We start from the raw sequence: 57,017 nt of genomic DNA, 5'->3' as shown, positions 1-57,017 counted from the left end.
GCCCAACAATTCCCCGAGTGCTTCGACCGGGTAGGGCAGTGGCGCCTGTTGGTATTCCAGCAACGGTTGTGGTGGCTCGAACGCTTCGCACAGTTGCATCGCTATTCTCCTGAGATTATCGACGTCGTCCTCACTCATCCCGCCACGGTTGTTGAGTGGTATCAGGGATCAAGGCCCCTGCGACCTGTGAGGTTTGTCCACTAACGCGGGACTGACGGCTCCTTACGGCCGGGAGCTTGGGCATCTCATGATCTGGCCTCCTGAACACCAATAGCGGTGGGCGGGTGGAGGCTGCACTGGCTGACGAGGCCGGTGTCGCGAGATCCTGAGTCGGGTGAAGGCAGTGATGCGATGACTGGGGCATGCCTGACTGTCAGTCAGGTGCAGTCCATTCCGTGGGCTGCGGCACCATCATCGGCATCGCTGTTGTTGGTGACTTTTCGGTGTTTGTCACGCCGATTGTCACGAGGGGGAAAGCCGCAAAGCCCCATGCGAGCGGGGCTGCAGCAGTGTGAGATGCGCCCGTCTCTTTAGGGGGTAAAGAGACGGGCAAAAGGTTGGCGCAAGAAATGGCCACGCAGATAAGTTGCTGCAGAGCAGCCAGGAGGGGGCATGAGTTGCCGCAGTGGGCATTCTGGAAGAAGTGGCATCCATCACATCGCTGTGACCGTGCGAGCCGCCGGACGCTAATCGCACTTGGGGAAAACCACCACGATGTGGCGTAGCCTCAAAGGTTCTGGCTACCTGGGTGCTGTCGAGGACAGCGTTTGCACGGTTCTGGTTTAGCGCTCGTTCTGCTCGCGGTCAACAGTTTTTGGGGGCGCTGTTGCGCCAATTGGTAGCGCTGGAAAACCTTGGAGGCCGGTGGTTTTCTATGGCCGGGTGGTCGTTCGTCGGTCTTTAATGTGAGCCTGCGTAATTGCATGGACTTGACCAGCACACGCCGTAGTGACGACCGGCGGAGAACGGCCAATTGCTGCCCTCCGCGACAGGCTGCAATCGGCCACTCACTTCAATTCTGTCCACCGATCAAGATAGTCGCTTCTGATATAAGCGCTTTGAGGACTACTTTCAGCTTTGATACATCATACCTTCCGTTTTCAAGACTCTCTTTAGTTTCCGCAAGAAAGCGTCGCATGTATGTTTCCTTGTGTTCTAATGCTCCCTGCCAAGCACCTACTTCTTTTTTGTAATTGCTCCACTGCACATGAGCTTGCGCGTAGCCAGGAAGATCAAGATCCAAATAGCATTCAATCGCGACGGCTCGGCCATTGATATCACAATTAACAACTCCCTCAGGGCCTCGCGCAGGAAACTGACGAAAGTTATCCATGTCTGGAAGCATCATCGCACGCATGTTCACAGGCAGGGATAGCTTGCTTAGACGCTGAAATGCATCCAGCCCTTCCGCATCGTTATCCAGCACGAAAATGATTTGGTTATGCACATCAATTCGTAGCAAACCCTCAGCAAATTTCACAAGGTTTCCAGTTCCCCAAAATGGATGAGCACCCTCTAAATCTACAAAGCGAAAGAAGTCCGCCACGTCGGCACAAAGCAGATTCAAAGCATGTTTAATGATGCGTGCGTCTGAGCTTCCCTCGGTCACAATTAAGATTGTCTGACCCCGTCTCACCATGGGGTTGAAGTCTTCCAACGCTACCCATCCTGCATCGACTATGGGACCATATTGCCACATAACCTCCGCGTCTGCGTTCGAAGGGCTTTGAGCAAAGACTTGAAGCATCGAATAGGAATTTAGAACGCAAGCTACGGAACAAAAATAGCTTTGCTCGGACCAATATGAATCAGAATATTCAGTCTTTGGGATGCGGGAGATTACATCTTCCATTGAGCCAAACCTCCCTTTTACCAAGTCATACCTATTATCCGAGTCGAACTCTATAAATGTGTCATCCAATGAGGATAACGGGTATTGACATACAAATATGCAGTACTCATCGAATGACAGAAAAACTGGTACATCTTCCTCTGGGTCTGGGTCACCTCTTAATTCTAGTTCTTGACGTACTAGCTCTTCATATTCCGCCCGCGCCGCATTCAGTGTGAACCCAAGCAGATTCAGCCTTGGTAAAACCCGAGATAGCGGGCGAACAAATGCGGCTTCGTGATCCGACAAATCGTCTTCTGGATTTTGCTCATAGTATTCATAGTCGATTTGGTCCGAAAGCCGTCTTTGCCTGTCTTCTACTTGAAAAAGAACCCCATGATCTATACCCATAGAATTCTTCGAATAGCTAATCGATAAGCCTGCCACTTTTAGTTCAATTACTGTACCCATAGATTTCTCCTCGCATAGTTTGAGGTTTTAATTAATTGGTAGTTTTATCGCTGACCGGAATCGTCTATGGTCGAAGAGCTTAAATTGGCCGATAACTGTCCGTCATCCGAAGCAGTTATCGACATATTACTGTATTTATCTCAGTCTAGGATCGCTTTTAAGCTTAGATTGCATAAAATTCCAAGAGAGCTCCAATCCTTCTCAAATAGTCCTCGCCCAAAAGCATTGGGTGGTAGCGGAGACCATTGAGAAGGTGATCGGCATGTCCTGTTAAAACCGAACCGAGGCCCTCCTTAGTTTTGTTTACGACGGCATAAGTAGTAGGAAGAGTGAAATCCATTATTTCGCAGGTAGGCAGGGTTAGCCAAGCATGAATTTGAAGTTTAGGTGTATTTATCCCACTTTTAATTAGGGCGATCATCTGCTCTTCCGTTTGCATGAAGAGCGTGCTATCGCCCATGAATACATGGCCGATAGTGTAAGTTATTTCCTCATTAAAGTAATCGCTAAGAATGGGCAGCAATTTCATATGGTATGAAAGACATTGAGATGCGACTTGTTCTACAGATGCGTCGCCCAGTGCGTCCCTGACGATATAAGGAATGTCTTGATGAACCTTCTGGTTGAGCAGCCTTCCCTCCTTAGGTTGGAATTCAGGCGTCTGAAGTCCGAGCCTTTTTGCTCTGGCGATTGCTTCCATTAGTTCGTCTTGATACGCCATTTTCCATTGCTCCATGTATTTAAATTAATTAACGGACGCACACCAAAATAGAAAGGCAACAGCTTGCCTATGACTATTTTTGTTTACAAAACCGTTAGTTTGCCAGCTTTCTTAATTGTGTCGGCCAAGCGCCTTGGCCATTGCCACCCTTGAAGAAAACACGGCCGTTGGACTGGATGGATGAGATCACGAATATTTGTTCGAAGGAGCATAATTCTCCGTCGTATTCGAACTGTGTCAAGCGGATAACTTGATCTCCGGGCTTGAGGCCTAGGTTGGAAATCGCCTCTTGGTTTCTTACGAAAAGTGCTTCGCCGATCTTGGCACTGGCAACGCGCTTGGTGTCCTCGGTAACATCTTGGTCCAGAGAGGCAGCAAAGGCTCTTTGACGGTCGCTGGAAGGCTCAGCAGGCTCATGACCGATGGCAGTAGCTACTTCATCCAAGAGGCGTGCAGCGGCTACATCGAATGTGTCATTGGTGATATCGATGTCAAAGACGCTGGCGAGTTTTTTTTGAGCTTGCGACGAGCTAGTAAGATTCATGCTTGCGGGGCTCCGTTCTTTTACGCCAAACGATTAAGCTGAGGGACATAGGCAGCACAGTTTGCGGGCATGGGCTCAGGTGAGCCCGAGGCTAGAGCCAGCGAGGTAAAACATCAATCAAACCACGGCCCCCGCCATGTGAACTGGCCGCTTTTGGTTGGTGGCTGCTCGGAATCGAACGCCCACTTCTGGCTGAGTGCCGCCGATGGCGACGGGCTGCAGTCGACCCCGTGCGGACGGTAAAATCGTAGAAAATAATCTCTTCTCCATTTCCAGCGCAGCCGAGCCTTTGAGGCGGTGGTGTTCCAACGAGAGGTGTCCCTATGCAAGACATTGCTACAACGCTATCCGCTTGGAAGACCTCTCTTTGCCGAGAGGTCGACGTTGGTGGCTTATTCACAAGGAGCAACATCGCGCACAAATGGAAGGCCCCCTGGCGTGGGCTGCTACTCCGCGAGTCAGTTGCATGGCGCATACAGGACCTGCTTGAGCAGTCGCATACGTTGTATATGGCATCTCAACTGCTTGGTGCGCGCATTCTACTGCGTAGTGCATTCGAAACGGCCGCTGTCCTAATTCATTTGAACCAAGCCACACGCCAAGTAGTCGCCGGCACAAAAGACTTTCATGAATTCTCCGAAAGAACCACAAAGCTTTTACTGGGTTCGCGCGACAAGAGCACGTCGTACGAGTCCATAAACATCCTCACGGTGCTCAGTAAAGCGGACAAGCGCTATCCAGGACTGGAGCAATGGTACGCAGCGCTTTCGGAAGGCGCGCATCCCAACTTTGAGGGGATGCTGTTTGGATACTCTGAGTCAGATAGGCAGAGCCACACCACCAACTTCCAGAATCGCTGGGAGGTGCTCTATGGCAATCACCATCTAGAAGCCATGAGCGCGTGCATGGTGATTTTTGATACTGAGTACAACCATGAATGGCCCGATGCCTTTGAAGCTTTGGAGCGTTGGATTGAGCAAAACGATGCCATGTTGGAGGCAACAAAATCATCGTCTAAAGACGTTTAGCCAGCCGGTTGAAAGCCGAAACTACGACTTTCAACCAACCTACCCATCGTCCGCTTCTGGCCGATTTCGGCATTTAATCAACGGCAGCTATATGGGGTCGGTTGCAGTCCTTCAGTGCTTGGCTGACGCACTCGCGCTGAGTGGCACCCGCTGACACCCATCAACTGCAAACGGCTGGTCAGCGCGAATGCAGATGACTGGTCAGTGGCAATGCAATTAGGTGGTCAAGTGAGATGTAATTACGCAGAGCCCATGCGAGTGGGAATGCGGAGCCTTCCCGCTCGCGTGGGCTTGGCCGAGAAAGCCCCAAGAGGGAGGCTTGCAACGGCGACAGTCGCCACTTCTGTCGCCATGCTGCAGGCCAGGTATTACACGGGTTGTCGCCGGTGTCGCCGCTGTCGCCAAATCAACCATCATTCTATCTGGGGAGTCATTTTCGGTTACTGGCGGCGTCCTGTGAGCGCTCACCGTATCGGCACGACATTGCGGTTCCTGGCGTCATTGATGGCAGCTACCGACAGGCTACCAGTGGCCGCTTTCTGGATGTGCTCACTCCACCAAGCCATCATCGGTCTCCGGCGTTCAATGTAGTCCGCTCGGTTGTAGGCACTCCGGACTTCGTCCTTGTCGACATGCGCCAGCGCGACTTCGATCAGCTCCGGATCCCACCCATGCTCGTTCAGGATGGTGCTGGCCATGGAACGCATGCCGTGGCTGACCAACCGGTCCTGGAAGCCCATGCGTTTCAACGCCATGTTGGCGCTCTGGCTGTTGGCGTGGGTGCGCGGATTTCTATCTGCCGGGAACACGTATTCCCTATGGCCGCTGTGGGGCTTGAGCGTCTCCAGTAACGCGAGTGCCTGTTCGGTCAGCGGGATGCTGTGTGGGCGGCGCTTCTTCATCCGCTCCGGAGGGATGGTCCACACACGTCTCTCAAAGTCGATGTCTGCCCAGCGAGTGGTCGCGGCCTCGGCAGGACGGGTCATGGTGTGCAGTTGCCATTCGATCAGGCAGCGGGTGATCCGCTTGATGCTGGCGTTTGCGATTTCGATCATGAGCTCGGAAAGCTCATCGGGTCGTAGCGCTGCCATGTTCTGTTTCTTGGGTTTCTTGAATACTGCGCGAATGCCACTGAGGGGGTTCGCAAAGATCAGTCCTGAATTGACCCCGTAGGTCATGATCTCGTTGAGCCGTTGGCTCAATCGCTTCACTGTCTCGAGGCTGCCTTTGGCCTCGATTGGGCGAAGCAGTTCGATGACCATCGGTGCGCTGATTTTTGAGAGCGGCGTTGTTTTCAGGTCTGGAAATACATGCAGCGTGAGCGAGCGCCAAATGTCTTCGGCGTACGCCGGCGTGACCGAGTCCTTCTTCAGCTCGAACCAGGCGGTGGCCACGTTCTCGAAGGTGTGATCCGTTTCTGCGCGCTTGGCCTCATTCAGCGTATCGCGCTGCACCTTCGGATCGATGCCTTGGGCGAGCAGCTCGCGTGCTTCTACCGCCATCTTTCGGGCGTTCGCCAGCGAGAGCTCTGGGTAGGTGCCCAAGCCCATGTTGATGCGGTTCTTGGTCACCGGTTCACGGTAATTGAAATTCCACAGCAACGAGCCGTTGCTGCGTACACGGAGTTGCAAACCGTCACCGTCGGTGAGGACGTAATCCTTGGACGCGGGTTTGACTCCCTTGAGCTGTCGATCAGAGAGGCGGAGGGCTGGAGCAGGCATGAGATTTTCCTCAGGCACTGATTTGGTATTCCAAAGGTTAGCACCGAATGGGTTGGAATACCGTTTGGAATACCCGAATGGCTGGAACTCAAAAAATCTCAGAAGACCGCAAAAGCGCTGGAGGCCGCGTATTTACTGGATCTCAGGCACAAAAAAAGACGTCCGTGGACGTCTTTAGATGATGAAGTGGTGGAGCCGGGGGGATTTGAACCCCCGTCCGCCAGTACTCCGCTGTCGGTACTACATGCGTAGCCGTGTCTATTAAGTTAACCCTCAGCGACCCGACGGGCAGGGTGCTTTGGGCGAGTTGTGTAAGTTTTAGCCGATTCGTCCACAACGTACTGCACGGCGATTCCGTTCTATATGACAATCACTTTGGGTTTACGGACATCCCCTCGTGATTGCTGGACCCGAAGGTACCAGAAGCTCAGGATCTAAGGCTGCTTACGCAGCGATAGCGAATTCCTGGCCGTAGTTTTCGTCATTGGCAACTATAGAAGTTGCAACAGTGGATTTACGAGTTCTGTTACCAACTCGGCATGCACCTAAAGTTTCGCAACCGGCGTCGAATCCTAAACGGCCCCGAACCTGTCGCTCCGTGAGTCTGTTGGAGCGGCAGGCATGTGCAGTGTACGCCAATCCATGTCCGAGGCCAACCCGAAGGTTGGCCTGCGGTGAGGCTACTGGTCGCCTTTGGCGTTGTTCTGCAGCTTCTGGATGGCCTGATTGGTCAACGAGATGCAATTTTCGGTGCCTTCTTTGGTGCCTTTGGCGTGCTCAGCCTTGGCTTGTCCGACGGTGGCGTCGATGTCGGTCTTTAGACCTTCGCTCATTTGCTCGGTGCTGACTTTGGCGTCGCTGATCTTTTGCAGGTTGATTTTGCAAAGGTCATCCTGGCTTCCTGCAAACACCGGAGAGGCCAACATCGCAGCGGAAATGAACAAGCCAGCAAGTGCGGTGCGCTTCATGTGTATCTCCTTGAACGTAGGGTCTCGGTGCCGCTGGACAGTCGCGGCCGGGCCGAGTCAGTAGGTGGCCCAGCGAAGCCGGGCCTATTCAAGTGACTACAGCGAAGCGCAGGAATTCGATTTTTCTTCGAGCCCTATCGCAAGGCCTTCACCGTTGGCGGGCTTGGGGCGGGTGACACGGTCAACCAGATAGACCAAGCCGTGGTAGTCGATTTCCCCATGATGCGTCAGACCAATCTCACACGTGCGGCTGGTGGAAATGCCCTCGGTGCAATATTGCACCGCGTCCTTGAGGCTTCGCAGCGAATGGGCGTTGAGTTCGGGGGTGGTAAAGCCCTTGTCGCCGGCAAAACCACAGCAATGGATACCTTCCGGAATCACCACTCGTTTGCTGCACTGGCGCGCCAGGTCGATCAGCGCCTGGCTTTCGCCGAGATGCTGGGTACTGCACGTGATGTGCACCGCGATGGGCGCCTCCTGGGGGGTGAAATCGAGACGGTCCATCAAGTGAGTACGGATGAAACGCACCGGGTCATACAGGTCCAGGCGCACGTCACCCAGGTCCTGGACCAGCCGTAGCGTGCAAGGGCTGGTGTCGCAGTAGATCGGGTCGAGCCCGCCGCGACTGGCGTGCAGCAAGGCGCCGATCAGTTCCTGGCGCTTGTGTTCGGCCTGCTCGGTGTAGCCTTTTGAAGCAAAGGGTTGGCCGCAGCAGAGACTGTTTACATTGTCGGGAAAGACTACCTGATAACCGGCCTTTTCCAGTAGGCCGCGAGTCTTGTCGTACAGCGACATTTGCTCGTTGTCTCCCGCCGCCGGGCCCATGACTCGCGACACGCACGCCGCCAGGTACACCACCCTCGGACGTTCGTCCGAGACGGCGGGGCTGAAACGAATGGCCTTTTCCGGCTGGGGCATGGCGTGGGTCCACTGTGGCACCTGGCCCTTGGACAGGCGTGTCAACGAGGCCGACAGTTTCGCCAGTCGGGGCGCGCCCAGCAGCATGCGTGCGCCGTTGGCGACGTGCAGGGCGAAGCGCGCGCCTTGCAGTGTGATAGCGAAATTTCCTTCAATCCAGTTGGCAGTTTTCGTTCGCGTCGCGTCGCGGCTGCGCAGCTTTTTCACCAGCTCGCCGGTATTGATGCCTACCGGACAACGTTGTGCACACAGACCCGTGGCGGCGCAGGTGTCGATGCCCTGGTATTGGTAGGCACGTTCCAGTTCGGTGGTGTCGGTGCCGGCGCGTTTCTTCGCTTGGATATCGCGCCAGATCACGATGCGCTGGCGCGGGCTCAAGGTCAGGTCCTTGGAAGGACAGACCGGTTCGCAAAAACCGCACTCGATGCACTTGTCCACAATCTCATCGGCTGCCGGCAGTGGTTTGAGGTGCTTGAGATGAATCTGCGGATCTTCGCTGAGCACCACGTCCGGGTTGAGAATGCCGTTAGGGTCGAGCAGGCGTTTGAGCTGCCACATCAATTGGTAGGCATCGCTGCCCCATTCCAGCTCGACGAACGGCGCCATGTTGCGCCCGGTGCCGTGTTCGGCTTTGAGCGAGCCGCCGAATTCCACCGCCACCAACTGCGCCACGTCATCCATGAACGCCTGGTAGCGTGCGACTTCTTCGGCGCTGTTGAAGCCTTGGGTGAAGACGAAGTGCAGATTGCCTTCCAGCGCGTGTCCGAAAAGGATCGCTTCGTCGTAGTGATGTTTGTCGAACAGCTCGATCAGACGGTTGACGCCGATGGCCAGTTGCTCCACTGGAAAGGTCACGTCTTCGATGATGACCGTGGTCCCGGTTTTGCGGACCGCGCCCACGGCGGGGAAGGTGTCTTTGCGGATCGCCCAGAGTCGGGCGTTTTCCCGTGGGTCTTCGGTAAAGTCGACCTGTTTTTCCACCGGGAAACCGGCCAGGGAGGCCATGATCCGGGCCAGCTGTTCTTGTAGTAATGACGAAGAAGCCGCGCGGGATTCGATCAGCAAGGCGCAGGCATTGATCGACAGATGCTGCACGAAATCCGGCATGCCCGGTTTGTCCTGCACCGAGCGCAGGCTGCGGCGATCCAGCAGTTCGACGGCCGATACCGGCTGGCTTTTCAGTACGGTGACGGCGTTGCAGCAGGTTTCCACATCCGGGAATACGATCAGGGCCGAAGCCTTGTTCGGATGGTCGATGACGGTGTTGTAGGTCACCGCACTGATAAAACCGAGGGTGCCTTCGGAACCCACCAGCAGGTGGCTCAAGATATCCACAGGCTCGTCAAAATCCACCAGGGCATTGAGTGACAGGCCGGTGGTATTTTTCAGACGGTATTTATGCCGGATTCGTGCTGCCAGCTCAGTATTGGCGCGGGTTTCGCGACCAAGGGTGGCCAGGCGTTCCAGCAGGTCGCCATGGCTTGTACGAAAAGCCGCCACGCTTGTGTCGTCTTCAGTATCCAGGCGCGTGCCATCGGCCAGGACCAAGCGGATGCCGGCCAGGGTGTGATAGGTGTTCTGCGCCGTGCCGCAGCACATGCCGCTGGCGTTGTTGGCGACGATGCCGCCGATTTTGCAGGCGTTGATCGAGGCCGGATCCGGGCCGATCTTGCGCCCGAACGGCGCCAGCCAGGCGTTGGCCTGGGCGCCGATCACGCCGGGCTGCAAACGGATCTGCGTCCCTTGTTCGCGAATCTCGCGTCCGTTCCAGTTATCCCCCAGCACAATCAGCACCGAGTCGCTGATGGCTTGGCCGGACAGGCTGGTGCCGGCGGCGCGGAACGTGACCGGGACGTGGTCCCGTTGGGCCAGTTTCAGCAGGGCAATCACTTCATCTTCGGATTCGACGCGTACCACCAGTTTCGGAATCAGCCGATAGAAACTGGCGTCGGTGCCGAAGGCCAAGGTCGACAGCGGGTCGTCGAAACGGCGTTTCTGCGGGATCAGTCGTTCAACGTCGTGTAGGAAAGAGGTCGGAAGGGTCATTGGTCCTCCAGAATCAAAACCACCAGATCCTTCGGACCATGGGCGCCATAGGCCAGGACTTGTTCGATGTCGGCGGTTTTCGACGGGCCCGATACCAGCAGGGCGTTGGTGGGCATGCCTTGGGCCCATTCGAATTCCTGTTGTACTTCATAGAAGTTGTCGCGGATCTCGCTGGCCTTGAGCAGGGCGAAATGCACCGGTGGCACCAGGCTCATCAGTCGCGGCTCTTCCCGCGTCGGCCAGAGAATCAGGCTACCGGTGGCAGCGATGGCCCCGAGGGTTCCGGTGAGGCTGGCCGGGGTGTCGTTGAACAGCTCGGCTTTCCATTCTTCCACCGGGCGGTCGTAGGCCTTGAGGGTTGGCAGGTCCGGATTGTTTGCCCAGAACTGTGTGATTTTTTTCCCATGTGCGGTTGTCGGCGCGATGAGCAGGCTCGGCAGTTGACGGTCGCGCAGCAGTTGCGCGAGCAGGGCCGGCCAGCCTTTCTCGGAGGTCAGGTGGATTTCGGTGTGCACCGCCTCCATCAGCTTGCGCAATTGCGCGATACGCTCCTCGGGCGCATAGCGATAGGTCTGCGTCACCAGGTCGACATCGAAGTTGTCGGCAACCGGCGTGGTGCCCGTCAGGCTTTTACGCAGCTTGGCGAGGATATTGTCCTTGGCGCTCATCGGCGGTCTCCCTGCTGGTTCAGGTGTTCGCGGGCCAGGTCATGCAATGAGCGGGCGGCGGGTTTGGGGGCGCTGTGGTTCTGGGTCCACGGGCCGACGTTTCGAGGCGTCAGGGCGCGCAGGCGCGTGGCGAGGAAGCCGAACAGCCGATACAGTCGCGGCGAGCTGTTGAGCCAGGCCCAGGCATTCCAGATGAACCGTTCCTTGGGCGAGTATTTGCTGCCCTGGCCGCGCATCACTTGGTTAGGGCTGTCCGGCGCCTTGACGTTTTCTTCCCGCAGCCGCCGCAGCAGTGCCGGGATCGGAATCTTCACCGGGCACACTTCACCGCAGGCACCGCACAGCGAAGAGGCGCTCGGGTGGTCGGGCACCTTGGCCAGGCCGACCATGTGTGGCGTGATGATTTTTCCGATAGGCCCCGGGTAAACCTCACCGTAGGCATGGCCGCCGATTCGGGTATAGACCGGACAATGATTCATACAAGCGCCGCAGCGAATACAGTTCAGGGTCTGGCGCAATTCACTGTCGGCAAACGCCTGGCTGCGACCGTTGTCCAGCAGGACCAGGTGGACTTCCTGGGGGCCGTCCAGTTCATCGGCCTTGCGTGGCCCGGAGATCATGTTGACGTAGGTCGTGATGGGCTGGCCGAGTGCGGAGCGGGTCAGCAGCGAGAGCAGCGGCACGACATCACGCAGGTTCTCGACAACCTTTTCGATGCCGGTCACGGCAATGTGCACCGGTGGCACGGTGGTGGACATCCGCCCGTTGCCTTCGTTTTCCACCAGCAGCAGCGTGCCGGTTTCGGCGACGGCGAAGTTGACGCCGGAGACGCCGACGTCGGCCTCGAAGAACTTCTGCCGCAGGACCCTGCGGCCGATCTGAATGAGTTGGTCAACGTCCTTGGTGTACTCCACGCCGAGTTTGTCGTGGAACAAGGACGCGACCTGACCGGCATTCTTGTGGATCGCCGGCATAATGATGTGTGAAGGCTTCTCGTGGTCGAGCTGGACGATGTACTCCCCCATGTCGGATTCGAGACACTCAATGTCCCGAGCCTTGAGGAAATGGTTCATCTCCATCTCTTCGCTGACCATCGATTTGCCCTTGATCACTTGCCGCGCCTCGTGAGCGCGGATGATCGAAAGGACGATGCCGTTGGCTTCGTCCACCGTTTCCGCCCAGTGCACGTTCACACCGTTGCGGGTCAGGTTGGTTTCAAGTTGCTCGAGCAGGTCGGGCAGCTTGGATAACGCACGGGCGCGGACGGCATTGCCCAGCACTCGCAGGTGTTCTCTTTCGTGGGCATCGCTGAAGGACGTTGCCCGCTTGGTCATCAGTGAATCCATCGCACTGCGAAAGTTGTTTCGCAGTTGCGTGTCGTCCAGGGCCTTGTGGGCTCGGGCACGAAAATCTTCCTGCACCTCAACGGTCGGGATCAGCGTCGGCGTGCTCATGCGACACCTCCGATGCGCTGGCGCAGGAAACTCGCCAGGTGCTGGCCGCGTAACGCCTCCTGCTGCTTCTCCAGCGCGCCGTTGATGTTCATCAAGCAACCGCAGTCGGCGCTGACGACCTGGTGCGCGCCGGATTCCTTCAGCGCTCGGGTCTTGTCGGCCACCATCGCGCCGGAAATATCCGGCATGCGAACGCTGAACGTCCCACCAAAGCCACAGCATTCGCTTTCGTGGCTGTGTTCGACTCGCTCCACATTGCGCAGCTGCGCCAATAACGCGCGACCGTGCAGGTGGGTATTCATTTCACGCCGTGCCGAGCAGGACGTATGCAGCGCGATCTTCACCGGCTCGCCGTTGTCGTTCAGCTGCACCTTGCAGACAAACAGCAGGAACTCGGCCAGTTCATAGGTCCGGGCCGCCAAGGCCTGGACCTGCTTGAGCGTTTCCGGCTCGTCCTTGAACAGGTCGGCATAATGCTCGCGCAGCATGCCGGCACAGGAGCCCGAGGGCACCACCACCGGATAATCTTCGGCAAACAAGGCCAGTTGCGCCCGGGCCACCGTCCGCGCCTGCTCGGTGTAGCCCGAGGTGTAGGCCGGTTGGCCACAGCAACTTTGCCCCTGCGGGTAGTCCACCCGGATCCCTTCGCGCTCCAGCAGGTGAATCGCATCCATTCCGGCTTCGGGATAGAACAGGTCCACCACGCATGTGCCGAACAGATAGACCCGGCGCGGTTTCTCGCTGGGGTACTGCCGAGGCTCGGGCAAGGGCGGGGCGACACGGGTCGCGTTCGGTACGGCGTTGTAGAAAAGCTCGCTCATCAGGCGTGTCTCCGGGTGGTCCCGGTTATCCGTCCGCTGAGGCTGCTGAATATAGCCAGGAAATCTTTCAGCAGCCTTGCAGACCCGGTTGTGAATAGCAGACGCCGAATCACGGTTCGGCGTCGGTTTTTCCAGTATTGCGTGTAGGACTCAATGAACCAGCATGCCGGTAAACCAGTAGGCCTGGGCCAAGGTGATCAAGCCGACAATCGTTGCAAAGAATAGGCTGTGTTTGAGGGTGAAACGGAACAGATCCGATTCCTTGCCCACCAGCCCGGTCGCCGCGCAGGCCACCGCGATCGATTGTGGCGAAATCATCTTGCCGGTCACGCCGCCGCTGGTGTTGGCCGCGACGAGCAGGGTGTCGTTGACGCCGATCTGGTGCGCGGTGGTGGCTTGCAGCGAGCTGAACAGCGCGTTGGATGAGGTGTCGGAGCCGGTCAGGAACACGCCCAGCCAACCCAGGAACGGCGAGAAGAACGGAAACGCTGCGCCCGTGCCCGCCAGCACCAGGGCCATGGTCGACGACATGCCCGAATAGTTGGTGACGAACGCGAACGCCAGCACCATGCCGATGGAAAGGATCGGCCAGCGCAGCTCGAAAAGCGTCTCTTTAAAAGTGGTAAGACCAGTTTTCAGGTTGATCTTCAGCACCAGCATCGAGATCAGTGCGGAGAAGAAAATCGCCGTGCCGGTGGCAGAAATCGGATCCAGCTTGAACACGGCCGGGATGGCGGTGGGGTTGATCACGATGGGCGCGACCTTGATCACCATCTGGTCCAGGTGCGGAATGGCGAAGTTGAACACCCAGCCGTACATCGAGCCGCCGGCGGCGAACATGGCCTTGAACGGCTTGAGGGTCCAGATCGTCACCAGCACGGTAAGAATCAGGAACGGCGACCACGCCTTGATGATTTCCCCCAGGCTGTAGGGCGACGCCACGGTGCTGCGCGGTTGGCCGAAACCGCCGGCGTTGGCGGTGACCGTTGCGCTGGAGGTGGTGCCGGCAATCTGGGCGCCGGCGGTGCGCTTGGGCTGCCAGATTTTCAGGAACAGCGTGAGGGAAATCAGGCTGGCCAGGGCGGAGGTGATGTCCGGCAGTTCCGGGCCGATGAAGTTGGAGGTGAAGTATTGGGTGATGGCAAAGCTCAAGCCGGCCACCAGCGCTGCTGGCCAGGTTTCCCGCACGCCGCGCAGGCCGTCCATCATGAACACCAGCCAGAACGGCACGAACAACGACAGCAAGGGCAATTGGCGACCGGTCATGGCGCCGATCTTGAACGCGTCGATCCCGGTGACCTGGCCGGCCACGATAATCGGGATGCCCAGCGCGCCGAACGCCACGGGGGCGGTGTTGGCGATCAGGCACAGGCCCGCGGCATACAAAGGATTGAAGCCCAGGCCGACCAACAGTGCGGCAGTGATCGCCACCGGTGCGCCGAAGCCCGCGGCACCTTCCAGGAATGCGCCAAAGCAGAAACCGATCAACAGCACTTGCAGGCGTTGGTCATCGGTAATCGACAGCACCGAGCTGCGAATCACCTCGAACTGGCCGCTCTTGACGGTCAGTTTGTAGAGAAACACTGCGGCGACGATGATCCAGGCAATGGGCCACAGGCCATAGGCAAAGCCATAGCCGGCAGCGGCGAAGGCCATGTCTGCGGGCATGTTGAAGGCGAAAATCGCCACGGCAATCGCCAGGGCCAAGGTGATGCTGCCGGCCACATGCCCCTTGAGACGAAATACCGCCAGGGCCAGGAAGAAAAATACGATGGGAATAACGGCCGCAAGTGCGGACAAGCCGAGGCTGCCGAGCGGGCTGTAGAGCTGTTGCCAGGTTTGCATGATGGGTGGGCCCCTAATTGTTGTTGGTCAGGCACTGTCAGCGATTTTGGGTAATTGGTAATACCAATTTACAAGCGCTGTCGGCTAGGGTAAAAGCCTTGGTTGTCGTGTGTCAATTTGCCGCCCTGAAACTTTCGTCGAATAAGCGGTGCAGAGGGCATCTGATCCGTTCGAACAAATAGCTTTTGGTGGGTGTGGGCACGGCCCGGATGGGCCAGAATAGAGAGCCCGGCGAGCCGTCGGGATCGTGGAGAATTGAGTTATGGGGTTTGATCAGATTCGTCAGCGCCGTTTGTCTGACGATATTGTCGAGCGGCTTGAAGGCATGATCCTTGAGGGCACGCTGAAGTCGGGTGAGCGGCTGCCCGCCGAGCGGACCCTGGCCGAGCAGTTCGGTGTGTCACGCCCTTCGTTGCGTGAAGCGATCCAGAAGCTGACGGCCAAAGGCTTGTTGATCAGTCGCCAGGGTGGCGGCAACTATGTGGTGGAGTCGCTGGGCTCGACGTTCAGTGATCCGCTGTTGCAACTGTTGGAAAGCAATCCCGAAGCACAGCGCGATTTGCTGGAGTTCCGTCACACGCTGGAGGCTTCCTGCGCTTATTACGCGGCACTGCGGGCTACGGAGGTGGATCGCGAGAGGCTGACGGCGGCGTTCGACGAACTGCAGGATTGTTACTCGCGCCACGACGAGGTCAGTCGGGCGGAGGAGGGCGCGGCGGATGCCCGGTTCCATCTGGCGATCGCCGAGGCCAGTCATAATGCGGTACTGCTGCATACCATTCGCGGCTTGTTCGACCTGCTCAAGCGCAACGTCGTCACCAATATCGGTGGCATGTACAAGCAGCGCAGCGAGACCCGCGACATGCTGATCAGCCAGCATCGGGAGTTGTACCAGGCCATTATGGATGGACATGCCGAACAGGCGCGGGAAATCTCCAGCCGACATATCTTGTATGTGCAGGAAGTCTTGGAAGAGGTGCGTCAGGAAGTGCAGCGTATGGCGCGGGCGGAGCGGCGCAAGGGAATGTAACAGTGCCGGCGAACCCTGTGGGAGCGAGCTTGCTCGCGATGGCGGTCTGGCTGATCCAACAATGTTGGACGCATCGCCGTCATCATCGCGAGCAAGCTCGCTCCCACAGTTGATTCCGGGCTAGTCTTCCTTGCCCTTGTTGCGCACAGCGCGCTGCAGCTCGCGGCCGGCATCGCGTTCGCGCTCGGTGTCGCGCTTGTCGTACTCCTTCTTACCCTTGCCCAGGGCAATTTCGCACTTGATCAAGTGCTTGCTCCAGTACAACGACGTGCAGACGCAGGTGTAGCCCTTCTGCTGCACGGAGGCGAAGAGCTTTTCCAGCTCGCGCTTGTTGAGCAGCAGCTTGCGCGAACGTACAGGATCGGCGATGACATGGGTGCTGGCGGTGGTCAGCGGCGTGATATGACTGCCCAGCAGCCACGCTTCGCCGTCCTTGAGCAAGACATAACTGTCGACCAGTTGCGCCTTGCCGGCACGCAAGCTCTTTACTTCCCAGCCGGCCAGGACCATGCCAGCCTCGAAACGTTGTTCGATGAAGTAATCGTGTCGCGCCTTTTTGTTTTGCGCGATGGTCCCTGTGGGGTGTTTCTTCTGTTTAGCCATAGGGGCGGCATTATAGGCAGTTGCGTGCGTGTCGGCTACGGTGAAGCTGCGTGCTTGAGCACGTTGAGTGAATCCCGGACAATGCGGCCTCTTTTTTGAACGCTTGGGCGTGATCACGATGTCGACAGACAAGGTTTCTGTCCACGGCAGTTGGGCTAGCCGCTGGGTCTTCATATTCGCGGCGACCGGTTCTGCCGTGGGGCTGGGTAGTATCTGGAAGTTTCCATACATGGTCGGCGTCTACGGTGGCGGGGCCTTCGTATTGATGTTCCTGGCCTGCATCGCCCTGATCGGCGCGCCAGTCATGCTGGCGGAGACACTGATCGGCCGTCGCGCCCGGCAAAGCCCGGCCAACGCGCTGAAGGTGTTGGCCGTGGAGGCCGGACACTCGCCGAAATGGTCCTGGGGTGCGTTCGCCGGGATGATCACGGCATTGTTGATCTTGTCCTTCTATAGCGTGGTCGGTGGCTGGTCGCTGGACTACATCATCGACATGGGGCGAGGCGATTTCCAGGGGGCGACGCCTGATCAGGTCGGCGCTTACTTCGGCAATGTGATCGCCGACCCTTGGAGACTCACGCTTTGGCACACGCTCTTCATGGTGCTTTCCGCCGTGGTGATTGCCCGGGGTGTAGTGGCAGGGCTTGAGCGCAGCCTGCGGATCATGATGCCCTTGCTTTTCGTGATGATCCTGGTCCTGCTGGGCTACAGCATGACGACCGGGCACTTCATGGAAGGCGTGCATTTCATGTTCGACTTCAAGCCGGAAAAAGTCATGGATGGCCTGCTGCCGGCCATGGGGCACGCGTTCTTTTCCCTCAGTGTCGGGGTCGGTTCGATCATGATCTACGGCGCCTACATGCCGAAAAATGCGTCGCTGACCAGGACTGTCGTTGGTGTTGCGCTGCTGGATACCTTCGTGTCGCTGCTGGCGGGGGTGGCATTGTTTCCGATTGTGTTTGCTGCCGGCCTGAACCCCAGCGAAGGGCCGGGGTTGATGTTCGTCAGCCTGCCATTTGCTTTCGGTAGCATGGCGTTCGGCCAAGTCATGGGCGTGGTGTTTTTTGTCCTGGTGGCGATTGCCGCCTGGAGCTCGGCCATCTCTCTGCTTGAACCCATGGTGGCCTATCTGGTCGAGCGCACCCGCTTGAGTCGAGCCTGGGTCACGTTCTGGCTGGCTTTCACTTGCTGGTTCGTGGGCTTGGGCACGGTGTTTTCCTTCAATATATGGAAGCAGGCGAAGTTTTTCGTGAACGAAGACGGGCTGTTCCGTCTCTACCAGTGGGGGGCAATCGGAGGACTGGATTTCTTTGGCGTGATTGATTTCTTCACATCTCGGATCATGCTTCCACTGGGAGGTCTGTGTTTCGTGGTGTTTGCAGGGTGGATCATGGGGCGTGAAGCCGTGCGTGATGAGTTGTCGCTGCGCAGTCCTGTATTGTTCGCCTTGAGCCTGTTCTTGATGCGCTATGTGGCGCCCATTGGCATTCTCGTAGTGTTTGCCGCCCAGCTGTGGAAGTGACGCTTACATGACGACACATATTCAACGCTCGGCCTTGCTGCCCTACCCGGCGCAGGCGCTTTACGACTTGGTCAATGATGTGGCGAGTTATCCGGAATTCCTGCCTTGGTGCTCGTCTGCCGAGGTGCTCGAGAGCTCCGAAACCCATATGCGCGCCAGCCTCAACGTCGCCAAGGGCGGCCTGAGCCAGCATTTTGTTACTCGAAATACCTTGGTGCCTGGCCAGTCCATTGAAATGAACCTTGAAGAAGGGCCATTCAACCAGCTCCATGGTGTATGGGTGTTCAAGCCGCTTGGCGAGAAAGCCTGCAAGATCAGCCTGGACCTTTCATTTGACTACGCCGGTCCGTTGGTGCGAGCGACATTGGGACCGCTGTTCAACCAGGCTGCCAATACCCTGGTCGATGCGTTCTGTCAGCGCGCCAAGCAGAACGCAGAGCTCAAGCGTTGATCGAGATAGAAGTGGTGTATGCCTCGGTGGATCGCCAGGTCTTGCGCACATGCAGGGTGCAGGAAGGCACCAGTGTTCGCGCAGCGCTGGTGGCGTCGGGGATTGCCGACGTATTCCCGGAGCTGGACCTGGCAACTTGCCCGGTGGGGATTTTTGGCAAGGTGGTTGCCGATCCGGATAACCAAGTGGTGCAAGCGGCCGATCGATTGGAAATTTATCGACCTTTATTGGCTGATCCGAAGGAAATTCGCCGCCTGCGCGCGGCCAAGGCTGCCCAGGCGCGACAATCAGAGCAATAACCTGGTCTGATCGCACTGTGAGCCGTTGTGGCGATGCGCAGCAGCCTTTCTTTGTGAGCGCTTCGCACTCAAGCGGGAGCAAGCTCCCTCGCCACGGATTCACTACGTTCCTGAATAAGCAGCATCTGCCGGAATCGCAGACAAGAAAAAACCCGGCATGCCGGGTTTTTTTCTTGTCGCGATTTATTGCGGCGACGTATCCAGAGGCTCCGGAGTCGGGACCGGTACGGTCTCGACGTTGTCCACGTCCTTCTGGATCTGGTCCAGCAACGAACCTGGCTTGACCGGTTTTTCCGGTTTCGGCTGTTCGGCATTCTGGGCCGGGTCGGTCACGGTGGTGCCGCTGTCCTTGCCCATGATGGCCTCGTCGCGGCTCACGCCAGGCATGAAATCGCCCGACAGGCTGACGAGTTGGTCGTCAGGGCTGAAGATGACGCTGATGCGTTCCTGCTGGCGCTCACCGCCACCTGGCTGCAAGCTGTACAGATAATCCCAGCGATCGGCATGGAACGTGTCGGTCAGCAGAGGGTTACCCATGATAAACCGTACTTGCCGGCGGGTCATTCCCGGGCGTAACTGGTCTATCATGTCCTGCGTGACGACATTGCCCTGCTGGATGTCGATTTTGTAAACCCCGGGGAATGAACAACCGGCGAGTGCGAGCAGTCCCACAAAGGTGAAACTGGTTAGCAAGAGCTTGGTGTTTTGCATCGGTGGGCGACTTCCACTATCTTGGCTGGGACAACGTAAACGCCGATCATACCCGCATTAAGAGAAGCTGCGAAGCAGCATCGCGAGAAAGCTGACCATGGTTGAAAATAGCGAACTACGCAAAGCCGGCCTCAAAGTGACCCTGCCACGGGTCAAGATTCTACAAATGCTCGATTCCGCCGAGCAACGCCACATGAGCGCCGAGGATGTCTACAAGGCGCTGATGGAGGCTGGTGAGGACGTCGGTCTGGCCACGGTTTACCGTGTCCTGACCCAGTTCGAGGCAGCTGGCCTTGTGGTGCGACACAACTTCGACGGAGGCCATGCGGTCTTCGAACTGGACGACGGCAAGCATCACGACCATATGGTCAACGTCGAGACCAGTGAAGTCATCGAATTCTTCGACGAAGAAATCGAGCGACTGCAGAAAGCAATCGTCGACAAGTATGGCTTCGAGATGGTTGATCACAATCTTGTGCTGTACGTACGCAAGAAAAAGTAAGCATGTCGCGCGGACTTAAGGTTCGCGAAACGAACGAAGGCGACCCCAGGGTCGCCTTCGTGCTTTCTGCCGTTCTCAGTTTTTCGCGGTAACGACCATTTTTTTCGCGTGGGCCAGGGATTCCTTGGTGAGGTCGATCCCGCCCAGCATTCGTGCCACTTCTTCTACGCGCTCGTTTTTGTTGAGCTTCGACACGGCGGTGCGAGTCGCGTCCTCGCCACGCACCTTGTGCACAAATAAATGCTGGTGCCCTTGGGCGGCGACCTGGGGCAGGTGAGTGACGGTCAGCACCTGGCCACGCTCGCCCAGTCGACGGAGCAATTGGCCGACAATTTCCGCTGTCGGGCCACCGATGCCCACGTCCACTTCGTCGAACACTAGCGTCGGTACGCGGGAGGTCTGCGCGGTGATGACCTGGATAGCCAGGCTGATTCGTGACAATTCACCGCCGGAGGCTACTTTGGCCAGGCCCTTGAGTGGTTGCCCAGGGTTGGCGCTGACCAGCAATTCCACCTGTTCCAACCCATTGGGTTGGAGTTCGTCGCCGGCGTTGGGGCGCAATTCGATGGTGAAGCGTCCACCGGGCATGCCCAGGCGCTGGATTTCCTGCTCCACGGCACTGGCCAGCCCTGTCGCGGCTTGGCGTCGCAGTTCGCTGAGCTCTTTGGCCTTTTCCTGATAATGACGGGCATAAGAAGCCAATTCGTCCCCGAGGCGCTCGATGGATTCGTCGTTGGCGTTCAGGGTCTCGAGTTCTTCCAGCAACCGCTGTTGGAGTTCGGCAACCTCGGTCGGCTGGATGCGGTGTTTGCGCGCCAGTGTATAGATAGTGTCCAGGCGCTCTTCCAGGTATTGCAGGCGTGCCGGGTCGGCGTCGAAATGATCGAGGAAGCGATTCAGTTCCCCAACGGCTTCCTCGACCTGGATCTGCGCGCTCGTCAGCAGGTTGGTCGCTTCGCTCAGGGCGCCCACCGAATTGTTCACGCTGGACAGCCGGTTCAGGCTCGCTGTCAGCGCATTGAGCACGTTGCCCGAATCGCTCTCGCTGCATTGCTCGACCACCTGGCGGCAGATGCCCAGCAGGGTTTCGGCGTTGGTCAGGTTCTTGTGTTCCTGCTCCAGTTCTTCCAGTTCATTTTCACCCAGGGCCAGGTTCTCCAGTTCTTCGAGCTGGTAGCTCAATAGCTGGTGACGGGCGCGCTGTTCGTCGCCGGAATTGGAGAGGCGATCCAGTTCCTGCCGGGTCTGGCGCCAACGCTGGGCGGCCAGTTGGACCTGCCGGGCCAAGTCGGTGGCGCCGGCGTATTCATCCAGCAGGCGACGATGGGTGTCGGTCTTGAGCAGGGATTGGTGCTCGTGCTGGCTGTGGATGTCGATCAGCAACTCGCCGAGGGCCTTGAGGTCGCCCAGTGGGCAGGGCGTGCCGTTGATGTAGCCTCGGGAGCGGCCTTCGGCGGTGATGACCCGGCGCAGGATGCACAGGCCATCGGTGTCCAGGTCGCGTTCGGCCAGCCAGGCGCTGGCCTCGGGGATATCGACCAGGTCGAAGGTCGCCAGGATGTCGGCCTTGTCCGCTCCGGGGCGCACCACGCCACTGTCGGCGCGGTCGCCCAGGGTCAGGCCCAGGGCGTCGAGCATGATCGACTTGCCCGCGCCGGTTTCACCGGTGATCACGCTCATGCCTCGATCGAGTTCGAGGTCGAGATGTTCGACGATGGCGTAGTTGTGTACGGACAGGTGCACCAGCATAAGGCCGCTCCCAGGCTTTAGGTCTGGTTATTTATACAGTGTTTTGTTTCGGCCTGACAATGCCCTCGCTTAGCTCGATTTGCTTGGGAAAATGATTTTCTTAGCGCGGCACGGAATGATTATGCGGCTGCTTTTTGTAAGGTTAATTCGTCAGATGACCCTTGAAGCTGGAAAACCCGGCCCCATATACCGGGGCAGAAGCGCGAGTCGAGCTCGCGGACGAAGTTGAAAGGAGAAATCTCTATGGCTGACGAACAGACGCAGGACACGCAAAATCTAGACGCCAATCAGGCTTCCCAGGATTCCGGTGAAGACCTGTCGGCACGTGTACAAGTGCTCGAAGAGCAACTGGCCGGTGCGCAGGACCAGGCGTTGCGTGTAGCCGCCGACCTGCAGAATGTCCGCCGTCGCGCCGAGCAAGATGTAGAAAAGGCTCATAAATTCGCCCTGGAGCGTTTCGCCGGCGACCTGCTGCCGATCATCGACAGCCTGGAGCGCGGCCTGGAGCTGTCCAATCCGGATGACGAAAACATCCGTCCGATGCGCGAAGGCATCGAGCTGACCCTGAAAATGTTCCAGGACACCCTCAAGCGTTATCAGCTCGAAGCCCTGGATCCCCATGGCGAGCCCTTCAACGCCGAGCATCACCAGGCCATGGCGATGCAGGAAAGTGCTGACGTCGAGCCAAACAGCGTCCTGAAGGTTTTCCAGAAAGGCTACCTGCTCAACGGCCGCCTGCTGCGTCCGGCCATGGTCGTGGTCAGCAAGGCGCCGGCACCGGTTTCGCCTTCTATCGATGAGCAGGCTTGAAATCGGGCGCAGCGGCCCCATCTATAAGTCAAGCGTTTAAGTGCTACCGCAGTTAGCCACCACTGCTGCGGCAACAAAATCCAAGTTCCGGGAGAGTTAACATGGGCAAGATTATCGGCATCGACCTGGGGACCACCAATTCGTGCGTCTCCGTGCTGGAAAACGGCAAGGCCAAAGTTATTGAAAACGCTGAAGGCGCGCGCACCACGCCGTCGATCATCGCGTACGCCAATGATGGCGAGATTCTGGTTGGCCAGTCGGCCAAGCGTCAGGCAGTGACCAATCCGCATAACACCCTGTACGCGGTGAAGCGTCTGATCGGTCGCAAGTTCGACGAAGAAGTCGTTCAGAAAGACATCAAGATGGTGCCTTACAAAATCGCCAAGGCTGACAACGGCGACGCCTGGGTTGAAGTGAACGGCCAGAAAATGGCGCCGCCACAGATCTCGGCCGAGATCCTCAAGAAAATGAAGAAAACCGCCGAAGACTACCTCGGCGAAGCGGTGACCGAGGCGGTCATCACGGTCCCTGCCTATTTCAACGACAGCCAGCGCCAGGCGACCAAAGACGCCGGCCGCATCGCGGGCCTGGACGTAAAACGTATCATCAACGAACCAACCGCGGCCGCTCTGGCCTACGGCATGGACAAGGCCAAGGGCGATCACACCGTGATCGTTTACGACCTGGGTGGCGGTACCTTCGACGTTTCCGTGATCGAAATCGCTGAAGTCGACGGCGAGCACCAGTTCGAAGTACTGGCAACCAACGGTGACACGTTCCTCGGTGGTGAGGACTTCGACATCCGCCTGATCGACTACCTCGTCGACGAATTCAAGAAAGAAAGCGGCATGAACCTCAAGGGTGACCCGCTGGCGATGCAGCGCCTGAAAGAAGCCGCTGAAAAAGCCAAGATCGAACTGTCCTCGAGCCAGTCGACCGACGTGAACCTGCCGTACATCACCGCAGACGCCACCGGTCCTAAGCACCTGAACGTAAAAATCTCCCGCGCCAAGCTCGAGGCGCTGGTGGAAGATCTGGTTCAGCGCACCATCGAACCTTGCCGCATTGCCATGAAAGACGCCGGTATCGACGTTGGCTCGATCAACGACGTGATCCTGGTCGGCGGCCAGACCCGTATGCCGCTGGTCCAGAAGCTGGTGACCGACTTCTTCGGCAAAGAAGCCCGCAAGGACGTGAACCCGGACGAAGCCGTTGCCATGGGTGCTGCCATCCAGGGCGCCGTTCTGGCCGGTGACGTGAAGGACGTTCTACTGCTCGACGTCAGCCCGCTGACCCTGGGTATCGAAACCATGGGTGGCGTGATGACCGCGCTGATCGAGAAAAACACCACGATTCCTACCAAGAAATCCCAGGTGTTCTCGACGGCCGACGACAACCAGGGCGCCGTGACCATTCACGTGCTGCAAGGTGAGCGCAAGCAGGCTGCCCAGAACAAGTCCCTGGGCAAGTTCGACCTGGCCGAGATCCCGCCAGCACCACGTGGCGTGCCGCAAATCGAAGTGACCTTCGACATCGACGCCAACGGCATCCTGCACGTTGGTGCGAAAGACAAGGCCACCGGCAAGACCCAGTCGATCGTGATCAAGGCCAACTCCGGCCTGTCCGAGGAAGAAATTCAGCAGATGGTTCGCGACGCTGAAGTCAACGCCGAGGAAGACCGCAAGTTCGAAGAGCTGGCCAGCGCCCGTAACCAAGGCGATGCCCTGGTGCACTCGACCCGCAAGATGATCGCCGATGCTGGTGAGAAAGTGACCGCGGAAGAGAAGACTGCCATCGAAGCGGCCGTGGTTGCTCTGGAAGCCGCCGTGAAAGGCGATGACAAGGCGGCCATCGAGGCGAAGATCGAAGAGCTGTCGAAGGTCTCCGCGCCTGTGGCTCAGAAGATGTATGCCGAACAGGCTCAGCCTGCCGAAGGCGCGGCTGCGCAGGGCGAATCGGCCGAGAAAGCCGACGACGTCGTCGACGCCGAGTTCGAAGAAGTGAAAGACCACAAGTAAGCGCTTGTTGGTCGGCCGGTTGACTGCGTTTGTGCGGTGGCTGGTAGGATGTCGCCGCGCGGGAGCTTGCTCCCGCGTTGGCGTGTCTGGAGGCAACGAATTTTTTACAGCATGCGACAAAGCTCGGGTGCTGACGGCGTGTTCGGGAATGCTCCTGCTTTCCGGCGATGGACGCCGCGTTTTGGCCGGGTACCTGGCTGAAAGTTTACGACCAGGATCGTTGAATTGACGTGAGTTGGGTCCGGGCCTGCATTGGGGCTCAACGAGTTTGGCAAGGTTCAGGAGAGGTTTGCCGGACGTCCTATAAGAGTGCAAAGACTAATGGCGAAGCGTGACTTTTACGAAGTATTGGGTGTCGAGCGGGGAGCCAGCGAGGCGGAGCTGAAGAAGGCTTATCGTCGCCTGGCGATGAAGCACCATCCGGACCGTAATCCCGGCGATAAAGCGTCGGAAGAGATGTTCAAGGAAGCCAACGAGGCTTACGAAGTTCTGTCCGATTCCAGTAAGCGCGCGGCCTACGACCAGTATGGGCATGCCGGTGTCGACCCGAGCATGGGCGGCGGCGGTGCCGGTTTCGGTGGTCAGAACTTCTCCGATATTTTCGGTGATGTGTTCAGCGATTTCTTCGGCGGCGGTCGCGGCGGTGCCCGTGGTGGCGCCCAGCGTGGCAGTGACCTGCGCTACACGCTGGAGTTGAATCTGGAAGAAGCGGTGCGCGGTACCACCGTCAATATCCGCGTGCCGACACTGGTCAACTGCAAGCCGTGTGATGGCTCGGGTGCCAAGAAGGGCTCCTCGCCCGTGACCTGCCCGACCTGCGGCGGCATTGGCCAGGTTCGCATGCAGCAGGGCTTCTTCTCGGTCCAACAGACCTGCCCGCGTTGCCATGGCCAAGGCAAGATCATTTCCGATCCGTGCGACTCCTGCCATGGCGAAGGGCGTGTCGAAGAGTACAAGACGCTGTCGGTCAAGGTGCCGGCCGGTGTCGACACCGGTGATCGCATTCGCCTGTCCGGCGAAGGCGAGGCGGGTGCCCAGGGTGGCCCGACTGGCGACTTGTACGTGGTCATCAACGTGCGTGAGCACGCGATTTTCCAGCGCGACGGCAAGCATCTGTTCTGCGAAGTACCGATCAGCTTCGTCGATGCGGCCTTGGGTGGCGAGCTTGAAATCCCGACCCTCGACGGTCGCGTCAAGCTGAAAATCCCCGAAGGCACGCAGACCGGCAAGCAGTTCCGGATCCGTGGCAAAGGCGTCGCGCCAGTGCGTGGCGGTGGTGCAGGCGACCTGATGTGTCGCGTGGCGGTGGAAACGCCGGTCAACCTGGGGCGTCGTCAGCGTGAACTGTTGGAAGAATTCCGCAACTCCCTGGCCGATGACAACAGCCACTCACCGAAAACCACCGGTTGGTTCGAAGGCGTGAAGCGCTTCTTCGGTGACCTGTAAGGAGTTCGCATGCGACGTATAGCTGTGATGGGCGCTGCGGGGCGCATGGGCAAGGCGCTGGTCGAGGCGGTGCAGCAGCGCTCGCCGCTCTCCGGCCTCACGGCGGCCATCGTTCGGCCTGACAGTACGCTGGTGGGCGCCGATGCTGGCGAGCTGGCCTCGCTGGGGCGTATCGGCGTGCCGATGTCCGGCGGCCTGGAGAAGGTGCTCGACGAGTTCGACGTGCTCATCGACTTCACCCTGCCAGAGGTGATGCTGAAAAACCTGGCGATCTGCCGCAAGCATGGCAAGGCCATGGTGATCGGCACGACCGGGCTGGATGCGACGCAGAAGCAATTGTTGGCCGATGCCGGCAAGGACATCCCGATCGTATTCGCGGCGAACTTCAGTGTGGGCGTGAACCTGTCGCTCAAACTGCTGGATCTGACGGCCCGGGTCTTGGGCGACGATGCCGATATCGAAATCATCGAGGCTCATCACCGGCACAAGATCGACGCGCCGTCGGGAACAGCCTTGCGCATGGGTGAAGTGATTGCCGATGCGCTGGGGCGTGATCTGCAGAAAGTCGCCGTGTATGGGCGTGAAGGGCATACCGGTGCCCGTGAGCGCGACACCATCGGTTTCGCCACGGTGCGCGGTGGCGATGTGGTGGGCGATCACACCGTGCTGTTCGCCACTGAAGGCGAGCGCCTGGAGATTACCCACAAGGCGTCGAGCCGGATGACCTTCGCCAAGGGCGCGGTACGTGCCGCGCTGTGGCTGGATGGCCGCGAGCCTGGTTTGTACGACATGCAGGACGTTCTCGACCTGCGTTGATGCCATTAAGAGCGGGGTTCAGGTTATACTGCGCCCCGTTTTACACCGCTTCGCGACGGCCTGTCGCATTCCCCTGCCTTTAAGGCTCATTAGCGGTGGACCAAAAAACCCTTTTTCTGTAAGCTACAGCTTTAGTGTGTCCACTAAAAGCGCGCAGAATAATTCAGTGAACAAGCGGGGTGACGTGTCCATACGTCACTCCGCTTTTTTACAACCTGCGATCGCCCTTTCAGGCTTTATTTACGGGAGGTCTTCTTGACTAAGCCAGCCATACTCGCCCTTGCTGATGGCAGCATTTTTCGCGGCGAAGCCATTGGAGCCGACGGTCAGACCGTTGGTGAGGTGGTGTTTAACACCGCAATGACCGGCTATCAGGAAATTCTTACCGATCCTTCCTACGCCCAGCAAATCGTTACCCTGACTTACCCGCACATCGGCAACACCGGCACCACGCCGGAAGACGCCGAGTCCGATCGCGTCTGGTCCGCCGGCCTGGTCATCCGTGACTTGCCGCTGGTAGCGAGCAACTGGCGTAACACGATGTCCCTGTCCGACTACCTGAAAGCCAACAACGTCGTGGCGATCGCCGGTATCGACACCCGCCGCCTGACCCGCATCCTTCGGGAAAAAGGCGCGCAGAACGGCTGCATCATGGCTGGCGACAACATTTCCGAAGAAGCCGCCATCGCCGTTGCCCAGGGTTTCCCTGGCCTCAAGGGCATGGACCTGGCGAAAGTCGTCAGCACCCAGAAACAATACGAATGGCGCTCCACGGTCTGGGACCTGAAGACCGACAGTCACGCGACGATCGAGGCTTCCGAGCTGCCGTACCACGTGGTGGCGTACGACTACGGCGTCAAGCTGAACATCCTGCGCATGCTGGTCGAGCGTGGCTGCCGCGTCACCGTGGTGCCGGCGCAAACCCCGGCCGCCGACGTCCTGGCCCTCAAGCCCGACGGCGTGTTCCTGTCCAACGGCCCGGGTGACCCGGAGCCTTGCGACTACGCGATCCAGGCGATCAAGGACGTGTTGGAAACCGAGACCCCGGTATTCGGTATCTGCCTCGGTCACCAGTTGCTGGCCCTCGCTTCGGGCGCCAAGACCCTGAAAATGGGCCACGGCCACCACGGTGCGAACCATCCGGTCCAGGACCTGGACACCGGCGTGGTGATGATCACCAGCCAGAACCACGGTTTCGCGGTGGATGAAGCGACCCTGCCGGCCAACGTGCGCGCGATCCACAAATCGCTGTTCGACGGCACGCTGCAAGGTATCGAGCGTACCGACAAGAGCGCGTTCAGCTTCCAGGGCCACCCTGAAGCGAGCCCGGGCCCGAACGATGTGGCGCCGCTGTTCGATCGCTTCATCAACGAGATGGCCAAGCGACGCTGACCGCGCGAAGCCCGAGGGCGGCCCCGAACACGGTGGCCCCCTCGGGCGCTTCAAAGATTGTTCGACGGCCTAGCCGACTGACCTGCGGATTTGAGTGACAAACCCATGCCAAAACGTACAGACATAAAAAGCATCCTGATTCTCGGCGCTGGCCCGATCGTGATCGGCCAGGCTTGCGAATTCGACTACTCCGGCGCCCAGGCCTGCAAAGCCCTGCGCGAAGAGGGCTACCGCGTCATCCTGGTGAACTCCAACCCGGCCACCATCATGACCGACCCGGCCATGGCCGACGCCACCTACATCGAGCCGATCAAGTGGCAGACCGTCGCCAAGATCATCGAGAAGGAGCGCCCGGACGCGCTGCTGCCGACCATGGGCGGCCAGACCGCGCTGAACTGCGCACTGGACCTGGAGCGTGAAGGCGTCCTGGAAAAATTCGGTGTGGAAATGATCGGCGCCAATGCCGACACCATCGACAAGGCCGAAGACCGTTCGCGCTTCGACAAGGCGATGAAATCCATCGGCCTGGACTGCCCACGCTCGGGCATCGCCCACAGCATGGAAGAGGCCAACGCCGTCCTGGAACGCCTCGGCTTCCCGTGCATCATCCGTCCCTCCTTCACCATGGGCGGCACCGGTGGTGGCATCGCCTACAACCGTGAAGAATTCGAAGAAATCTGCGCCCGTGGTCTCGACTTGTCGCCGACCAAGGAACTGCTGATCGACGAATCACTGATCGGCTGGAAAGAATACGAGATGGAAGTTGTCCGCGACAAAAAGGACAACTGCATCATCGTCTGCTCCATCGAGAACTTCGACCCGATGGGCGTGCACACCGGTGACTCGATCACCGTTGCACCGGCCCAGACCCTGACCGACAAGGAATACCAGATCCTGCGTAACGCCTCCCTGGCGGTACTGCGTGAGATCGGCGTGGAAACCGGCGGCTCCAACGTCCAGTTCGGCATCTGCCCGAACACCGGGCGCATGGTGGTCATCGAGATGAACCCACGGGTATCCCGTTCGTCCGCCCTGGCCTCCAAGGCCACCGGTTTCCCGATCGCCAAGGTCGCCGCCAAGCTGGCCGTGGGCTACACCCTGGACGAGCTGTCGAACGACATCACCGGCGGCAAGACCCCGGCGTCCTTCGAACCGTCCATCGACTACGTCGTCACCAAGCTGCCACGCTTCGCCTTCGAGAAGTTCGCCAAGGCCGATGCCCGCCTGACCACCCAGATGAAGTCGGTCGGTGAAGTCATGGCCATCGGCCGGACCTTCCAGGAATCCCTGCAGAAAGCCCTTCGCGGCCTGGAAGTGGGTGTCTGTGGCCTCGATCCGAAGCTGGACCTGGCCGACCCGGAAAGCATGAGCGTGCTCAAGCGCGAGCTGACCGTGCCGGGTGCCGAGCGTATCTGGTACGTGGCCGATGCCTTCCGCGCCGGCATGACCGTCGAGCAGATCTTCGGCATGAACATGATCGACCCTTGGTTCCTGGTCCAGATCGAAGATCTGATCAAGGAAGAAGAGAAGGTCAAGACCCTGGGCATGTCCAGCATCAACCGCGACACGATGTTCCGCCTCAAGCGCAAAGGCTTCTCCGACATGCGCCTGGCCAAGCTGCTGGGTGTGACCGAGAAGAGCCTGCGTGCGCATCGTCACAAGCTGGAAGTGTTCCCGGTCTACAAGCGCGTCGACACCTGCGCGGCCGAGTTCGCCACCGACACCGCCTACCTGTACTCCACGTACGAAGAAGAGTGCGAAGCCGCACCATCGACCCGGGACAAGATCATGATCCTGGGTGGCGGTCCGAACCGGATCGGCCAGGGCATCGAGTTCGACTACTGCTGCGTACACGCGGCACTGGCCCTGCGCGACGACGGTTACGAGACCATCATGGTCAACTGCAACCCGGAAACCGTGTCCACCGACTACGACACCTCCGATCGCCTGTACTTCGAGCCAGTGACCCTGGAAGACGTGCTGGAAATCGTCCGCGTCGAGAAGCCAAAAGGCGTGATCGTCCAGTACGGCGGCCAGACCCCGCTGAAACTGGCTCGCGCCCTTGAAGCCGCCGGCGTGCCGATCATCGGCACCAGCCCGGATGCCATCGACCGCGCCGAGGATCGTGAGCGCTTCCAGCAGATGGTCGAGCGCCTGAACCTGCGCCAGCCGCCAAACGCCACCGTGCGCAGCGAAGACGAAGCGATTCGTGCCGCTGCCAAGATCGGTTATCCGCTGGTGGTGCGTCCGTCCTACGTACTGGGCGGTCGTGCAATGGAAATCGTTTATCAGGAAGACGAACTCAAGCGTTACCTGCGCGAAGCGGTCCAGGTGTCCAACGACAGCCCGGTGCTGCTGGACCACTTCCTCAACTGCGCCATCGAGATGGACGTGGATGCGGTCAGCGACGGCAAGGACGTGGTGATCGGCGCGATCATGCAGCACATCGAGCAGGCCGGTGTTCACTCCGGTGACTCCGCTTGCTCGCTGCCGCCGTACTCGCTGCCGGCGCACATCCAGGACGAGATGCGCGAGCAGGTCAAGAAAATGGCCCTGGAACTGGGCGTCATCGGCCTGATGAACGTGCAACTGGCCCTGCAAGGCGAAGATATCTACGTCATCGAAGTCAACCCTCGCGCTTCCCGTACCGTGCCGTTCGTTTCCAAGTGCATCGGTGTTTCCCTGGCGATGATCGCGGCGCGCGTCATGGCTGGCAAAACCCTGAAAGAGTTGAACTTCACCAAGGAAATCATCCCGAACTTCTACAGTGTGAAAGAGGCGGTGTTCCCGTTCGCCAAGTTCCCTGGCGTGGACCCGATCCTCGGCCCAGAGATGAAGTCCACCGGTGAAGTGATGGGCGTGGGCGATACCTTCGGTGAAGCCTTTGCCAAGGCCCAGATGGGCGCCAGCGAAGTGTTGCCAACTGGCGGCACGGCGTTCATCAGTGTGCGTGATGACGACAAGCCACTGGTTGCAGGCGTAGCCCGTGATCTGATCAACTTGGGCTTCGAAGTGGTCGCCACTGCCGGTACTGCCAAGCTGATCGAAGCGGCGGGCCTGAAAGTGCGCCGCGTGAACAAGGTGACCGAGGGTCGTCCGCACGTGGTCGACATGATCAAGAATGACGAAGTCACGCTGATCATCAACACCACCGAAGGTCGTCAGTCGATCGCCGATTCCTACTCCATTCGTCGCAACGCGCTGCAGCACAAGATCTACTGCACCACGACCATTGCTGCGGGCGAAGCGATCTGCGAAGCGCTCAAGTTCGGTCCCGAGAAGACCGTACGTCGCTTGCAGGATCTACATGCAGGATTGAAGGCATGAGCATAACCAAGTACCCGATGACTGTTCAGGGCGCGAAGGCTCTGGAAGAAGAACACGCTTTCCTGACCAAGGTCGAGCGCCCGCGCTTGAGCCAGGCTATCGGTGAGGCGCGTGAGCTGGGCGACCTGAAGGAAAACGCCGAATACCACGCTGCCCGAGAGGAGCAGGGGATGGTCGAGGCGCGTGTCCGTGACATCGAAGGCCGCATGCAGAATGCGGTGATCATCGATGTCACGACGATTCCGCACACCGGCAAGGTCATTTTTGGCACTACGGTGGAGATCGCCAACGTCGAGACCGATGAAAGCGTGACCTACCAGATCGTTGGCGAGGACGAGGCAGACATCAAGCTCGGCAAGATTTCCGTCGGTTCACCCATTGCTCGCGCCTTGATTGCCAAGGAAGAGGGTGATGTGGTGGCGGTGAAGACGCCGGGTGGTGTCATCGAGTATGAGATTGTCGAAGTCCGTCACATCTGAACGAAGGCGCCCGCTGCGAGCCGGCGCCATGATCTGGCAGCTCACCCAGATGTTATGGGTGGGCGGCATCTGGTTGTTGCACATTGGTTTGCTGCCGGTGCTGGGTCGAGTCGGCCTGGCACCGCTGCTCATCGATGAAATCGCCGGCATGCTGACGGCGCTGCTGGTGGCGTTTTCCGCGGCGTGCGTGATGTTTCAGGCTTTGGTGCTGGTTCAGGCCGAGGGCCTTGCCAGTCTATGGCGCGACATTCGTGGGCAGTTGCTGCTCATGTCGATGTATGCGTGCGGGATGTTCTTTGCGGTGCATCTCGGCTGGCCGGATGCGAGCCAGTGGCAGGTATTCAGTTATCTGGTGCTGGGCTTTTCCGGTTTGGTGCTGGTGTTGCAGCCGGTTCCCGGGTGGAGCGGCAGGGTGTGCGAGGCACACCCTTGACCCTTGGCATCACTTGAAGCGGTGAACGTTCGACAACTGCTTGTTGACGCTGAAATTCTTGCGATAAATCAGCGCCATCTTGCCGATGACCTGCACCAGGTCTGCCTTGCCGGTCTTGCACAGTTCGGCAACGGCAGCCAGGCGGGCTTCGCGATCGAGGATGTTGAGCTTGATCTTGATCAGCTCGTGATCGCCCAAGGCGCGTTCCAGTTCGGCGAGTACACCTTCAGTCAAACCGTTGTCAGCCACAGTCAAAACCGGTTTCAGATGGTGGCCAATGGATTTGTATTGTTTCTTCTGCTCTTGAGTGAGCGGCATAATCTGACCCCTGCGTCTGATCTTGTAAAAAGCGGCGGCCAGTTTACCCGAGCAAGTCCGGGACCGCCCACTTAATCACGACCCGTTTTATTTTTGAGGTGGCCCGTGGCCCGTTCCAAGACAAGTCTTAAATGGCTGCAAGAGCATTTCAACGACCCATTCGTGAAAATGGCGCAAAAGGACGGGTATCGTTCCCGTGCCAGCTACAAGCTGCTGGAGATTCAGGAAAGAGACCGTTTGATCCGTCCAGGCATGAGCGTGATCGACTTGGGCGCCGCCCCGGGTGGCTGGTCCCAAGTGACCAGTCGTCTGATTGGTGGGCAAGGCACGCTGATCGCTTCCGATATCCTGGAAATGGACAGCATCCCGGATGTGACCTTCATTCAGGGCGACTTTACCGAGGACGCCGTACTGGCACAGATCCTTGAAGCGGTTGGAAAAAACGAGGTGGACCTTGTGATTTCCGATATGGCCCCCAATATGAGTGGATTGGCATCTGTTGATATGCCGCGATCGATGTTCCTGTGCGAGTTGGCATTGGATCTTGCGACTCGGGTGTTGAAGCCAGGTGGTGATTTTTTGATCAAGGTCTTCCAGGGTGAAGGCTTCGACGAATACCACAAGAGCGTGCGCAAGCAGTTCGAGAAGGTCACGACGCGCAAGCCGAAATCATCGCGTGATCGTTCCCGTGAGCAGTACCTGCTGGGCCGTGGTTTCCGTGGTCGCAGTGAGGAATAAGAGGTTTTTCGACCGGGGCGATAGGTTTTTCGTATTTCGTCCCGTGAGCATTAGCGAATAATGTGTAGAAAGTGTTTCACAAAGGGTTACAGACGGCGCCTGCCAGAGTCGTAGGTAATGTAGTAAGTTAGGCCGGTGAATATCATGCGAAGCGCGCGCCAGTAGCGGAGCTTGCTTCAGAGGGTAGTTAATTGAACGATATGGCAAAGAATCTGATCCTGTGGTTGATCATCGCCGCTGTCCTGGTGACCGTGATGAACAACTTCTCCAGTCCTAACGAGCCGCAGACCCTCAACTATTCCGACTTCATCCAGCAGGTCAAGGATGGCAAGGTCGAGCGTGTAGCCGTTGATGGCTATGTGATTACCGGCAAGCGCACCGATGGCGACAGCTTCAAGACCATTCGTCCGGCAATCCAGGACAATGGCCTGATCGGCGACCTGGTGGACAACCATGTCGTGGTCGAAGGCAAGCAGCCTGAGCAGCAGAGCATCTGGACCCAGCTCCTGGTCGCCAGCTTCCCGATCCTGGTGATCATCGCCGTGTTCATGTTCTTCATGCGCCAGATGCAGGGCGGTGGTGGAGGCAAGGGCGGGCCGATGAGCTTTGGCAAGAGCAAGGCCCGGCTGCTTTCCGAAGACCAGGTGAAAACCACCTTGGCCGACGTCGCAGGTTGCGACGAAGCCAAGGAAGAAGTCGGCGAGCTGGTTGAATTCCTGCGCGATCCGGGCAAGTTCCAGCGCCTGGGCGGTCGTATTCCTCGTGGCGTGCTGATGGTCGGCCCGCCCGGTACCGGTAAAACCTTGCTGGCCAAGGCAATTGCCGGTGAAGCCAAGGTGCCGTTCTTCACGATTTCCGGTTCCGACTTCGTCGAAATGTTCGTCGGCGTGGGCGCCAGTCGTGTCCGCGACATGTTCGAGCAGGCCAAGAAGCACGCGCCTTGCATCATCTTCATCGACGAAATCGACGCCGTCGGTCGCCATCGTGGCGCCGGCATGGGTGGCGGTCACGACGAGCGTGAACAGACCCTCAACCAGTTACTGGTCGAGATGGACGGTTTCGAAATGAACGACGGCATCATTGTGATTGCCGCCACCAACCGTCCTGACGTACTTGACCCTGCGCTGCTGCGTCCAGGTCGTTTCGACCGCCAGGTCGTGGTGGGGCTGCCGGACATTCGTGGTCGCGAGCAGATCCTCAAGGTCCATATGCGCAAGGTGCCAATGGGTGACGACGTCGCTCCGGCCGTCATCGCGCGTGGTACGCCGGGCTTTTCCGGTGCTGACCTGGCGAACCTGGTCAACGAAGCGTCGCTCTTTGCTGCTCGCACTGGCAAGCGCGTCGTGGAAATGAAGGAATTCGAGCTGGCCAAGGACAAGATCATGATGGGCGCAGAGCGCAAATCCATGGTCATGTCGGAGAAAGAAAAGCAGAACACCGCGTATCACGAGGCGGGCCACGCGATCGTCGGTCGTGTCGTGCCCGAGCATGATCCGGTCTACAAAGTCTCGATCATTCCGCGCGGTCGTGCCCTGGGCGTGACCATGTTCCTGCCGGAAGAGGATCGCTACAGCCTGTCCAAGCGCGCATTGATCAGCCAGATCTGTTCGCTGTACGGCGGTCGTATCGCTGAAGAGATGACGCTGGGCTTCGACGGTGTGACCACGGGGGCGTCCAACGACATCATGCGCGCCAGCCAGATCGCCCGGAACATGGTCACCAAGTGGGGCCTGTCCGAGAAGTTGGGGCCGCTGATGTACGCCGAGGAAGAGGGCGAGGTGTTCCTCGGTCGTGGTGGCGGTGGCCAGCATGCAAGCTTCTCCGGAGAGACGGCCAAGCTGATCGACTCCGAAGTGCGCAGCATCATCGACCAGTGTTATGGCACTGCCCGGCAGATTCTCACGGACAACCGTGACAAGCTCGATGCCATGGCCGATGCCCTGATGAAGTATGAAACCATCGATGCCGAGCAGATCGACGACATCATGGCGGGTCGCGAGCCTCGTGAACCGCGTGACTGGTCGGGCGGCGGTACCGGTACTTCCGGCACGCCACCGGCGGTACAGGGTGAGCGTCCGGAAACACCGATTGGCGGCCCGGCCGCTGATGTCTAAGGCTTGAAATGACTTCTGTTCAGTCCTCGACCCGGTTGCCTTGCGGCAACCGGGTTCTTGATTTGGCCCATGCACATGTCATGGGCATTCTCAATGTCACCCCTGATTCTTTTTCCGATGGTGGTCGATTCAGCCAGCTCGATGCTGCGCTGCGGCATGCCGAGGCCATGGTGGCCGCCGGCGCAACACTGATCGATGTGGGCGGTGAATCGACCCGGCCGGGTGCGCGGGCGGTCTCGCCTACCGAGGAATTGGAGCGGGTGGCGCCGATTGTCGAGCGCATCCATCGCGAGCTCGATGTCATTATCTCGGTCGATACATCCACGCCTGCGGTCATGCGCGAAACTGCACGGCTGGGGGCGGGCCTGATCAATGATGTTCGATCCTTGCAGCGCGATGGTGCCTTGGATGCTGCGGCGGACACGGGGTTGCCGGTGTGCCTGATGCATATGCTCGGCGAACCGGGGACCATGCAGAACGACCCGCACTATGATGACGTCACCCGGGAAGTGGGTGAGTTCCTCGTGGCGCGTCTGGACCAGTGTGCTGCCGTGGGCATCCCTGCCGAGCGGATCATTCTTGATCCCGGGTTCGGCTTTGCCAAGACACTGGCGCACAACCTGAGCCTGTTCAAACATATGGAAGCCTTGCATGCCCTGGGTCGGCCCCTGTTGGTCGGGGTCTCGCGAAAGAGCATGATAGGCAATGCCCTGGGTCGCCCGGTGGGTGAGCGCCTGTATGGCGGCCTCGCCCTGGCGGCGTTGGCCCTTGGTAAAGGTGCACGCATATTGCGCGTGCACGATGTGGCCGAAACGATGGATGTCGTGCGGATGATCGCAGCTGTGGATTCAGCCGAATAAGAATGACGGAGCACTTATGAGCAAGAAATATTTTGGCACCGACGGTATTCGTGGTCGGGTCGGCGAATACCCCATTACCCCTGATTTCATGCTCAAGCTCGGCTGGGCGGCCGGCATGGCGTTCCGCAAGATGGGTGCCTGCAAGGTGCTGGTCGGCAAGGACACGCGAATTTCCGGCTACATGTTCGAATCGGCCCTCGAGGCCGGCCTGACGTCGGCGGGCGCCGATGTGATGCTGCTCGGCCCGATGCCGACGCCAGCCATCGCCTACCTGACCCGTACGTTCCAAGGCCAGGCAGGCATCGTGATCAGTGCCTCGCACAACCCCCATGATGACAACGGCATCAAGTTCTTCTCCGGTCAGGGTACCAAGCTGCCGGATGATATTGAGCTGATGATCGAAGAGCTGCTGGACACCCCGATGACGGTGGTCGAGTCGAGCAAGATCGGCAAGGTGTCGCGGATCAACGATGCGTCGGGTCGCTACATCGAGTTCTGCAAAGGCAGCGTGCCGACCGGAACCAGCTTTTCCGGCCTCAAGATCGTCGTCGATTGTGCCCATGGCGCCACCTATAAAGTCGCGCCGAGTGTCTTTCGCGAGTTGGGCGCCGAAGTGGTGGTGCTGTCCGCCCAGCCCAATGGCCTGAACATCAACCACAACTGTGGTTCCACCCATACCGAGGCGTTGCAGGCTGCGGTGCTGGCCGAGCAGGCTGATCTGGGCATCGCCTTCGATGGTGACGGTGATCGGGTCCTGATGGTCGATCACACGGGTACGGTTGTCGATGGTGACGAACTGCTCTTCATCATTGCTCGCGACCTGCATGGGCGCGGCAAGCTGCAAGGCGGTGTGGTCGGCACGTTGATGAGTAACCTTGGGCTGGAACTGGCCCTGGCGGACCTGGATATCCCCTTCGTGCGCGCCAATGTGGGCGACCGCTACGTGATCTCGGAGTTGCTGGAGCGCAACTGGGTGATCGGGGGCGAGAACTCCGGTCACATCGTGTGCTTCGACCACACCACCACCGGTGATGCGATTATCGCGGCCCTGCAGGTGCTGATGGCACTCAAGGCGCGCAACGAGGGGCTCGCACAATCGCGCCAGGCGTTGCGCAAATGCCCGCAAGTGTTGATCAATGTGCGTTTCGGTGGCGGTGTAAACCCTCTCGAACATGCGAAGGTCAAGCAGGCCAGTGAGCGTGTAACGCAAGCGATGGCGGGGCGTGGACGCGTGTTGTTGCGCAAGTCCGGCACAGAGCCGTTGGTGCGTGTCATGGTCGAAGGCGAGGATGAAGCGCAAGTTCGCGGTTATGCCGAAGAGCTGGCAAAACTGGTTACTGAAGTTTCTGCCTGAATTCGGCTTGCCAGTCATGAATCCGTTGGGTAACATCTGCGCCCACTTTGACCGACGAGGTACAGCATGCGTCGCCCTATGGTAGCTGGTAACTGGAAGATGCACGGTACCCGCGCCAGCGTCGCTGAGCTGATCAATGGCCTTCGTCATCTGGCCTTGCCAAGCGGTGTTGATGTCGCGGTTTTCCCGCCTTGCTTGTATATCAATCAAGTGATTGATGGCTTGAAGGGCAAGTCGATTTCGGTCGGCGCGCAGAACTCTGCGATGGAAGCCATGCAAGGTGCGTTGACCGGTGAGATTGCACCGAGTCAATTGGTGGATGCAGGTTGTTCCCTGGTCCTGGTCGGGCACTCCGAGCGTCGCCAGATCATGGGCGAGCAGGACAAGACCTTGATCCGCAAATTTGCTGCGGCCCAGGCCTGTGGTCTGACTCCGGTGTTGTGCATAGGGGAAACCCGCGAGCAGCGTGAGGCCGGCAAGACCCTTGAGGTTGTCGAGCGTCAGCTGGGCAGCATCATCGAGGAGCTGGGTGTCGGTGCTTTTGCAAAGGCAATCATTGCTTACGAGCCAGTCTGGGCCATCGGCACTGGGCTGACTGCTTCGCCGCAACAGGCGCAGGATGTGCACGCAGCCATTCGCGCACAGTTGGCGGCAGAGAATTCTGAAGTGGCACGAGGTGTGCGGCTTCTATACGGCGGCAGCGTGAAGGCGGCCAATGCGGTCGAACTGTTCGGCATGCCGGATATCGATGGGGGGCTCATTGGTGGAGCGTCCCTGAATGCAGATGAGTTCGGTGCGATCTGTCGCGCCGCGGGAAACTGAAAAAATGCTGGAAACAGTCGTAGTCGTTTTTCATCTGCTGGGTGCACTGGGCGTAGTTGCTCTCGTATTGCTGCAGCAGGGTAAAGGTGCGGATGCTGGTGCGTCTTTCGGTGCAGGTGCTTCAAATACTGTGTTCGGAAGCCAAGGTTCCTCTACCTTTCTCAGTAAGTTTACTGCTATACTTGCCGCCGGTTTCTTCATAACCAGCTTAGGGTTAGGTTACTTTGCTAAAGAGAAAGCTCACGAGCTGACTCAAGTAGGTTTGCCAAACCCAGCGGTATTGGAAGCGCCAAAGCAACAACCGGCTTCTGATGATGTCCCGGTGCTTCAAGAGCAAAAGTCGGCCAACCCGGCGACTGACGTGCCTCCAGCTCAAGAGCAGAAGTAAGAAGGTTTCAAACGCTGTATTGCCGAGGTGGTGGAATTGGTAGACACGCAACCTTGAGGTGGTTGTGCCCATAGGGTGTAGGGGTTCGAGTCCCCTTCTCGGTACCAATTATCAGGAGAGCCCGCGATTGCGGGCTTTCTTGTAGGTGGAAGGGTTACATTGACCCTGTAAGGGATCGGTCGTATACTTCCGCCCCAGCTTTGTCGCGGGATGGAGCAGTCTGGTAGCTCGTCGGGCTCATAACCCGAAGGTCGTCGGTTCAAATCCGGCTCCCGCAACCAGTTTCAGGGGCCCCTTCCAAGGGGCTTTTTGTTAGCTGGACACTTTATAACGCCGCTGTTCGACGGCGTTTCAGGGATGGGCGATTCGCCCATTTTTTTTTATTTGCACAGCATGCACAAACATGCACGAGGGGGTTCAGGTGTCGAGCAAGCTAGAACAGTTGCAGGCCTTGTTGGCCCCGGTGGTCGTGGCCCTTGGCTATGAATGCTGGGGTATTGAGTTTTCGGCTCAAGGTCGCCACTCACTGTTGCGCGTTTATATCGATAAGGAAGGCGGCGTGTTGGTGGACGATTGCGCCATCGTCAGCCGTCAGATCAGCGGTGTGCTGGATGTTGAAGATCCAATCACCTCCGAATACACCCTTGAAGTTTCCTCGCCTGGCATGGAGCGCCCCCTGTTCACACTTGAACAGTTCGCTTTGTTTGCCGGTGAACAAGTGAAGATCAAGCTGCGCTCGCCTTTCGAAGGTCGACGCAACTTCCAAGGCCTTCTGCGCGGTGTAGAAGAGCAGGACGTCGTGGTGCAGGTAGATGACCATGAGTTCCTGTTGCCGATCGATATGATCGACAAGGCCAACATTATTCCCAGTTTTGACTGATACGTGCCAGATACTGCGGATCCCGCGGATCCAATGGCTTGCGAAAGGCGAGGCGTACGATGAGCAAAGAAGTACTGCTGGTTGTTGAGTCGGTATCCAATGAAAAGGGCGTACCGGCTAACGTTATTTTTGAAGCGCTGGAGCTGGCTCTGGCCACTGCTACCAAGAAGCGGTTCGAAGACGAAGTTGATTTGCGTGTGGAGATCAATCGCCACACCGGTGCCTACGAGACTTTCCGTCGCTGGACGGTCGTCGAGGAAGCCGACCTGGACGATCCAGCTATCGAAACCTGGCCGAGCAAGGTTGCGGAAACGCACCCGGGCGCCAAGGTCGGTGATGTCGTCGAAGAAAAAATCGAGTCCATCGAATTCGGTCGCATCGCTGCACAGACTGCCAAGCAGGTCATTGTGCAGAAGGTTCGCGAAGCCGAGCGCGCGCAAGTCGTCGACGCTTATCGTGAGCGCCTGGGGGAAATCATCTCCGGCACCGTGAAAAAAGTCACCCGCGACAATGTGATCGTCGACCTGGGCAACAACGCCGAAGCGTTGCTGGCTCGCGAAGACATCATTTCTCGCGAAACTTTCCGGGTTGGCGTGCGTTTGCGTGCGCTGCTCAAGGAAATCCGCACCGAGAACCGGGGCCCGCAGCTGATCCTGTCGCGTACAGCGCCGGAAATGCTGATCGAGTTGTTCCGCATCGAAGTGCCGGAAATTGCTGAAGGCCTGATCGAAGTCATGGCCGCTTCCCGTGATCCGGGTTCGCGCGCCAAGATCGCGGTCCGCTCCAAGGACAAGCGTATCGACCCACAAGGTGCCTGCATCGGCATGCGTGGTTCGCGTGTCCAGGCCGTATCCGGCGAGTTGGGCGGCGAGCGCGTGGACATCGTCCTGTGGGACGACAACCCGGCTCAGTTCGTGATCAATGCCATGTCGCCTGCTGAAGTGGCGGCAATTATCGTCGACGAAGATGCCCACGCCATGGACATCGCCGTTGGCGCAGACAATCTGGCTCAGGCCATCGGTCGCGGTGGTCAGAACGTGCGTCTGGCCAGCCAATTGACTGGCTGGACCCTGAACGTGATGACCGAATCGGACATCCAGGCTAAGCAGCAAGCTGAAACCGGCGACATCCTGCGCAACTTCATCGAAGAGCTTGAAGTCGATGAAGAGCTGGCGCAGGTGCTGGTGGATGAAGGCTTTACCAGCCTGGAAGAGATTGCCTACGTACCGGTGGAGGAAATGCTCAACATCGACGGCTTTGACGAGGAAATCGTCAACGAGCTTCGCGCTCGGGCCAAGGATCGTTTGTTGACCAAAGCCATCGCTACTGAGGAAAAGCTGGCAGACGCCCATCCGGCCGAAGACCTGCTCTCGCTTGAGGGCATGGACAAGGATTTGGCGATGGAACTGGCGGTGCGCGGCGTAATTACCCGCGAAGACCTGGCCGAGCAGTCTATTGACGATCTGCTCGACATCGACGGCATTGACGATGATCGTGCCGGCAAGTTGATCATGGCCGCCCGAGCCCACTGGTTCGAGTAATTAGGCGCGGCCTGAGGAGAGAAGTGCATGACGCAAGTCACGGTGAAACAACTGGCCGATGAGGTCAAAACACCGGTAGAGCGCCTGTTGCAGCAGATGCGTGAGGCAGGTCTGCCGCACACCGCCGCCGAGGAACATGTGACCGACAGTGAAAAGCAGTCCCTGCTGACTCACTTGAAGAGCAGTCACAAGGCAAAAGTGGAAGAACCGCGCAAGATCACTCTGCAGCGTAAAACCACCAGCACCCTGCGTGTTGCCGGTAGCAAAAGCATCAGCGTTGAAGTACGCAAGAAGAAAGTCTTCGTACAGCGCAGCCCGGAAGAAATCGAAGCCGAGCGCAAACGCGAACAGGAAGAACGTCGCGCAGTAGAAAATGCTGCTCGCCAGAAGGCTGAAGAAGAAGCCAAGCGTCGCGCCGAAGAAGAAGCGCGCCGCCAGCCTGCTGCTGCGCAGACCGCTCCGGTAGAAGCCGTCGAGGCTGTTGCCCCGGCCGCCGAACCTGTGCGCGAAGCGGCGCCAGTCGTGGCTGCTGCCCCGGCTCCAGCCGACACTCGCAAGCGCGACGAACAGCGTCGTCCGGACAAGCCACGTGCCGACGACAACCGTCGTGGCAGCGGCGACGGTGAGCGCAAGAACGCGCCTCATCGTGCTTCGGTCAAGGAAAAGGCGCCAGCACCTCGTGTTGCGCCACGTACCACCGACGAAGAAAGCGACGGCTTCCGTCGTGGCGGTCGCGGCAAGGCCAAGCTGAAGAAACGCAACGCCCACGGTTTCCAGAGCCCTACCGGCCCTGTCGTGCGTGAAGTGAAGATCGGCGAGACCATCACTGTGGGCGATCTGGCCCAGCAGATGTCGGTCAAGGCTGCTGAAATCATCAAGTTCATGTTCAAGCTGGGTACGCCAGCCACCATCAACCAGGTACTGGACCAGGAAACTGCCCAACTGGTTGCTGAAGAGCTGGGCCACAAAGTGACCTTGGTTAGCGACACCGCCCTGGAAGATTCCCTGGCCGAGTCCCTGAAGTTCGAAGGTGAGGCGGTTTCCCGTGCTCCGGTCGTGACCGTCATGGGCCACGTCGACCACGGTAAAACGTCCCTGCTCGACTACATTCGTCGCGCCAAGGTGGCGGCCGGTGAAGCGGGTGGTATTACCCAGCACATCGGTGCCTACCACGTTGAAACCGACCGCGGCATGGTGACGTTCCTCGACACCCCGGGTCACGCCGCGTTTACCGCGATGCGTGCCCGTGGTGCCAAGGCGACCGACATCGTGATCCTGGTGGTAGCAGCGGATGACGGTGTGATGCCACAAACCATCGAAGCCGTTCAGCATGCCAAGGCTGCTGGCGTGCCGCTGGTGGTTGCGGTGAACAAGATCGACAAGCCGGGCGCCGATCTCGATCGCATCCGCAGCGAACTGTCGGTCCACGGCGTGACCTCCGAAGAGTGGGGTGGCGACACTCCATTCGTTCCGGTCTCGGCGAAGATGGGTACCGGCGTTGACGAACTGCTCGAAGCCGTTCTGCTGCAGGCCGAGGTTCTCGAACTGACCGCTACGCCTTCGGCACCTGGCCGTGGTGTTGTGGTTGAATCGCGCCTCGACAAGGGCCGTGGCCCGGTTGCAACGGTCCTGGTCCAGGACGGTACGCTGCGTCAAGGCGACATGGTGCTGGTCGGCTCGAACTATGGCCGCGTGCGCGCCATGCTCGACGAGAACGGCAAGCCTATCAAGGAAGCCGGTCCGGCTATCCCGGTCGAGATCCTCGGCCTGGACGGTACCCCGGACGCTGGCGACGAGATGAGCGTTGTGGCTGACGAGAAGAAAGCCCGTGAAGTGGCTCTGTTCCGTCAAGGCAAGTTCCGCGAAGTCAAACTGGCTCGCGCTCACGCCGGCAAGCTGGAAAACATCTTCGAGAACATGGGCCAGGAAGAGAAGAAGACGCTCAACATCGTCCTCAAATCCGACGTCCGTGGTTCCCTGGAAGCGTTGAACGGCGCCTTGAATGGCCTGGGTAACGACGAAGTGCAAGTACGTGTGGTCGGTGGCGGTGTCGGTGGTATCACCGAGTCCGACGCCAACCTGGCACTGGCTTCCAACGCTGTACTGTTCGGCTTCAACGTGCGTGCCGATGCCGGCGCTCGCAAGATCGTCGAGCAGGAAGGCCTGGATATGCGTTACTACAACGTGATCTACGACATCATCGAAGACGTCAAGAAAGCGTTGACCGGTATGCTGGGCAGCGACGTCCGGGAGAACATCCTGGGCGTGGCCGAAGTTCGCGACGTGTTCCGTTCGCCGAAGTTCGGTGCCATCGCCGGTTGCATGGTGATCGAAGGTGTCGTTCACCGTAACCGTCCGATCCGTGTACTGCGTGAAGACATCGTGATCTTCGAAGGCGAGCTGGAATCCCTGCGTCGCTTCAAGGATGACGCTTCCGAAGTGCGTGCCGGCATGGAATGCGGTATTGGCGTCAAGAGCTACAACGACGTCAAGGTTGGCGACAAGATCGAAGTCTTCGAGAAGGTCCAGGTTGCTCGCAGCCTCTAACTCGCGCACTTCAAGAGCCGCGCCGGGCAGCCGCATGAACATGCGCTGCCTTGCTGGCGGACTCTAAACGCAACGCCCGGTCTGGCTTTTGCCAGGCCGGGCGTTTGCCGCTTTCAGACCTCACGGGTTTCACCGTGGGGCAGTAACAGGTAACAAGACATGGCAAAAGAATACAGCCGTACCCAACGAATCGGCGATCAGATGCAGCGCGAGCTGGCCCAACTGATCCGTCGCGAAGTCAAAGACCCGCGCGTCGGCCTGGTCACCATCACCGCAGTGGAAGTCAGCCGTGACGTCGGTCACGCCAAGATTTTCATCACCGTGATGGGCCAGGACAGCGCCGAAGAAATCGCCCAGAGCATCAAGGTGCTCAACTCGGCCGCCGGCTTCCTGCGTATGCAGCTGGCTCGGGAGATGAAGCTGCGCAGCGTCCCGCAGTTACACTTCCATTACGACGAAAGCGTCGTCCGGGGTGCGCATCTGTCGGCACTGATCGAACGCGCCGTGGCGGAAGACAGCCAGCATCCGGCTGCGGCTGAACCTGAAGACACCAAGGAGTAATCGGTGGCTCAGGTCAAACGTATCCGTCGTAATGTCAGCGGTATCATCCTGCTCGACAAGCCGCTGGGGTTCACCTCCAACGCGGCCTTGCAAAAGGTCCGCTGGCTGCTCAATGCCGAAAAGGCCGGGCACACCGGTAGCCTCGATCCGCTGGCCACTGGCGTGCTGCCACTGTGCTTTGGCGAGGCGACCAAGTTCTCCCAGTACCTGCTCGATTCCGACAAGGGTTACGAAACCCTGGCGCAACTGGGCAAGACCACCACCACGGCGGACGCCGAAGGTGAGGTTTTGCTGGAACGCCCGGTGACCGTTGGTCAGGCGGATGTCGAAGCGGTGTTGCCGAAATTTCGCGGGCAAATCAGTCAGATACCGCCGATGTACTCCGCTTTGAAGCGCGATGGACAGCCGTTGTATAAACTGGCCCGTGCAGGCGAAGTAGTGGAGCGCGAACCGCGTTCTGTTACTATTGCGCGCTTGGAATTGCTGGCCTTTGACGGTAATACTGCGCGGCTGGCCGTGGATTGCAGCAAGGGCACCTATATCCGGACCCTGGTGGAGGATATTGGCGAGCAGCTCGGCTGTGGCGCATACGTGGCAGAATTGCGACGGACCCAGGCCGGGCCTTTCACGTTGGCCCAGACGGTCACGCTGGAAGAGCTTGAAGCGGTGCATGCCGAAGGCGGCAACGAAGCGGTCGACCGTTTCCTGATGCCATCGGACAGCGGCCTGCTGGATTGGCCGCTCTTGCAGTTCTCGGAACACAGCGCGTTCTACTGGCTCAACGGCCAGCCGGTACGCGCCCCGGATGCGCCGAAGTTCGGCATGGTCCGGGTACAGGATCACAACGGTCGCTTCATCGGTATCGGTGAAGTGAGCGAAGACGGGCGCATTGCGCCGCGTCGACTGATTCGGTCGGAATGACCGGAACCAGCCTGCGTAACAGCGGGTTGGCGAGTGTGGCTGTTAACAGGCACGGTCACTACTCATTTATAGATACAGGGATTTGTCCCTGGCCTGTTGAAGCTGTTCCTCGGAACAGTTTCCTGACTAAAAGGATTGCCTCATGGCTCTCGACGTTCAAGAAAAAGCTCAAATCGTAGCTGACTACCAGCAAGCTGTTGGTGACACTGGTTCGCCAGAAGTGCAAGTTGCACTGCTGACCGCCAACATCAACAAACTGCAAGGTCACTTCAAGGCCAACGGTAAAGATCACCACTCCCGTCGTGGTCTGATCCGCATGGTAAACCAGCGTCGCAAGCTGCTGGACTACCTGAAAGGCAAGGACGTGAGCCGTTACAGCGCTCTGATCGCTCGCCTGGGTCTGCGTCGCTAATCAGCGATTGCGCTAGAGGTTGGTGGTCTGTCGTACGTCAGTGGGGTTTCCCGCTGGCGCATGGCAGGCTCCCAGCCTCAAGTTTTATCTGGATACACGTTTTACCCTGGACAGGCGTCGGGCCGATTCCCGTCATTGCCCAAGAATTTCGCAAGAAGACAAGTTCCCCAAGAGCCACAAAGAAGGTAGGACACCGTGAACCCGGTAATCAAAAAATTCCAGTTCGGTCAGTCGACCGTTACCCTCGAGACTGGCCGTATCGCCCGTCAGGCCTCCGGCGCAGTGCTGGTCACCGTTGACGACGACGTCAGCGTATTGGTGACCGTTGTCGGTGCCAAGCAAGCCGATCCAGGCAAGGGCTTCTTCCCTCTGTCTGTTCACTACCAGGAAAAGACTTACGCTGCCGGTAAGATCCCTGGCGGTTTCTTCAAGCGCGAAGGCCGTCCTTCCGAGAAGGAAACCCTGACTTCCCGACTGATCGACCGTCCGATCCGTCCGCTGTTCCCAGAAGGTTTCATGAACGAAGTGCAGGTTGTCTGCACCGTCGTGTCCACCAGCAAGAAAACCGATCCGGACATCGCTGCGATGATCGGCACCTCGGCTGCCCTGGCCATCTCCGGCATTCCTTTCGATGGCCCGATCGGCGCTGCCCGCGTTGCGTTCCACGAAAGCACCGGCTACCTGCTGAACCCGACTTACGAGCAGTTGAAGGCTTCGAGCCTGGACATGGTCGTGGCCGGTACTTCCGAAGCCGTGCTGATGGTTGAATCCGAAGCTAAAGAGCTGACCGAAGACCAGATGCTGGGCGCCGTGCTGTTCGCCCACGACGAGTTCCAGGTGGTGATCAACGCCGTCAAGGAACTGGCCGCCGAAGCTGCCAAGCCAACCTGGACCTGGGCGCCACAGCCAGAAGCCACCGAGCTGCTGGGCGCGATCCGTGCCGAGTTCGGCGACGCGATCTCCCAGGCCTACACCATCACCATCAAGGCCGACCGCTACGCACGCCTGGGCGAACTGAAAGACCAGGTTGTCGCCAAGTTCTCCGGCGAAGAAGGCCAGCCATCGGCCAGCGACGTCAAGGCTGCTTTTGGTGAAATCGAATACCGCACCGTTCGCGAAAACATCGTCAACGGCAAGCCGCGTATCGACGGTCGCGACACCCGCACCGTACGTCCGCTGAACATCGAAGTCGGCGTCCTGCCAAAGACCCACGGTTCGGCACTGTTCACCCGTGGCGAGACCCAGGCGCTGGTCGTTGCAACACTGGGCACCGCCCGTGACGCGCAACTGCTGGACACCTTGGAAGGCGAAAAGAAAGACCCGTTCATGTTGCACTACAACTTCCCTCCGTTCTCGGTGGGCGAGTGCGGTCGCATGGGTGGCGCCGGTCGTCGCGAAATCGGTCACGGCCGTCTGGCCCGTCGTTCGGTCCAGGCCATGCTGCCGGCCGCTGACGTGTTCCCGTACACCATTCGCGTGGTGTCGGAAATCACCGAATCCAACGGTTCGAGCTCGATGGCTTCGGTCTGCGGCGCTTCCCTGGCCCTGATGGACGCTGGTGTGCCGATGAAGGCACCGGTGGCCGGTATCGCCATGGGTCTGGTTAAAGAAGGCGAGAAGTTCGCCGTCCTGACCGACATCCTGGGTGACGAAGACCACCTGGGCGACATGGACTTCAAAGTGGCCGGTACCGCGAAAGGCGTCACCGCACTGCAGATGGACATCAAGATCAAGGGCATCACCGAAGAGATCATGGAAATCGCCCTGGGCCAAGCCCTGGAAGCGCGCCTGAACATCCTCGGCCAGATGAACCAGATCATCGGTCAGTCCCGTACCGAGCTGTCGGAAAATGCTCCGACCATGATCGCGATGAAAATCGACACCGACAAAATCCGTGACGTCATCGGTAAAGGCGGCGCGACCATCCGTGCGATCTGCGAAGAAACCAAGGCTTCGATCGACATCGAAGACGACGGTTCGATCAAGATCTTCGGCGAAACCAAGGAAGCGGCAGAAGCAGCACGCCAGCGCGTCCTGGGCATCACCGCGGAAGCCGAGATCGGCAAGATCTACGTCGGCAAGGTTGAGCGCATCGTCGACTTCGGCGCGTTCGTCAACATCCTGCCGGGCAAGGACGGTCTGGTTCACATCTCCATGCTGAGCGATGCTCGCGTCGAGAAAGTGACCGACATCCTGAAGGAAGGCCAGGAAGTGGAAGTGTTGGTACTGGACGTGGACAACCGCGGCCGTATCAAGCTGTCCATCAAGGACGTCGCGGCAGCCAAGGCATCGGGCGTTTAATCACCCCGTCGTCTAACCGCTGAACAAGCAAACGCCCCGACTGGTTCGGGGCGTTTTGCTGTGTGGTGAAAAACCGACGCCAGGCAGGTTGCCTGGCTACGGGGGACGGTGCTAGTTTTAGCCACCGCCCGTGTAGCTCAGTCGGTAGAGCAGCGCACTCGTAACGCGAAGGTCGCAGGTTCGATTCCTGTCTCGGGCAAGATTTTCCCTCGTTATTTCACCTTCCTGCTCAGCTCCTCGACCGTGCGCTTGAGCTGGTCCATCTCGTTGTCCTGATCGCTGAGTTCCCGTTTCAGGGACGAAATCTCGCTGTTGCTCGAGCTCGAACTGGAGCCGCTATTGCGCTTGAGTTCTTCCACCTGCTTGCCAAGATCCTTCAGATCGCTTTCCTGTTCCTTGATGGTGCGCTTGAGCTCGTCGATCTCCCTGCTGCTGGAGGTGGAGCTGGAGCCGCTGTTGTGCTTGAGTTCTTCGATCTGGCGGGCCTGCTCGCTGAGGGTGCGTTTCTGGTTTTCCAGTTCGTCGGCATTGTTCTTTACGGTTTTTGGCAGGTTTTCCAAGGCGCTGGCGCTGACGTTGGTCTTTACGAGTACGTACTTATCGAATTGGTTGTAATGAAGTGCAGGAATGGCGTCGTGGTCAGAGGGACCATCGGAGGAGACTTCAACCGCCGCTTGGGCAACGCCGGCCAAGATCAGGCTGCCGAGCAGCAAGGTCGCGGTAGCAAGACGGGTCGACGAACGTTTCGAAAAGCTGCGCATCACTGGGGTTCCTTGTGAAGTGCCGGAATGGCACATTGCTATGACTGGTTATTCTGACAGATGTTCCCTAGTCCCCTTGGCTTCGTATGCACATGGTTTTTTGTGGGATAGATGTAAAGAGCCGTGTAAATCGTTGGCAAAACATCCTATATTCACTGCCTGCATGAGCACCGCCCAGCAGTTTTCAGATGATCCACGAATGGTTCTGAAGGCCAGGTGAACCGGGCTTCCAACGGCTTCCTGCGTCAGAGAGATCCTTGATGATCCAGATCCATCTTCCATTCCCAGATCAGCGAGAACGCCATGACCGTTAAAGAATTGAGTCAAGAAGCCAGACACGAAGAAGCCTTGGAAAAGTACTTGAAAGAAACGCCGCAACTGCGGGAAGAGATCAAGGACTTGTCCGCCGACGATCAGAAAGACCAGATCCAATGGGCATTCGAGGACGAGGCCGAAGCCCAGGGGCTGCAACCCTGGGAGTTGACGCTCAAGTACACCAGCACGCCTGAAGAATTCGAGGTGCAGCGCCTTGCATTGCACAAGGAAGCGGCCGAGGTGTTGGGTGTGGAATGGGATGAATACTGCGAGATGAATAATCTGGTGGTCTGAAAGCACGCGGTAAAAGCGACACTGTGGCGAGGGAGCTTGCTCCCGCTGGGTTGCGCAGCAGCCCCAAAAGAGGGGGCCGCTTCGCGGCCCAGCGGGAGCAAGCTCCCTCGCCACGGACTATCTTTGTTCCTGATTACCCGGCGTCAGCCTGTCAGAGGCTCAGCCGCATCGACAGATCCACCGCCTTCACATCCTTGGTCATCGCACCGATCGAGATGTAGTCCACTCCCGTCTCGGCTATCGGGCGCAACGTGCTTTCGTTGATCCCGCCGCTGGCTTCCAGTTTCGCTTTGCCGCCATTGAGGCGTACGGCTTCGCGCATGTCGTCCAGGCTCAGTTCGTCGAGCATGATGATGTCGGCACCGGCCGCCAGCGCTTCTTTCAATTCCGCCAGGCTTTCCACTTCGACTTCCACCGGTTTGCCCGGTGCGATCTTATGGGCGGCGGCGATGGCCTGGGCGATCCCGCCGCAAGCGGCGATGTGGTTTTCCTTGATCAGGAAGGCATCGTACAGGCCGATGCGGTGGTTATGGCAGCCGCCGCAGGTGACTGCGTATTTCTGGGCCAGGCGCAGCCCGGGCAGGGTCTTGCGGGTGTCCAGCAGCTTGACCTGGGTGCCGGCGACAAAGTCGGCCAGGTAGCGGGCCCGGGTGGCGACGCCCGACAGCATCTGCAGGAAGTTCAGCGCGCTGCGTTCGCCGGTCAGCAGCGAACGGGCCGGGCCTTCCAGGTGGAACAGCACCTGGTCGGGGCTGACCCGGTCGCCATCGCGCACTTGCCAATGCACCGCGACACGCGGATCCAGCTGCCGGAACACGGCATCGACCCAGGCCGTGCCACTGATGATCGCCGCATCGCGGGTGATGATGGTGGCCTTGGCCAGGCGTTCGGCGGGGATCAGTTGCGCGGTGATGTCGCCGCTGCCGACGTCTTCAAGCAACGCGCGGCGCACGTTGGCTTCGATTTCGGCGGTCAGGTCGGCGAGGCGTAGATTCGGCATAACGGGCTCCACAAACAAAGTGGCCTGGATTATAGGGTGTCGAAACCTGCATTTGGTCGCGACCTCGCAACATTTCCTCATTTCCTCGGTCACTAGTTGCGCCGTATTTCGAGCTGCGTCACAGAGTACCGCTGGTGCGGCGGGGTTCTTTTACCCATAATCCGCCTTTCGATTGACGCCATAGCTTTGACGTCATGAGCCGAAGAACCGTTTCAGGAGGCCAGGATGCACAACGACGGGAATGTAGTGCCTTTGCACAAGGTGTCTACCGATCAGGCGACTCGCTCGCCGCTCGCCCGCCTGCCTGTGATTCTGCTTCAGGTTCGCGACAAGGCCGCCCAGCAGTTGCGCCTGGGCTTGCAGGGGCTGTTCGATAACGCTGACGACACCTTGTTCGAAATGGCCGACCGGGCGCGCGATGACGTCGAGCAGAACTTGTACTTCGAGGCCATGCGGGACCTGCGCCTGAAGCGCAAAAGCATCGAGCGGGAATTCATCGAGCAGTTTTTCGAGACCTTCGTCAGCCTGGCCCAGTACGACCTGACCCACGCCACCTTGGCGCCTACCCTGGCGTCGGACGGTCAACCCCAGCGCTCCCAAGACGACCTGGAGCGGCAGTTGGCGGTCGAGGCCATGGTCGCTCGGGTGCTCAGGCGCGATGGCGTGGCGCTGGAGCAACTGACGGCCCGGCTCGGCGTGCTGCTGGCTCGACCGCTGGGCAATCAGCACAATCCCCTGACCCCGGCACTGCTGTGCGAAAAGTTCTTGCAGGCCGGGCGCAACCTGGGCGTGGGCATCAAGGTCAAGCTGATCCTGCTCAAACTGTTCGAGCGTTATGTGCTCAGCGAGTGCGACCAACTTTATACCGAGGCCAACCAGTTGCTGGCGGCCACGGGGATCCTGCCGGAGCTCAAGGTGACGCCGGCGCGTCGGGTTTCGGATCGCCCCGAGGATAACCCCAGGCCCAACGCCGAAATCGCCGCCAAACCCAGCGATGCCGAAGTCGACGACAGCGTGCAGGAAGTGTTCGCCGCCTTGCAGAAGCTATTGATGCAAGTGCGTGGCAGCGTGGCGCCGACCCTGGAACCCAGTGTGCCGCCCCAGCCAATTTCTACCCGTGACCTGCTGCGGCTGCTCTCGCATTTGCAGCAATACGTGCCGGCACCTGCCGTGCAGGACGAGTTCGACCTGCGTAGCCAGCTCGAACAACTGCTGACCCGGGTCAGCGTCAGGAGTGGCAAGTCCCGGGTGGTCGACGGCGCTGATGAAGATGTGATCAACCTGATCTCGATGATGTTCGAATTCATCCTCGACGACCATAACCTGCCAGATTCCTTCAAGGCCCTGATCGGTCGCCTGCAAATCCCGATGCTCAAGGTCGCGGTGCAGGACAAGAGCTTTTTCAGCCGCGGTAACCATCCGGCCCGGCGACTGCTCAACGAAATCGCGGCCGCAGCCATGGGTTGGGGCGATTGCGACGATCATCAGCGTGACAGCCTGTACTTGCGCATCGAGCAGGTCGTTCAGCGCCTGCTGAATGACTTCGTCGATGACCCGGCGATTTTCTCCGAACTGCTCGCCGATTTCCTCGCCTTCACCAGTGACGAGCGGCGCCGCAGCGAGTTGCTTGAACAGCGTATCCGCGACGCCGAAGAAGGTCGGGCCAAGGCCGAACTGGCGCGCCAGCGTGTCGAAGGGGCGCTGAACCAGGTGATGCTGGGCAAAGTCTTGCCACAAGCCGTGGTGGAGTTCGTGCAGCAGGCCTGGAGCCAGGTGTTGTTGCTGACCTGTTTCAAGCACGGCAAGTATTCCGCCGAGTGGCAGGCTGACGTCCTGACCCTGGAGCAATTGATCTGGAGCGTCCAGCCTCACGACGAGCCCGATGCCGGCCTGCGTCTGCTGGCGATGGTGCCGGAACTGCTCAAGGCCCTGCGTGAAGGCCTGAGCCGTTCGGCGTTCGACCCATTCGCCACCAGCGAGTTTTTCAGTGAGCTGGAAGTCCTCCATGTGCAGGCGCTCGAACGCATGGGCCAGGCAACGGAACAGGTCCAGTCGCTCGATTCGCCGGCCATGGTGGAGGTGTCGGAAAGAATTGTTTTGCGTGCGCCGCAAAAGTCGGCGGGGGAGAGCGTGGCGGTGCATTTGCCGGCGGATGACGTCGGCCTGCTGCAGGTCGACCAACTGCACCTGGGGAGCTGGGTCGAGTTCCAGGAGGACGATGATAATACCCTGCGTTGCAAGCTGGCGGCGATCATCGAGGCCACCGGCAAATATGTCTTCGTCAATCGCACTGGCCTCAAGGTGCTGGAGCACAGCCGCACCAGCCTGGCCCTGGAGTTCCGCCGGGGCGCGGCGCGGCTGTTGGACGACACCCTGTTGTTCGACCGGGCGCTGGAGTCGGTGCTGGGCAATCTGCGCCAGCTCAATCGCGGCAAGTGATCGCGCAGCCCGGCCCGATCACGGCATACTGACGGCACTCACCGTCGTCATCGAAGGAACCTGTATGCAGTTGGACTCCGCGAGCGGTTGGTGCGAGGGGGTGCGTCATTGCCCGTCGCCCAACTTCAATGCGCGCCCGGAAGGCGAAATCTCCCTGCTGGTGATCCACAACATCAGCCTGCCACCGGCACAATTCGCCACGGGCAAGGTGCAGGAATTCTTCCAGAATCGTCTGGATGTCACGGAACATCCCTACTTTGCCGGTATCGCCGACTTGCGCGTCTCCGCACATTTCCTGATCGAACGTGACGGCAGCGTGACCCAGTTTGTCTCTTGTCTGGATCGCGCGTGGCATGCGGGCGTCTCGTGCTTCGAGGGGCGGGAGACCTGTAACGATTTTTCCCTGGGCATCGAGCTGGAGGGCACGGATGATCTGCCATTCACCGACGCGCAATATGTCGCATTGGTGGACCTGACCCGGCAGTTGCAAGCGGCGTTCAGGGCGATCACCGTGCAGCGAATCTGCGGGCACAGCGACATCGCTCCAGGGCGCAAGACCGATCCGGGACCGGCATTCGACTGGGCGCGCTATCGCGCGGCCCTGACAGAAGGGGAAGGACAATGAGTTTTCTGGTGTTGCTGCTGGCCGTCTGGATCGAGAAGTTCTCGGCCTTGCGCCTGCGGGTCCAGCGCGACGGCGGTTGGCTGCGCGAGCTGAACAAACTCGAGGCGAGCCCACGGTGGGTCAACCGGCCTTGGCTGGTGTTGACCTCAATGGTCCTGCTGCCCGTGGCCCTGCTGGCGTTGCTTTTGTGGGTACTGGAGCCAGTGGCCTACGGCTTGCTGGCGCTGCCGGTGCACTTGCTGGTGGTGATTTATAGCCTGGGGCGCGGTGATCTGCTGGCCGCCCTCGGGCCGTTTCGCGACGCCTGGCGTCGGGAAGACCTGCAAGCGGCGGCTCATGTGGCCAAGCGCGACCTGGACATTGAAGCCGATGACGGTGAGCAGTTACTGGAGCGAGTCCAGGGCCATTTGTTGTGGCAGGCCTACCAGAGCTTTTTCGCGGTGATTTTCTGGTATTTCGTGTTGGGCCCGGTCGCGGCCTTGAGCTATCGATTGCTGGCGCTGGCTGCCGAGCACAGCCAGAACCCCGGCGTGGCCGAGCGGGCCGCGCAAATGCGCCATGCCTTCGATTGGGTGCCGGTGCGGTTGCTGGCGGCGAGCTTCGCCCTGGTGGGCAATTTCGTTGCGGTCAGCCGGGTCATGCTGCATGAACTGTTGAACTGGAACATCAGCGCCGCCGACCTTATCGACAAGGTTGGCCTGGTGGCTGGCGAGATCCCCAAGCCCGTCGCCGGGCCGGACGGCATCAACAGCCTGGATCGCCTATGGGAATTGCTGCTGCGTGCGGCAGTGCTCTGGTATGCCGGGTTCGCGTTGTGGACGGTGTTGGCCTGATCAGCGTAAGCAAGGTTGTAGCCAGGCGCTTTTGTGGCGAGGGAGCTTGCTCCCGCTCGGCTGCGCAGCAGCCGCAAACCCGGACAAAGCGATCTGCCTGAGCAACCCCGGGGCCTGCTTCGCAGGCCAGCGGGAGCAAGCTCCCTCACCACAGTGTTTTCGTGGTTCATCTCTCTCGTTAACCTTAAGTTACAAATCTCCCCGCCGATTTAGGCTATACAGGGACAGCGCCCGAATAGTGGCTTTCTGCTGTCTCCGTGCGCGCGCTCATAACAATAAGAACACTACCGGGAGACTTCCTTGTGAAGAGTTTGCTCTGGCCCGCCGTCGCGCTGATGAACCGCCTGAGCTTCGGCATGAAGTTCAGCCTGATCAGCGTGCTGTTCCTGCTGCCAATGCTGGTGACCAACTTCTTTCTGGTGCGTGATTCCTATCGGGAATTCCAGGGCACCCAGGTGGAGCTGCAAAGCCTCGACCTGCTGGGCAGCAGCCTGGCCCTGCGCCGGGACCTGGAAACCCTCAACAACCTGGTGCAGATCAATGCCAGCCTGGGCCAGTCTGGCAAGGCCGGTGATGTGGAGGCGAAGATCGGTAGCCTGGAACAACAGGTCCTCACGCGCCTGCAAGGCATGACCGCCATGGCCATCGAGCCTGAGCAGGTCAGTGCCTTCGAGGCCAAGCGCGACGAGATGATCGGCGCTTTCAAGGCCCAGCAAGCTGAAAGCTCCCTGCAGAGCAAAAGTGCGCTGATCGGCAAATTGCTCAACAGCGCCCAGATGTTCAGCCAGATCATCGCCAGCCAGGCGGGGCTGAGCCGCGACAACCAGAGCGACATCCGCCAGCTCAGCGAACTGATCATCGGCACCACCCCCAAGGTCACCCAGATCCTCGGCGAAGGCCGGGCGCTGGGTGCGTCCTCGTTGGGGCTGGGGTTTCTCAATTCGGCGTCGAGCACCCGCTTCGATGAGTTGCTGGGGCAGATCGAAAAGCTCCAGGGTGAGTACGACTTGAAACTGCAGGACGCCCTCGGTTCCAGCAAAGCGGCTGGGCAAGCCCTTGCCACCCAGGCCGACGGCAGCAAAAGCACCCTGAAAAAAGCCTCGGAACTGATCGAGGAACAGGTGGTGATGGCCGACACCCTCGATGCGCCGTGGCCGGCATTCTTTGATCAGGTCAGCGGCTTGATGGCGCAGACCTATGAATTGAACGAAGCGACCCAGGACTTTCTCGGTGTGCAGTTGCAACAGCGCCTGGAGCAGAATCGCAGCCATATGGTGCTGCAAGCCGTGGCACTGGTGGCGGTGTTCCTGTTGATTTTTTACCTGTACGCCGGCTTCTACGCGTCGACCCGCACCACCCTCCAACACCTGGGCCAGATGATGGACAAGGTGGCGGCGGGGGACATGACGGTCAATTTCGTCGCCCGCAGCCAGGATGAACTGGGCGAATTGGGTGAAGTGTTCAACGGTACGGTGGCGAAGATCCACGACCTGATCGAACAGGTCGGTCGCACCGTCGCGGAAGTCGAACGCCAGGCCGGGCAGGTGGAAACGGTATCGGCCCGGAGCAACCAGGCTGTCGCCGGCCAGCGCAGCCAGATCGAACTGGTGGCCACGGCGATGAACCAGATGTCGGCCACGGCCCAGGAAGTGGCCCGCAGTGCCGCCGCCGCGGTGAGCAGCGCCCACAGCGTGAACGACGAAACCCTCAGCGGGCGCGGGCTGGTGGAGTCCCAGCAGGGCAGCATCGCCCGCTTGGCCAGCGAGATCGACCAGTCGGTGCAGGTGATCAATCAACTGGCGACCGACAGCCAGGCCATCAGCCGCGTGCTGGATGTGATCAAGAGCATCGCCGAACAGACCAACCTGCTGGCCCTCAATGCCGCCATCGAAGCCGCCCGGGCCGGTGAGCAGGGGCGTGGTTTTGCGGTGGTGGCCGACGAAGTGCGGACCCTGGCCAAGCGGACCCAGCAATCGACCGAAGAAATCGAAGCGATGATCACCCGCCTGCACGGCGGTGTCGGTGCCGCCGTCAAGGCGATGGGCACTAGCCACGAGATGGCCAGTGGCACCGTCGGCCAGTCGGAAAAGGTCCAGCAGGCCTTGGAAAATATCCTCGGTGCGGTCGGCATGATCGTCGACCAGAACCAGCAGATCGCCGCCGCTGTGGAACAGCAGACGGCCGTGGCCCATGACATCGACCAGAACATCGTCGAGATCAACCGCGCCGGCGAACGCACTGCCGAAGGCGCCCACCAGACCGAAGATGCCAGCCGTGCGTTGTCCGCCCAGGTGGTGCAGCTCAAGCAGTTGATCAATGCGTTTCGGGTGTGATTGCCGCTGATTCACCGCAGGTCCAATGTGGGAGCG

The 57,017-nt window shown here is 59.2% G+C and carries 49 protein-coding genes, 3 tRNA genes, 1 other RNA gene and 1 pseudogene (1 of these 54 running past the window's edge); 36 read left to right on the top strand and 18 right to left on the bottom strand.

Annotation, left to right across the window (positions count from 1 at the left end):
• The 4 genes from ACIPQ1_RS23850 to ACIPQ1_RS23835 form a co-directional block, all read right to left on the bottom strand.
• Nucleotides 1-99: the 5' portion of a YfjI family protein gene (locus ACIPQ1_RS23850; protein ID WP_446534876.1), read on the bottom strand. The gene continues 1,302 nt to the left of window position 1, outside the view; only the first 99 of its 1,401 coding nucleotides appear in the window; it begins with the start codon at nt 97-99; its stop codon lies off the left edge, out of view.
• A gap of 913 nt (nt 100-1,012) precedes the next feature.
• Nucleotides 1,013-2,302 (bottom strand): HEPN/Toprim-associated domain-containing protein, encoded by a 1,290-nt coding sequence (locus tag ACIPQ1_RS23845; protein WP_446534875.1) that lies wholly within the window; start codon nt 2,300-2,302, stop codon nt 1,013-1,015.
• A 163-nt stretch (nt 2,303-2,465) separates the two neighbouring features.
• Nucleotides 2,466-3,023: a hypothetical protein gene (locus tag ACIPQ1_RS23840; protein WP_446534874.1), complete on the bottom strand. Its 558-nt coding sequence runs from the start codon at nt 3,021-3,023 to the stop codon at nt 2,466-2,468.
• Between the two features lie 94 nt (nt 3,024-3,117).
• On the bottom strand, nt 3,118-3,567 hold the full coding sequence (locus ACIPQ1_RS23835; RefSeq protein ID WP_446534873.1) for a hypothetical protein: 450 nt from the start codon (nt 3,565-3,567) through the stop codon (nt 3,118-3,120).
• A gap of 323 nt (nt 3,568-3,890) precedes the next feature.
• Here ACIPQ1_RS23835 and ACIPQ1_RS23830 point away from each other — a divergent pair, with 323 nt between their 5' ends.
• The gene (locus ACIPQ1_RS23830) at nt 3,891-4,595 is read left to right on the top strand and encodes a hypothetical protein (RefSeq protein WP_446534872.1); all 705 of its coding nucleotides are present in this window, start codon (nt 3,891-3,893) and stop codon (nt 4,593-4,595) included.
• Between the two features lie 464 nt (nt 4,596-5,059).
• On the opposite strand, the gene ACIPQ1_RS23825 is transcribed toward ACIPQ1_RS23830, so the two are convergent.
• The 8 genes from ACIPQ1_RS23825 to ACIPQ1_RS23790 form a co-directional block, all read right to left on the bottom strand.
• Nucleotides 5,060-6,316 (bottom strand): integrase domain-containing protein, encoded by a 1,257-nt coding sequence (locus ACIPQ1_RS23825; protein ID WP_446534871.1) that lies wholly within the window; start codon nt 6,314-6,316, stop codon nt 5,060-5,062.
• A 187-nt stretch (nt 6,317-6,503) separates the two neighbouring features.
• Nucleotides 6,504-6,900, bottom strand: a transfer-messenger RNA (tmRNA) gene (ssrA, locus tag ACIPQ1_RS23820).
• Between the two features lie 96 nt (nt 6,901-6,996).
• Entirely contained in the window at nt 6,997-7,284 is a 288-nt protein-coding gene (locus ACIPQ1_RS23815) for a hypothetical protein (protein WP_039592339.1), read from the bottom strand.
• A 96-nt stretch (nt 7,285-7,380) separates the two neighbouring features.
• The gene (locus ACIPQ1_RS23810) at nt 7,381-10,248 is read right to left on the bottom strand and encodes an FAD-binding and (Fe-S)-binding domain-containing protein (RefSeq protein WP_446534870.1); all 2,868 of its coding nucleotides are present in this window, start codon (nt 10,246-10,248) and stop codon (nt 7,381-7,383) included.
• Nucleotides 10,245-10,916, bottom strand: coding sequence for a LutC/YkgG family protein (locus tag ACIPQ1_RS23805; RefSeq protein ID WP_411386463.1), 672 nt, complete (start codon nt 10,914-10,916; stop codon nt 10,245-10,247). The genes ACIPQ1_RS23810 and ACIPQ1_RS23805 overlap by 4 nt, the downstream gene beginning before the upstream one ends.
• Nucleotides 10,913-12,370, bottom strand: coding sequence for a LutB/LldF family L-lactate oxidation iron-sulfur protein (locus ACIPQ1_RS23800; protein WP_411386464.1), 1,458 nt, complete (start codon nt 12,368-12,370; stop codon nt 10,913-10,915). The genes ACIPQ1_RS23805 and ACIPQ1_RS23800 overlap by 4 nt, the downstream gene beginning before the upstream one ends.
• Nucleotides 12,367-13,191, bottom strand: coding sequence for a (Fe-S)-binding protein (locus ACIPQ1_RS23795; RefSeq protein WP_411386465.1), 825 nt, complete (start codon nt 13,189-13,191; stop codon nt 12,367-12,369). The genes ACIPQ1_RS23800 and ACIPQ1_RS23795 overlap by 4 nt, the downstream gene beginning before the upstream one ends.
• Before the next feature lie 150 nt (nt 13,192-13,341).
• Nucleotides 13,342-15,036 (bottom strand): lactate permease LctP family transporter, encoded by a 1,695-nt coding sequence (locus ACIPQ1_RS23790; RefSeq protein WP_434572424.1) that lies wholly within the window; start codon nt 15,034-15,036, stop codon nt 13,342-13,344.
• 262 nt (nt 15,037-15,298) lie between these two features.
• Between ACIPQ1_RS23790 and ACIPQ1_RS23785 the strand changes: the two genes are divergently transcribed.
• Nucleotides 15,299-16,066 (top strand): FCD domain-containing protein, encoded by a 768-nt coding sequence (locus ACIPQ1_RS23785; protein ID WP_411386467.1) that lies wholly within the window; start codon nt 15,299-15,301, stop codon nt 16,064-16,066.
• Nucleotides 16,067-16,186: 120 nt separating this feature from the next.
• On the opposite strand, the gene smpB is transcribed toward ACIPQ1_RS23785, so the two are convergent.
• Complete coding sequence (gene smpB / locus ACIPQ1_RS23780) at nt 16,187-16,669, bottom strand: SsrA-binding protein SmpB (RefSeq protein ID WP_042730880.1); 483 nt, start codon at nt 16,667-16,669, stop codon at nt 16,187-16,189.
• Nucleotides 16,670-16,787: 118 nt separating this feature from the next.
• Here smpB and ACIPQ1_RS23775 point away from each other — a divergent pair, with 118 nt between their 5' ends.
• Genes ACIPQ1_RS23775 through ACIPQ1_RS23765 form a run of 3 tightly spaced genes read left to right on the top strand, consistent with a single transcriptional unit; the run spans nt 16,788 to nt 18,941 of the window.
• Nucleotides 16,788-18,191: a sodium-dependent transporter gene (locus tag ACIPQ1_RS23775; RefSeq protein WP_446534869.1), complete on the top strand. Its 1,404-nt coding sequence runs from the start codon at nt 16,788-16,790 to the stop codon at nt 18,189-18,191.
• Between the two features lie 7 nt (nt 18,192-18,198).
• Nucleotides 18,199-18,642, top strand: coding sequence for a type II toxin-antitoxin system RatA family toxin (locus ACIPQ1_RS23770; protein WP_186705977.1), 444 nt, complete (start codon nt 18,199-18,201; stop codon nt 18,640-18,642).
• Entirely contained in the window at nt 18,639-18,941 is a 303-nt protein-coding gene (locus tag ACIPQ1_RS23765; protein ID WP_446534868.1) for an RnfH family protein, read from the top strand. Before ACIPQ1_RS23770 ends, ACIPQ1_RS23765 begins: the two co-directional genes overlap by 4 nt.
• Before the next feature lie 183 nt (nt 18,942-19,124).
• Here ACIPQ1_RS23765 and ACIPQ1_RS23760 read toward each other — a convergent pair whose 3' ends face one another.
• On the bottom strand, nt 19,125-19,652 hold the full coding sequence (locus tag ACIPQ1_RS23760) for an outer membrane protein assembly factor BamE (RefSeq protein ID WP_014336565.1): 528 nt from the start codon (nt 19,650-19,652) through the stop codon (nt 19,125-19,127).
• 97 nt (nt 19,653-19,749) lie between these two features.
• On the opposite strand from ACIPQ1_RS23760, the gene fur reads away from it, so the two are divergent.
• A complete protein-coding gene (gene fur / locus ACIPQ1_RS23755) occupies nt 19,750-20,154 on the top strand; it encodes a ferric iron uptake transcriptional regulator (protein ID WP_003197684.1) in 405 nt (134 codons plus the stop codon).
• 75 nt (nt 20,155-20,229) lie between these two features.
• Here the strand turns inward: fur and recN are convergent, their stop codons facing one another.
• The gene (gene recN / locus ACIPQ1_RS23750) at nt 20,230-21,903 is read right to left on the bottom strand and encodes a DNA repair protein RecN (RefSeq protein WP_446534867.1); all 1,674 of its coding nucleotides are present in this window, start codon (nt 21,901-21,903) and stop codon (nt 20,230-20,232) included.
• Nucleotides 21,904-22,146: 243 nt separating this feature from the next.
• Between recN and grpE the strand changes: the two genes are divergently transcribed.
• The 8 genes from grpE (at nt 22,147) to ACIPQ1_RS23710 (ending at nt 32,624) form a co-directional block, all read left to right on the top strand.
• Entirely contained in the window at nt 22,147-22,713 is a 567-nt protein-coding gene (gene grpE / locus ACIPQ1_RS23745; RefSeq protein WP_186705980.1) for a nucleotide exchange factor GrpE, read from the top strand.
• A 101-nt stretch (nt 22,714-22,814) separates the two neighbouring features.
• Nucleotides 22,815-24,731: a molecular chaperone DnaK gene (dnaK, locus tag ACIPQ1_RS23740; RefSeq protein WP_014336568.1), complete on the top strand. Its 1,917-nt coding sequence runs from the start codon at nt 22,815-22,817 to the stop codon at nt 24,729-24,731.
• A gap of 321 nt (nt 24,732-25,052) precedes the next feature.
• A complete protein-coding gene (dnaJ, locus tag ACIPQ1_RS23735; RefSeq protein ID WP_039592325.1) occupies nt 25,053-26,177 on the top strand; it encodes a molecular chaperone DnaJ in 1,125 nt (374 codons plus the stop codon).
• Between the two features lie 9 nt (nt 26,178-26,186).
• Complete coding sequence (dapB, locus tag ACIPQ1_RS23730; protein WP_186705981.1) at nt 26,187-26,993, top strand: 4-hydroxy-tetrahydrodipicolinate reductase; 807 nt, start codon at nt 26,187-26,189, stop codon at nt 26,991-26,993.
• Between the two features lie 255 nt (nt 26,994-27,248).
• Nucleotides 27,249-28,385 (top strand): glutamine-hydrolyzing carbamoyl-phosphate synthase small subunit, encoded by a 1,137-nt coding sequence (carA, locus tag ACIPQ1_RS23725; RefSeq protein WP_446534866.1) that lies wholly within the window; start codon nt 27,249-27,251, stop codon nt 28,383-28,385.
• 105 nt (nt 28,386-28,490) lie between these two features.
• Nucleotides 28,491-31,712 carry a carbamoyl-phosphate synthase large subunit gene (gene carB / locus ACIPQ1_RS23720; RefSeq protein ID WP_207963343.1) on the top strand — a complete coding sequence of 1,074 codons (3,222 nt, stop codon included), beginning with the start codon at nt 28,491-28,493 and terminating at the stop codon, nt 31,710-31,712.
• Nucleotides 31,713-31,714: 2 nt separating this feature from the next.
• Nucleotides 31,715-32,191, top strand: a complete 477-nt coding sequence (gene greA / locus ACIPQ1_RS23715) for a transcription elongation factor GreA (RefSeq protein WP_030139783.1) — start codon at nt 31,715-31,717, stop codon at nt 32,189-32,191.
• A 28-nt stretch (nt 32,192-32,219) separates the two neighbouring features.
• Nucleotides 32,220-32,624 carry an MFS transporter gene (locus tag ACIPQ1_RS23710; protein WP_186706016.1) on the top strand — a complete coding sequence of 135 codons (405 nt, stop codon included), beginning with the start codon at nt 32,220-32,222 and terminating at the stop codon, nt 32,622-32,624.
• A 9-nt stretch (nt 32,625-32,633) separates the two neighbouring features.
• Here the strand turns inward: ACIPQ1_RS23710 and ACIPQ1_RS23705 are convergent, their stop codons facing one another.
• Nucleotides 32,634-32,942, bottom strand: a complete 309-nt coding sequence (locus tag ACIPQ1_RS23705) for a YhbY family RNA-binding protein (protein WP_003177852.1) — start codon at nt 32,940-32,942, stop codon at nt 32,634-32,636.
• Between the two features lie 105 nt (nt 32,943-33,047).
• On the opposite strand from ACIPQ1_RS23705, the gene rlmE reads away from it, so the two are divergent.
• The 16 genes from rlmE to ACIPQ1_RS23625 all read left to right on the top strand — a co-directional run bounded on the left by rlmE (nt 33,048) and on the right by ACIPQ1_RS23625 (nt 48,580).
• The gene (rlmE, locus tag ACIPQ1_RS23700; protein ID WP_003177853.1) at nt 33,048-33,680 is read left to right on the top strand and encodes a 23S rRNA (uridine(2552)-2'-O)-methyltransferase RlmE; all 633 of its coding nucleotides are present in this window, start codon (nt 33,048-33,050) and stop codon (nt 33,678-33,680) included.
• A 200-nt stretch (nt 33,681-33,880) separates the two neighbouring features.
• Nucleotides 33,881-35,794, top strand: coding sequence for an ATP-dependent zinc metalloprotease FtsH (gene ftsH, locus ACIPQ1_RS23695; protein WP_053118351.1), 1,914 nt, complete (start codon nt 33,881-33,883; stop codon nt 35,792-35,794).
• 8 nt (nt 35,795-35,802) lie between these two features.
• Nucleotides 35,803-36,654 carry a dihydropteroate synthase gene (folP, locus tag ACIPQ1_RS23690; RefSeq protein WP_446534865.1) on the top strand — a complete coding sequence of 284 codons (852 nt, stop codon included), beginning with the start codon at nt 35,803-35,805 and terminating at the stop codon, nt 36,652-36,654.
• Nucleotides 36,655-36,670: 16 nt separating this feature from the next.
• A complete protein-coding gene (gene glmM / locus ACIPQ1_RS23685; RefSeq protein WP_186705984.1) occupies nt 36,671-38,008 on the top strand; it encodes a phosphoglucosamine mutase in 1,338 nt (445 codons plus the stop codon).
• A gap of 66 nt (nt 38,009-38,074) precedes the next feature.
• Nucleotides 38,075-38,830 (top strand): triose-phosphate isomerase, encoded by a 756-nt coding sequence (tpiA, locus tag ACIPQ1_RS23680; protein WP_186705985.1) that lies wholly within the window; start codon nt 38,075-38,077, stop codon nt 38,828-38,830.
• Nucleotides 38,831-38,834: 4 nt separating this feature from the next.
• On the top strand, nt 38,835-39,218 hold the full coding sequence (gene secG / locus ACIPQ1_RS23675; protein WP_025211789.1) for a preprotein translocase subunit SecG: 384 nt from the start codon (nt 38,835-38,837) through the stop codon (nt 39,216-39,218).
• Nucleotides 39,219-39,239: 21 nt separating this feature from the next.
• A tRNA-Leu gene (locus tag ACIPQ1_RS23670) sits at nt 39,240-39,325 on the top strand.
• A gap of 97 nt (nt 39,326-39,422) precedes the next feature.
• Nucleotides 39,423-39,499, top strand: a tRNA-Met gene (locus ACIPQ1_RS23665).
• Between the two features lie 140 nt (nt 39,500-39,639).
• Nucleotides 39,640-40,098 carry a ribosome maturation factor RimP gene (gene rimP / locus ACIPQ1_RS23660; protein ID WP_053118762.1) on the top strand — a complete coding sequence of 153 codons (459 nt, stop codon included), beginning with the start codon at nt 39,640-39,642 and terminating at the stop codon, nt 40,096-40,098.
• 59 nt (nt 40,099-40,157) lie between these two features.
• On the top strand, nt 40,158-41,639 hold the full coding sequence (gene nusA, locus ACIPQ1_RS23655) for a transcription termination factor NusA (protein ID WP_003177868.1): 1,482 nt from the start codon (nt 40,158-40,160) through the stop codon (nt 41,637-41,639).
• 27 nt (nt 41,640-41,666) lie between these two features.
• Nucleotides 41,667-44,186, top strand: coding sequence for a translation initiation factor IF-2 (gene infB / locus ACIPQ1_RS23650; protein WP_186705986.1), 2,520 nt, complete (start codon nt 41,667-41,669; stop codon nt 44,184-44,186).
• Between the two features lie 159 nt (nt 44,187-44,345).
• The gene (gene rbfA / locus ACIPQ1_RS23645; RefSeq protein ID WP_181287552.1) at nt 44,346-44,747 is read left to right on the top strand and encodes a 30S ribosome-binding factor RbfA; all 402 of its coding nucleotides are present in this window, start codon (nt 44,346-44,348) and stop codon (nt 44,745-44,747) included.
• 3 nt (nt 44,748-44,750) lie between these two features.
• Nucleotides 44,751-45,668 (top strand): tRNA pseudouridine(55) synthase TruB, encoded by a 918-nt coding sequence (gene truB / locus ACIPQ1_RS23640; protein WP_030139793.1) that lies wholly within the window; start codon nt 44,751-44,753, stop codon nt 45,666-45,668.
• 142 nt (nt 45,669-45,810) lie between these two features.
• Complete coding sequence (gene rpsO, locus ACIPQ1_RS23635) at nt 45,811-46,080, top strand: 30S ribosomal protein S15 (RefSeq protein ID WP_011332409.1); 270 nt, start codon at nt 45,811-45,813, stop codon at nt 46,078-46,080.
• Nucleotides 46,081-46,275: 195 nt separating this feature from the next.
• Nucleotides 46,276-48,381, top strand: a complete 2,106-nt coding sequence (pnp, locus tag ACIPQ1_RS23630; RefSeq protein ID WP_030139794.1) for a polyribonucleotide nucleotidyltransferase — start codon at nt 46,276-46,278, stop codon at nt 48,379-48,381.
• A gap of 126 nt (nt 48,382-48,507) precedes the next feature.
• Nucleotides 48,508-48,580 (top strand) — tRNA-Thr (locus ACIPQ1_RS23625).
• A gap of 13 nt (nt 48,581-48,593) precedes the next feature.
• Here ACIPQ1_RS23625 and ACIPQ1_RS23620 read toward each other — a convergent pair.
• A complete protein-coding gene (locus ACIPQ1_RS23620; RefSeq protein WP_250964028.1) occupies nt 48,594-49,142 on the bottom strand; it encodes a hypothetical protein in 549 nt (182 codons plus the stop codon).
• 303 nt (nt 49,143-49,445) lie between these two features.
• Between ACIPQ1_RS23620 and ACIPQ1_RS23615 the strand changes: the two genes are divergently transcribed.
• Nucleotides 49,446-49,751, top strand: a complete 306-nt coding sequence (locus tag ACIPQ1_RS23615) for a DUF6388 family protein (RefSeq protein WP_250964029.1) — start codon at nt 49,446-49,448, stop codon at nt 49,749-49,751.
• A 151-nt stretch (nt 49,752-49,902) separates the two neighbouring features.
• Here the strand turns inward: ACIPQ1_RS23615 and nadC are convergent, their stop codons facing one another.
• A complete protein-coding gene (nadC, locus tag ACIPQ1_RS23610; protein WP_250964030.1) occupies nt 49,903-50,751 on the bottom strand; it encodes a carboxylating nicotinate-nucleotide diphosphorylase in 849 nt (282 codons plus the stop codon).
• A gap of 225 nt (nt 50,752-50,976) precedes the next feature.
• On the opposite strand from nadC, the gene ACIPQ1_RS23605 reads away from it, so the two are divergent.
• The 5 genes and pseudogenes from ACIPQ1_RS23605 to ACIPQ1_RS23585 all read left to right on the top strand — a co-directional run bounded on the left by ACIPQ1_RS23605 (nt 50,977) and on the right by ACIPQ1_RS23585 (nt 56,981).
• Entirely contained in the window at nt 50,977-53,190 is a 2,214-nt protein-coding gene (locus ACIPQ1_RS23605; protein WP_446534864.1) for a DUF1631 domain-containing protein, read from the top strand.
• 64 nt (nt 53,191-53,254) lie between these two features.
• Complete coding sequence (gene ampD / locus ACIPQ1_RS23600) at nt 53,255-53,815, top strand: 1,6-anhydro-N-acetylmuramyl-L-alanine amidase AmpD (RefSeq protein WP_186729519.1); 561 nt, start codon at nt 53,255-53,257, stop codon at nt 53,813-53,815.
• On the top strand, nt 53,812-54,648 hold the full coding sequence (gene ampE, locus ACIPQ1_RS23595; protein ID WP_411386473.1) for a regulatory signaling modulator protein AmpE: 837 nt from the start codon (nt 53,812-53,814) through the stop codon (nt 54,646-54,648). The genes ampD and ampE overlap by 4 nt, the downstream gene beginning before the upstream one ends.
• Nucleotides 54,649-54,983: 335 nt before the next feature.
• Nucleotides 54,984-56,123 (top strand): annotated as a pseudogene (locus ACIPQ1_RS23590) (HAMP domain-containing protein); the annotation flags it as partial.
• Between the two features lie 144 nt (nt 56,124-56,267).
• Complete coding sequence (locus ACIPQ1_RS23585) at nt 56,268-56,981, top strand: methyl-accepting chemotaxis protein (protein ID WP_437182518.1); 714 nt, start codon at nt 56,268-56,270, stop codon at nt 56,979-56,981.
• The last annotated feature ends 36 nt before the right edge of the window (nt 56,982-57,017 follow it).

Source organism: Pseudomonas sp. LARHCG127 (assembly GCF_052871455.1).
This window is presented reverse-complemented; position numbering and strand designations above follow the sequence as displayed.

What these genes read in the sequence shown, in the direction of transcription:
- ACIPQ1_RS23825 (WP_446534871.1), bottom strand. Translation starts at nt 6,316, where the DNA reads ATGCCTGCTCCAGCCCTCCGCCTCTCTGATCGACAGCTCAAGGGAGTC.
- dnaJ (WP_039592325.1), top strand. Translation starts at nt 25,053, where the DNA reads ATGGCGAAGCGTGACTTTTACGAAGTATTGGGTGTCGAGCGGGGAGCC.
- ACIPQ1_RS23790 (WP_434572424.1), bottom strand. Translation starts at nt 15,036, where the DNA reads ATGCAAACCTGGCAACAGCTCTACAGCCCGCTCGGCAGCCTCGGCTTG.
- carB (WP_207963343.1), top strand. Translation starts at nt 28,491, where the DNA reads ATGCCAAAACGTACAGACATAAAAAGCATCCTGATTCTCGGCGCTGGC.
- ACIPQ1_RS23620 (WP_250964028.1), bottom strand. Translation starts at nt 49,142, where the DNA reads ATGCGCAGCTTTTCGAAACGTTCGTCGACCCGTCTTGCTACCGCGACC.
- tpiA (WP_186705985.1), top strand. Translation starts at nt 38,075, where the DNA reads ATGCGTCGCCCTATGGTAGCTGGTAACTGGAAGATGCACGGTACCCGC.
- ACIPQ1_RS23585 (WP_437182518.1), top strand. Translation starts at nt 56,268, where the DNA reads ATGAACCAGATGTCGGCCACGGCCCAGGAAGTGGCCCGCAGTGCCGCC.
- ACIPQ1_RS23605 (WP_446534864.1), top strand. Translation starts at nt 50,977, where the DNA reads ATGCACAACGACGGGAATGTAGTGCCTTTGCACAAGGTGTCTACCGAT.
- fur (WP_003197684.1), top strand. Translation starts at nt 19,750, where the DNA reads ATGGTTGAAAATAGCGAACTACGCAAAGCCGGCCTCAAAGTGACCCTG.
- nusA (WP_003177868.1), top strand. Translation starts at nt 40,158, where the DNA reads ATGAGCAAAGAAGTACTGCTGGTTGTTGAGTCGGTATCCAATGAAAAG.
- rbfA (WP_181287552.1), top strand. Translation starts at nt 44,346, where the DNA reads ATGGCAAAAGAATACAGCCGTACCCAACGAATCGGCGATCAGATGCAG.
- ACIPQ1_RS23775 (WP_446534869.1), top strand. Translation starts at nt 16,788, where the DNA reads ATGTCGACAGACAAGGTTTCTGTCCACGGCAGTTGGGCTAGCCGCTGG.
- dapB (WP_186705981.1), top strand. Translation starts at nt 26,187, where the DNA reads ATGCGACGTATAGCTGTGATGGGCGCTGCGGGGCGCATGGGCAAGGCG.
- ACIPQ1_RS23770 (WP_186705977.1), top strand. Translation starts at nt 18,199, where the DNA reads ATGACGACACATATTCAACGCTCGGCCTTGCTGCCCTACCCGGCGCAG.
- ACIPQ1_RS23705 (WP_003177852.1), bottom strand. Translation starts at nt 32,942, where the DNA reads ATGCCGCTCACTCAAGAGCAGAAGAAACAATACAAATCCATTGGCCAC.
- rpsO (WP_011332409.1), top strand. Translation starts at nt 45,811, where the DNA reads ATGGCTCTCGACGTTCAAGAAAAAGCTCAAATCGTAGCTGACTACCAG.
- ACIPQ1_RS23845 (WP_446534875.1), bottom strand. Translation starts at nt 2,302, where the DNA reads ATGGGTACAGTAATTGAACTAAAAGTGGCAGGCTTATCGATTAGCTAT.
- ACIPQ1_RS23830 (WP_446534872.1), top strand. Translation starts at nt 3,891, where the DNA reads ATGCAAGACATTGCTACAACGCTATCCGCTTGGAAGACCTCTCTTTGC.
- ampE (WP_411386473.1), top strand. Translation starts at nt 53,812, where the DNA reads ATGAGTTTTCTGGTGTTGCTGCTGGCCGTCTGGATCGAGAAGTTCTCG.
- glmM (WP_186705984.1), top strand. Translation starts at nt 36,671, where the DNA reads ATGAGCAAGAAATATTTTGGCACCGACGGTATTCGTGGTCGGGTCGGC.
- dnaK (WP_014336568.1), top strand. Translation starts at nt 22,815, where the DNA reads ATGGGCAAGATTATCGGCATCGACCTGGGGACCACCAATTCGTGCGTC.
- ACIPQ1_RS23785 (WP_411386467.1), top strand. Translation starts at nt 15,299, where the DNA reads ATGGGGTTTGATCAGATTCGTCAGCGCCGTTTGTCTGACGATATTGTC.
- secG (WP_025211789.1), top strand. Translation starts at nt 38,835, where the DNA reads ATGCTGGAAACAGTCGTAGTCGTTTTTCATCTGCTGGGTGCACTGGGC.
- ampD (WP_186729519.1), top strand. Translation starts at nt 53,255, where the DNA reads ATGCAGTTGGACTCCGCGAGCGGTTGGTGCGAGGGGGTGCGTCATTGC.
- ACIPQ1_RS23835 (WP_446534873.1), bottom strand. Translation starts at nt 3,567, where the DNA reads ATGAATCTTACTAGCTCGTCGCAAGCTCAAAAAAAACTCGCCAGCGTC.
- infB (WP_186705986.1), top strand. Translation starts at nt 41,667, where the DNA reads ATGACGCAAGTCACGGTGAAACAACTGGCCGATGAGGTCAAAACACCG.
- ACIPQ1_RS23815 (WP_039592339.1), bottom strand. Translation starts at nt 7,284, where the DNA reads ATGAAGCGCACCGCACTTGCTGGCTTGTTCATTTCCGCTGCGATGTTG.
- grpE (WP_186705980.1), top strand. Translation starts at nt 22,147, where the DNA reads ATGGCTGACGAACAGACGCAGGACACGCAAAATCTAGACGCCAATCAG.
- folP (WP_446534865.1), top strand. Translation starts at nt 35,803, where the DNA reads ATGACTTCTGTTCAGTCCTCGACCCGGTTGCCTTGCGGCAACCGGGTT.
- ACIPQ1_RS23615 (WP_250964029.1), top strand. Translation starts at nt 49,446, where the DNA reads ATGACCGTTAAAGAATTGAGTCAAGAAGCCAGACACGAAGAAGCCTTG.
- ACIPQ1_RS23800 (WP_411386464.1), bottom strand. Translation starts at nt 12,370, where the DNA reads ATGAGCACGCCGACGCTGATCCCGACCGTTGAGGTGCAGGAAGATTTT.
- smpB (WP_042730880.1), bottom strand. Translation starts at nt 16,669, where the DNA reads ATGGCTAAACAGAAGAAACACCCCACAGGGACCATCGCGCAAAACAAA.
- recN (WP_446534867.1), bottom strand. Translation starts at nt 21,903, where the DNA reads ATGCTGGTGCACCTGTCCGTACACAACTACGCCATCGTCGAACATCTC.
- nadC (WP_250964030.1), bottom strand. Translation starts at nt 50,751, where the DNA reads ATGCCGAATCTACGCCTCGCCGACCTGACCGCCGAAATCGAAGCCAAC.
- ftsH (WP_053118351.1), top strand. Translation starts at nt 33,881, where the DNA reads ATGGCAAAGAATCTGATCCTGTGGTTGATCATCGCCGCTGTCCTGGTG.
- ACIPQ1_RS23840 (WP_446534874.1), bottom strand. Translation starts at nt 3,023, where the DNA reads ATGGCGTATCAAGACGAACTAATGGAAGCAATCGCCAGAGCAAAAAGG.
- ACIPQ1_RS23710 (WP_186706016.1), top strand. Translation starts at nt 32,220, where the DNA reads ATGATCTGGCAGCTCACCCAGATGTTATGGGTGGGCGGCATCTGGTTG.
- ACIPQ1_RS23760 (WP_014336565.1), bottom strand. Translation starts at nt 19,652, where the DNA reads ATGCAAAACACCAAGCTCTTGCTAACCAGTTTCACCTTTGTGGGACTG.
- ACIPQ1_RS23810 (WP_446534870.1), bottom strand. Translation starts at nt 10,248, where the DNA reads ATGACCCTTCCGACCTCTTTCCTACACGACGTTGAACGACTGATCCCG.
- ACIPQ1_RS23805 (WP_411386463.1), bottom strand. Translation starts at nt 10,916, where the DNA reads ATGAGCGCCAAGGACAATATCCTCGCCAAGCTGCGTAAAAGCCTGACG.
- ACIPQ1_RS23795 (WP_411386465.1), bottom strand. Translation starts at nt 13,191, where the DNA reads ATGAGCGAGCTTTTCTACAACGCCGTACCGAACGCGACCCGTGTCGCC.